This is a genomic window from Pseudomonas sp. HD57-3 (assembly GCF_056113135.1).
Genome location: NZ_CM148568.1, coordinates 226374 through 284044, shown reverse-complemented (window position 1 = coordinate 284044; position 57671 = coordinate 226374). Strand labels below are relative to the sequence as shown.

The window sequence follows — 57671 nt, the reverse complement described above, 5'->3', positions numbered from 1 at the left end:
ATCGTTGTCGGCCTGCTGCTGGCCAACCTGTTCCATCCGGGTGCCGGCATCGACATGAGCACCCTGGGCACTGTGGACATCTCCAAGTACCAGGCGACCGCCGCCGAAGTGCAGCATGAACACGCGTTCATCGAGACCATCCTCAACCTGATCCCGTCGAACATCTTCGCGGCCATGGCCCGCGGCGAAATGCTGCCGATCATCTTCTTCTCCGTGCTGTTCGGCCTCGGTCTTTCGAGCCTGCAGTCGGACCTGCGCGAGCCGCTGGTGAAGATGTTCCAGGGCGTCTCTGAAAGCATGTTCAAAGTCACCCACATGATCATGAACTACGCGCCAATTGGTGTGTTCGCTCTGATCGCAGTGACCGTGGCCAACTTCGGCTTCGCCTCGCTGCTGCCGCTGGCCAAACTGGTGATCCTGGTTTACGTCGCCATCGCCTTCTTCGCCTTCGTGATTCTGGGCCTGATCGCCAAGATGTTCGGTTTCTCGGTGATCAAGCTGATGCGCATCTTCAAGGATGAGCTGGTCCTGGCTTACTCCACCGCTTCCTCGGAAACCGTGCTGCCACGCGTGATCGAGAAGATGGAAGCCTACGGCGCACCGAAAGCCATCTGCAGCTTTGTGGTACCGACCGGCTACTCGTTCAACCTCGACGGTTCGACCCTGTACCAGTCCATCGCGGCGATCTTCATTGCCCAGCTGTACGGCATCGACCTGTCGATCAGCCAGCAACTGCTGCTGGTCCTGACCCTGATGGTCACCTCCAAAGGCATCGCCGGCGTACCGGGCGTGTCCTTCGTAGTACTGCTGGCCACTCTGGGCAGCGTCGGCATTCCGCTGGAAGGCCTGGCCTTCATCGCCGGTGTCGACCGTGTGATGGACATGGCGCGTACCGCCCTGAACGTGATCGGCAACGCCCTCGCCGTACTGGTCATCGCCCGTTGGGAAGGCATGTACGACGACGCCAAGGGCCAGCGCTACTGGAACTCGCTGCCGCACTGGCGCAGCAAGGAAAAACTGCCGGCCGGTGACGTTTCGAACAACTGATCCCCGCCCGCAAGGCACCCTGACAAACCCCGGAGAAATCCGGGGTTTGTCGTTTCTGGCGACCCCGCTATCATTCGCCGCATCTTCCGGGGGATTTGACTGATGCTTAATGGCCTGTGGCTTGGCTTCTTCATCGTGGCAGCCGTTTCGGCGCTGGGGCAATGGCTGATCGGCGGCAACGCCGGGATCTTCGCGGCGATGGTGGAAAGCATTTTTGCCATGGCCAAGCTGTCGGTCGAAGTCATGGTACTGCTGTTCGGCACGCTGACCCTGTGGCTGGGTTTCCTGCGCATCGCCGAGAAAGCAGGGATCGTCGAATGGCTGGCCAAAGCGCTGGGCCCGCTGTTCCTGCGACTGATGCCGGAAGTGCCAGCGGGGCACCCGGCCATCGGCCTGATCACCCTGAACTTCGCCGCCAACGGCCTGGGCCTGGACAACGCCGCCACGCCGATCGGCCTTAAAGCGATGAAGGCGCTGCAAGAGCTCAACCCCAGCTCGACCATCGCCAGCAACGCGCAGATCCTGTTCCTGGTACTCAACGCATCGTCCCTGACCCTGCTGCCGGTGACGATCTTCATGTACCGCGCCCAGCAAGGCGCGCCGGACCCGACGCTGGTGTTCCTGCCGATCCTGCTGGCCACCAGTTGCTCGACCATCGTCGGCTTCCTGTCGGTGGCATTCATGCAGCGCCTGCGGGTCTGGGACCCGGTGGTGCTGGCCTACCTGATTCCCGGCGCGCTGATCCTCGGTGGCTTCATGGCGTTGTTGGCGACGATGTCGGCCACCGCGCTGGCGGGCCTGTCGTCGATCCTCGGCAACCTGACGCTGTTCGGCCTGATCATGCTGTTCCTGGTGATCGGCGCCTTGCGCAAGGTGAAGGTTTACGAAGCGTTCGTGGAAGGCGCGAAGGAAGGTTTCGACGTCGCCAAGAACCTGCTGCCGTACCTGGTGGCGATGCTCTGCGCGATCGGCGTATTGCGCGCATCGGGCGCGCTGGACTTCGGTCTCGACGGCATTCGCCATCTGGTGGAGTGGGCAGGGTGGGACACGCGTTTCGTCGATGCGCTGCCGACGGCGATGGTTAAACCGTTCTCCGGCAGCGCCGCCCGGGCGATGCTGATCGAAACGATGAAGACCTCGGGCGTGGACAGCTTCCCGGCGCTGGTGGCCGCGACTATTCAGGGCAGCACCGAAACCACGTTCTACGTGCTGGCGGTGTACTTCGGCGCCGTAGGCATCCAGCGCGCCCGGCATGCCGTCGGTTGCGCGCTGCTGGCCGAGCTGGCGGGTGTGCTCGGCGCTATCGGCGTCTGCTACTGGTTCTTCGGTTAAGGCTCAAGGCCGGGCAGGTGGGGCGACTTTCTGCCCTTGCTCCACCGCCCACGCCACCACCTTCGCGGTGAGCCGATCACTGGCCTGACCGAATCCGGCCACCACCGCCGGAACCTTCACATCATTGAGCGGCTGACGCTCTTCGAAGCGGCGACTGGCGAGAATCCGCTGGTCATAGCCACGCACCAGCAACGCATCGACCCGCACCACCACGCTGGCCTGCGTGCCCTGATACTCGGTCTGAAATGCCTGCAAGCTGCCGCCCAATTCCAGATCCGCCTGGAAGTTGCTGTCGTCGGTACTCAACAGCGATACCCGGCCATCGCGCTGGAAGCCATCCAGCAGCCGATTGCGCACCAGCACCGGCGCCGGATCGCTCCAGCGCGAGGCCTTATAAGTGCTGATCACGTCACCCTGGGGAATCACCGCGATGCCCGGCCGGTTGAGCGCTTCGCTGGCCTGCAATTTGTTCAACCGTAGCGACCAGTGCTGAGCCGTCGCCGAACCGGCCGAGGCGGGCGCCTGTGCCGCCGGCAAGCGATAGACGTCCAGCGGTTCGGACTTGGGCAGGATCGAGCACGCGCTGACGAGCGTGAAGCCGGCGAGGAGGGCGAGGCGAGTCAGCTTCATGGCGTGAACTCCTTGTTCTTGTCACTGCCCAGCAGGTAACCGCTGGGGTTGGCCTCCAGGCGTTGGGAAATGGCGCGCAGCGAGTTCAGGGTTTCACGCAGTTCGCGGATCGCCGGGGCCAGACCGTTGAGGCCCTGCATGCCGCTGTCGAGGGAGTTCTGGTTCTTGCTCAACAGGCCGTTAATGGTGGCGCTGCTTTGCTCCAGGGATTTCATCGCCTGCTCAGCACTGCCCAGGGCCTGTTTGCCCTGATCGTTGAGCAAGCCGTTGGCGTTGCGCATCAGCGCCGACGTCTGTTCGAGCATGTTGCCGGCCTGTTTGCCGACCGTCGCCAGTTGCTGCATGGCCTGACGCAGGTCGCCGCGCTGATCGTTGATCGAGCCGGTGGTCTGCTCCAGATGCTGGAGGGTTTTGCTCACGCGCTCGATGTTGTCGGCGGAGAACATCTGATTGGCGTTGCTCAGCAGCGTGCTGACTCCGCTCATCAGGTCGTTGCTGTCATTGAGCAGCCGCGAGATGGGCGAGGGCGAGGCGACGATGGTCGGCAGATTTCCGTCATGGCCCTTGAGTTTCGGGCTCTCTGGCGTGCCACCGCTGAGCTGGATGATCGAGGTGCCGGTGATCCCGGCCAGGGCCAGTTTGGCCTGGGTGTCTTCCTTGACCGGCGTGTCACCCGCCAGACGAATCCGCGCCAGCACCCGACGCGGGTCCTGCGGGTCGAGGCGCAAGCTGACCACGTCGCCGACCTTGATTCCGCTGTACTGCACCGGGCTGCCCCGGGACAGGCCGCTGACCGCTTCGTTGAAGACGACTTCATAATCCTTGAACTCGGTGTCGACGCTGGACTTGGCCAGCCACAGGCCGAAGAGCAGGGCGCCTGCCACCACAATCACCGTGAACAGGCCGATCAATACATGATGGGCTCGGGTTTCCATGTCAGACCTCGTTGAGCTGTGTGGCGGCGTCCAGCGCCGAGCGGCCGCGAGGGCCGTGGAAATATTCGTGAATCCACGCGTCGTCGGTTTCCGAGACCACGTCGATGGGACCGGCCACCAGCACTTTCTTCTGCGCCAGTACCGCGACGCGGTCAGTGATGGTGTAGAGCGTGTCGAGGTCGTGAGTCACCAGAAACACGCTCAGGCCCAGCGCGTCGCGCAGGGTCAGGATCAATTGGTCGAACTGCGCCGCGCCAATCGGATCGAGGCCGGCGGTGGGTTCGTCGAGAAACAGGATGTCCGGATCCAGCGCCAGCGCCCGGGCCAGCGCCGCGCGCTTGATCATCCCACCGGACAGTGAGGCCGGGTACTTGTCCGCCGCCGACAGCGGCAGCCCGGCCAGCGCCAGCTTCACTGCCGCCAGATGTTCGGCGTCGTCGCGGCTGAGCCCGGCGTGTTCGATGAGGGGCAGGGCGACGTTCTCGGTGACGGTCAGCGACGAGAACAGCGCGCCCTTCTGGAACAGCACACCGAAGCGCCGCTCGATCAGCGAACGCTCATGCTCCGCCAGGCTCGGCAGGTTCTGGCCGAACACCTTGACCATGCCTTCGCTGGGCCGGCGCAAGCCGACGATGCTGCGCAGCAACACCGACTTGCCGCTGCCGGAGCCGCCGACCACGGCCAGGATCTCGCCTTTGTACAAGTCGAGGTCGAGGTTCTCGTGCACGCTCTGACTGCCGAAGCGATTGCACAGGCCACGGACTTCGATCACCGCCTCGGAGGGCGCGCGGGGTAGACGACTCACCAGCCCATCTCCATGAAAAACAGCGCAGCGACCGCGTCGAGCACGATCACCACGAAAATCGATTGCACCACGCTTGAGGTGGTGTGGGCGCCAACGGATTCGGCGCTGCCGCTGACCTTGAAGCCTTCAAGACAACCGATAGCGGCGATCAGGAACGCAAAGATCGGGGCTTTGACCAGGCCCACCAGGAAATGTTGAATCCCTATGTCGCTTTGCAGCAGCGACAGGAACATCGCCGGCGAGATATCCAGCGACACCGCACACACCACCGCGCCACCGATGATCCCGCAGATCATCGCGAGGAAGGTCAGCATCGGCAGCGCCACCAGCAACGCCAGCACCCGAGGCACCACCAGCAATTCCATGGGGTCGAGGCCGAGGGTGCGAATCGCGTCGATTTCCTCGTTGGCCTTCATCGAGCCAATTTGCGCGGTAAAGGCACTGGCGGTGCGGCCGGCCATCAGGATCGCCGTGAGCAACACGCCGAACTCGCGCAGGAAGGCGAAGCCCACCAGATCCACGGTGAATACGCTGGCACCGAAACTGGCCAGCACCGTCGCCCCGAGGAACGCCACCACCGCGCCCACCAGAAAAGTCAGCAACGCGACGATGGGCGCGGCGTCGAGGCCGGTTTGCTCGATGTGCGCGATCATTGGCGTGATCCGCCAGCGCTTGGGTCGGAACAGGCTGCGGGCGATGGTTTCGAGGATCAGGCCGACGAAGCCGAGCAATTGCAGGGTGTCCTGCCAGACCGTGTCGACGGCCCGGCCGATGCGGGTCAGCAATTGCACGCTGACGCTGATTTCCGGTTCCTTGATCGGCACGCAGAAATCGGTCAGCGAGCGATACACGGTTTGCAGCAAGGCGCGGTCGGCGCTGGAAATCGTGCAGTCGGGGTGTTCGGCGGACTTGCCCAACCGCTCGGAGCCGAGCAGTTCCACCAGCAGCGACGCACCGGCGGTGTCGAGGGCGCCGAGGCCGTTGAGATCGATGGGGGTGTTGGCGTCGTACTGGCCTTGGAGCGTTTCGCTCAGTTGCTTGAGGTCGGCGTAGTGGGCAAGCGTCCAGTCCCCGGTCACCCGCAGGCGGGCAGGGGTGATCGAGGTGTCCAGGCGGGCACTGCCGGTCATTGGGCTGCTGGTCATAAGCTCCGTGCTTGTTCGGCTAAATACGCTGGCATACGTAATAGCACGAACACGGTTACTTTTCTTTGGTCGGTGTGCTGTCCGTGACCTCGAAGCGCAGCACACCAATCACCTGACCGTCTTCGGTCAACACCCGCACCTGCCATTTGCCTGCCGGGTTGCCGGGGAAGTTCTGCTTGTGGGTCCAGGCCCGGTAGCCTTCCTTGCGCCCGCCGTGGATGTCGAGGGCAATGCGGTCGACCTCTTTGCCGTTGAACTGCCAGACGTGATAAATCCGCTCATCGAGCCCGCGCGGCGCGTTGATCGCGGTGTAGGCATAGAGCCCGCCGCCACGGATCTGCTCGGCGCTGACTTCCTTGAGGCTGGCGCCCGGAACCCGATCCTGCACCTGAGTGCTGATCGCCACGTCGGTCATCCACAGCGTTGCCGGCGGCACCCACGAACGCAGAACCCAGCCCACGCCGCCGATGCCGACCGTGATACACAGGATCGCCAAGGCATTGCGCACGGTGCGGATCGGGAAGATCGACGCCAGGCTCGGGAACGACAACACCACTGCAATCCCCAGCGCCCATTTGAAGCTTTGCGAGGTGGTCAGGTGCATGATCACCGGCAGCGCCGTGAGCAGAGCGGCGAACAAAGTCAGGGTGTGCAGCGCAAGGAACGCCCAGCGCCGCGGCGCCAGCCACTTGTAATAGAGCGGATCGACAATCGAGATCAGCGCCGCGATGCACAACAGCCCGGTAAAAAACAGCTGACCGCTGTTCCAAGTGGTGGTGATGAAGAAGAACGGCAGGACGAAAAACAGGCTTTCCTGGTGGATCATCTGCGTCGCGTAACGCAGCAGCGGCTGGGGGATTTCCCGTTTGAAAATCCGCGTGAACAGCTTGGTCAGGCTGTTTTCCAGCATCAGCCAGATCCAGCTCAGCAGCATGATCGTGGTGATCCAGCTCGCCAGCCCCTGTTGCCGGTCGACCAGAATGAAGCTGCCGACCCCGGAGATGAAACCGCCGAGCGCAATGACCCCGGGGTAGCGCTTCATCAGTTCGAGAATGCGCTGGATCAGGAGGGTCAATTTAGACATTTGGGCGATTCACGACAGTCGAGGAAAAAACCCCGACAGAGTACCGCCCGCCGGGCCGTGTGGCGAGGCTGCCGGTCAGTCTGGATGCACGGATTTGCGCCGATGCAGACGCCAGCCGAGCAGCATCAGCACCACCACGCCCAATCCGCCCGCCAGCAGCCACAACACCTGATCGTCGCTGAGCAGCGGTTTCTCGATCCGCAGATAGCCCGGTTGCAGCAGCAACTCGCGCATGGCCTTGTTCGCCGCCTCCAGCGTCACGCCTTGCAGCTCCCGCGCAGGATCGGCAAAACGGCCATCCTCGTAGTCCCCCAGGGCGCTCCAGTAATAGTCGGCCATGGCGCTGGTGCCTTGCACGGCCCAGGCCTGATGAGCGATGGCGGCTTGTTTCAAGCGATTGAAAGTGTCGGCGTCGAGGCCGTTTTTCAGCAGGTCGGCTTTGAGGTCTTCCAGCACTTGTTCGGCTTCGGCGATGTCACCGCGATCCAGGTCGGCGTTGAGGCTCATGAAACCGACGCCGCCGAACACTTCGCGCTCGGCCCAAGGCCCGTAGGACAAACCGTGGTTCAGGCGCAGTTGGCGGTACAGCGCCCACTCCAGGTATTCCTTGAGCAGGTCGAAGGTTTCGTCGTACTGGTCGTCCAGCACCGGCTCCGGCACCAGCCAGTGCAGCTTGGCGCTGTTGCCGATGAAACCGCGAGTGATCGTGCGTTCGTGAGCGGCGCTGGAGCGGATGTCCGGCAACGGACGGTGTTCGCTCGGGTCGACCGCTTCCAGCGCGCCCCATGCCCTTTCCAGATAGGCCGGCAGCAGTTTGTCGAGGTCGCCAACGACAATCAGGGTCATGTTGTTCGGCGCGTACCAGGCCTTGCGCACCTTCTCCAGCTGTTCGCGGGTCAGGCCATCGACTTCGGCCCGCTGCGGGCATTTGAGGCCCAGTTCGACCGCCAGCTGATTGCTCGCGGTGTGGCCCAGGTCCTGCCGGTCGAGAAAGCGTTGCAGCCGGGTGTAATGACCGCCGTCCTCACGCTCGACCACTCGCTTGGCAGCGTTGATCGCGTTGTCGTCGAAGCGGGTCTGAGTCAGCAGGTCCAGCAGCAGGTCGAGGACCTTGCGCTGGTTTTTCGCCGGGGCTTCGATGACGAAGGTGGTGTCGGCGTTGCTGGTGAAGGCGTTCCAGTCACCACCGAGGGACTGCATGCGTTCTTCGAGACCACCTTCGCCGGTGGCGTCGATGCCGCTGAACAGCAAGTGTTCGAGCAGGTGCGGCAGCTCTTTTTCATTGCAGTCGAAATCGTCGAGACCGACGCCGATCACCAAGCGGATCGCCACGTGCCCACGCTCAGTGCCGGGCTTGAGCAACAATTGCAAACCGTTGGGCAGCGCATAGCCTTCGACCTGAAAACGATCCAGAGCGAAGGCGGGCAGGGAACCGAGCAACAGACAGGCGAACAACAGGCAACGCATAACGAGCTTCCATACGGCTGAATTGGAGATCCGTGTCGTCAGTCAGATCGCTTTCGCGAGCAAGCTCGCTCCCACAAAGGAATGCATTTCAAATGTGGGAGCGAGCTTGCTCGCGAAGGCGCCCTGGAGACTGAACTCTGAGTTACTGACTGACCACAACCCCAGACGTTCAAGGCGAATGCGTGATGTCCGCCATATCGTCCGCCGCCAGCGCGCCGGTATCGGAAGTTTCCAGCACCACATAGGCGCTGCTGCAGAACAGTGAGTTCAGGCGTTTCATGTCGGCAATCAACTCCAGGTGCAACGAACTGGTCTCGATACTCTGCACGATCTTACGTTGCAACCGGCTGACATGGGCGTGGGCCAGACGCCGTTCCTGTGCGCGAAAGCGACGTTTCTCACGCAGCAACTGGCGGGCGCTTTCCTTGTCGCCGCTGAGGAACACCGACAGCCCCAGCCGCAGGTTGGCGATCAATTGCTGTTGCAGGCCGGCCAGCTCCTCCAGTCCATCTTCGGAGAACGACCGACGTTGCGAAGTCTTCTGCTGCTGCACTTTGCGCAACATGCGTTCGATCAGGTCGCTGGCGAGTTTGAGGTTGATCGCCAGCTCGATGATTTCCGCCCAGCGCCGACTGTCCTGCTCGCCGAGATCTTCGCGGGGCATCTGCGCCAGGTACAGCTTGATCGCGCTGTACAGCGCTTCGACGTCATCGGTCAGCTTGCGCATTTCCTGAGTGATGGCGGTCTGCTTGCCGCGCAGCACGTCGAGGGTCGCGTCGAGCATGTTGTCGATCAGGTCGCCCATGCGCAGGGTTTCCCGAGCGGCGTTGGCCAGCGCCAGACTCGGCGTGACCAGCGCGGTGGCGTCGAGGTGACGCGGCTTTGCGGTGCCGTTGACCTCCGGACGCTCCGGCAGCAGCCAGGCGCACAGCCGTGCCATCGGCCCGACGCTCGGCAGCAGGATCAGGCAACGCGCGGTGTTGTAGAGCAGGTGGAAGCCGATGACCATTTCCTGCGGGCTGAAATCCAGGCTGTCGATCCAGTGCACCAGTGGGTCGAGTACCGGAATGATCAGCAGCAGCCCGATCAGTTTGTACAGCAGGCTGCCCAGCGCCACCTGCCGGCCGGCGGCGTTCTGCATGCTGGTGCTCATGAACGCCAGCACGCCGCTGCCGATGTTGGCGCCGATCACCAACCCGATCGCCACCGGCAGGCTGATCACCGCAGCGCCGGCGAGGGTGGCGGTCAGCAGCACGGCCGCCAGGCTGGAGTAGGAAATCATCGCGAACAGCGCGCCGACCAAGGCGTCGAGCAGGATATCGCCGGTCAACGAGGCGAAAATCACCTTCACCCCTTGGGCATGGGTGATCGGCGCAGCGGCCTCGACGATCAGTTCCAGCGCCAGAATGATCAGCCCCAGCCCGATGGACACGCGGCCCATCTGCCCGAGCCGGGTCTGTTTGCGCGACAGAAAGAAAATCACCCCGAGGAAAATCAGCAGCGGCGACAGCCACGACAGGTCGAACGTCAGCACCCGCGCCATCAGCGCCGTACCGACGTCGGCGCCAAGCATGGTCGCCAGGGCCGGGGTCAACGCCATCAGGCCCTGACCGACAAAGGACGTCACGAGCATGGCAGTCGCGTTGCTGCTCTGCACCATCGCGGTCACGAGGATGCCGGCGACAAAGGCCAGCCAGCGTTTGGACATGTTCTGGCCGATGACGTGGCGCAGATTGGTGCCGTACACCCGCAGGATGCCGGTTCGGACGATGTGCGTGCCCCAGATCAGCAGGGCCACGGCAGAAAGCAAATTGAGCAGGGTGAGCATGCAGACCCCCTGTAATAGCAGCGCCCCAGAGGGGCAAGTTGACGGTACCGCGCAATTTCTACGTTCTGATACTTAAGCTGTAGTTGGCTAACGGTCTGGGCGCCAGCATTGCACAGCTAAAGCGGGGATTGAAACAAAAGTGTCATGAAAACAGGTTCATGCAGCCATGAAAAAAGGGCCCGAAGGCCCTTTGATCTGTTGCGCAGCGTTCGGGTTACTGACCCGGAATATCCTTGCGCAGTTTCACCGGATCCTGCTGTTTGCGTTTTTTCGCGATGGCGGTGCGCATCTTGATGTTGATCGCTTCGACCGCCAGCGAGAACGCCATGGCGAAGTAGACGTAGCCTTTCGGTACGTGCACGTCGAACGACTCGGCAATCAGCACGGTGCCGACCACCAGCAGGAACGACAGCGCGAGCATTTTCAGCGACGGGTGCTTGTCGATGAACTCGCTGATCTTGCCCGAAGCCAGCATCATCACCAGCACGGCCACGATGATCGCCGCGACCATGACCGGAACGTGGGACACCATGCCGACGGCGGTGATCACCGAGTCCAGCGAGAACACGATGTCGATGATCGCGATCTGGATGATGGTGTAGAGGAAATTGCCGCCCTTGCCGCCAGGCGTCTCGTCGCTTTCGTCTTCACCTTCCAGTGCGTGGTACATCTCCTGGGAGCTTTTCCACAGCAGGAACAGGCCACCGAAGAACAGGATCAGGTCGCGGCCGGAAATGCCCTGGCCGAACACTTCGAACAGGTCGGCGGTGAGGCGCATGACCCAGGTGATCGACAGCAGCAACAGGATCCGCGTGATCATGGCCAGGCCAAGACCGAAGATCCGGGTACGCTGCTGCATGTGTTTGGGCATGCGGCTGACCAGGATCGAAATCATGATGATGTTATCGATGCCCAGAACGATTTCCAGGGCGGTCAGGGTGAAGAAGGCAACCCAGATCTCAGGGTTGGTCAGCCATTCCATGTGTATTCCTTTGAGCGAGTGTTAAACCAGGACGCCAGCAATCAGCTGGCGTCCTGGTGAGTTTGGTGCCGTTACAACGTGCTGAACAGCGGGAAAGTCCCCAACAGCAAGGCTGCGACCAGTATGCACAGGCAGACCAGCACTGCCCACTTCAGGGTGAAACGCTGGTGATCGCCGAACTCGATCCCCGCCAGTGCCACCAGCAGGTACGTCGACGGCACCAGTGGGCTCAGCAGGTGAACCGGCTGACCGACGATCGAGGCTCGGGCCATTTCCACAGCGGTGATGCCGTAATGGCTGGCCGCTTCGGACAACACCGGCAACACACCGTAGTAGAACGCGTCGTTCGACATGAAGAACGTGAACGGCATGCTCACCAGCGCCGTGATCACCGCCAGGTACGGGCCGAGGAAATCAGGGATCACTGCCAGCAGGCTTTTCGACATGGCATCAACCATGCCGGTGCCCGACAGGATACCGGTGAAAATGCCCGCCGCGAAGATCAGACTGACCACCGACAGCACGCTGCCGGCGTGGGCGGCGACACGATCCTTCTGCATTTGCAGGCAAGGGTAGTTGACGATCATGGCAATACTGAACGCCACCATGAACAGCACCGGCAGCGGCAGCAGGCCGGCGATCAGGGTGCACATCAGGGCCAGGGTCAGCAGGCCGTTGAACCAGATCAGTTTCGGACGGCGGGCATCCGGGAATTGCGAAACGCTGATTTCGCTGTGATCGATTTCGTCGCCGATCAGGTGCAGCTCACCCAGACGCGCACGCTCACGTTTGCCGTAGAAGTAGGCAATGATCAGGATCGCCACCACACCGGCAGCCATCGCCGGGATCATCGGTACGAAGATGTCCGACGGGTCCACATGCAGCGCACTCGCCGCACGGGCGGTCGGGCCACCCCATGGGGTCATGTTCATCACGCCGCCGGCGAGGATGATCAGACCGGCCATGATTCGCGGGCTCATACCGATGCGACTGTACAGCGGCAGCATGGCGGCCACGCAGATCATGTAAGTGGTCGCGCCGTCACCATCGAGGGAAACGACGAGCGCCAGTACGGCGGTGCCGACCGAAACTTTCAGCGGGTCGCCCTTGACCAGTTTGAGAATCTTGCGCACGGCCGGGTCGAACAGGCCGGAGTCGATCATCAGGGCGAAATACAGAATCGCGAACATCAGCATCACGCCGGTCGGCGCAAGCTTGGTAATACCTTCGAGCATCATCGGGCCGATCTTCGGGGCGAAACCACCGAACAGGGCGAACAGGATCGGGATGATGATCAGAGCGATCAGCGCAGACAGGCGCTTGGTCATGATCAGGAACATGAACGTGATGACCATGGCGAAGCCAAGGAAAGTCAGCATGGGAATACTCCAGGCGTAGCGCGGCTAGGTAAGTGAGCGGATCGGGTGGATCAGCGCAGAACGGGAAGCACGAGGCGTACGAGCGGAGTGTCAGAAAAAAGGCGTGGGAGGAGGCGGGTTACAGAGGACATCAGAATCACCATTGTTGTTGTTAATTGGGCCTGTCGTGCGAGCAATCACACGCGTTGGCCAACCGGTCTGTTGCCGGCAGTGGGGGCGATCCTAATCGGGGAACCTTTCAGCTACCTTTCGCGCAAGAAAGCTTTGGGCGAACGGCCAACCGGCCGTCGGATGCGGGCTAGAGTCAATGAACACGGGAAGCGGAGGGCAGGGCGATGACTGAGTTGCACGGCGGTGGCTGTCACTGCGGACATATCCGCTATCAGTTCAGCGGAGCGTTGCACGACATCGCCCACTGTCATTGTTCGATTTGCCGAAAGGTCAGCGGTGGTATCGTCACCACCTGGATCACGCTGCCGGCGGCGAACTTCCAGTGGCTGGCCGGGACGCCTTCGCGTTATGACTCGTCGACCAGTTGTGCCCGGTTCTTCTGTCCGAACTGCGGCGCACAACTGGCGCTGGTGACGTTGCTCAGTCCCGAGAGCCTCGATCTGACGATTGCCACACTGGATCACCCGGAGCAGGCCGCCGCCGAGCGGCATATCTGGACCGACAGCCAGTTACCTTGGCTGCACCTGGACGAGCATTTGCCGGGCGAGCCCGAAGAAACCATCTGATTAAAAAATAGACAGGTCCAGCGGCCGCATCGCGCCCATCCAGATTGCGTGTTCGGTGTGATCGAGAAAGTCATCGCCGGTGTCCGGGTGCAGGAACACCACCAAACCTTTGCGATTGAGCGCCAGCCACGGCAACACCTCGCCGATGAGCTCCGGGTCGAAGGCCAGCTGGCAGCTCCAGTCCGGGTGCGGGCCGACCGGACGTTCATGCACGCGGCCCATCTTCAATGGGAATAATTGCACGGCCTGCTCACACAGCGCCCGCGCCTGTTCGATCGTGCTGGCGTCGTAATAAACGTGGGCGTGATAACCCTTGATCGTCTGCATCGCAAACCCTCTGAATCGGTTCGAACCCTCGGCGTTGCCCGTATGTCACACGCCATACAAGGGAAAACAAAAGGGACCTCAGCCATGAAAAATGCCGAAACCCCGGCGGTGAAAGTGGTGCTCTATGGTGCCATGAGTAGCCTGGGCAGTGCGTTGATGGCTGAACTGCTGCGTCGCCAGCACGAAGTCATCGCGATCCTCGACGATCTGACGGCGCTCGCGCCACGGCCGGGGCTGCGTACCAAAAGCGGCGATCTGCTCGATGCCGAGCGGGTCAATCAGAGCGTGGCCGGCAGCACGGCGGTGATCTGCCTGCTGAATGCGCCGGGCTTGCCGCTGAGTAGTGATCATGTCGAAAAATCCGTGGTGCTGGGGCCAGTGGAACAGGTGCTGGTGGTGGATGCGTTGATCGATGGATTGCAAGCGGCGAACGTCTCGCGGCTGTTTGTCATCGGCGAATTCGAAGCACTGGACGATCCGGAAAACGCCGACCCGCTGCAACGCCACGCCGCCGAGGAAGTGCGCGAAGCCCTGCAAAGCAGCCCGTTGCACTGGACGCTGGTGAATGCACCGCGCAGCGTCGCCGGGCTGACAATCGAGCATTTCAGTCAGGTCGGCCGCACGCTTGAACCGGGTCTGGCCGAACCGCTGGAACGCCTGAACCGGGTGGCGGTGGGGATTGCCGACGAGCTGCGGCTGAATCTGCATCTGCGTCAGCACGTGGATTTTGTCGCCGCCTCTTGATCCATTACACAGCAATCGAAGGCAACGGCAGCCCGGCCAGGGATTCGGCGCTGCTCGCCTGTTCGGCCATCAGCCAATCCACGAACGTCTGGATCAACGCGCCCCGGCGTTTGCGCTGCGGCAGCACCACGTAATAACCGAGGCACGACAGGGTGGTTTCGGCAATCGGCCGGCACAGCAGACCCTGGGTGAGCAAGTTATCCACAAGGTGCCGCCAGCCAATGGCCACACCCTGACCGCCAATCGCCGCTTGAATCAGCAATGTGTAATTGTCGAAGCGCAACTGGCCCGGGGCGGGCGGCGTGCTGATGTTCAACTCGCGGAACAGACCGCTCCAGTCGAACCAGTTGCTGCTGTTTTCCCCGCGCAGGTGCAGCAGCGGAAACTCCATCAATGCTTGGGCAGGCAAGGGCAGGGGCAGGGGGCGATCCTTTAGCAATTGCGGACTGCACACCGGAAACACCTCTTCGCTGAACAACCAATGACTTTCGCCCTGTTTAAAGCGACCGTCGCCGAACAGCACGGCAACGTCGATATCCGGGCGCAGCATGTTGTGATTGCGCTCGCTGGTGACCAGGCTCACGTCCACCTGTGGATAAGCTTCATGAAAGCGGTGCAGACGCGGCATCAGCCAATACGCGGCGAAGGCGAAATCAGTGGCAACCTGCAGCACTTCATGTTGCTGCTGAGTGCTGATCGCGCTCAATCCTGCGTCGATATTCTGCAAACCGAGGGTAACCTGCTCGAACAGGATCGAGCCGACCTCGGTCAGTTCGATGCCTCGGTAGATGCGGTCGAACAGCCGCGTGCCGAGTTGCTCTTCCAGCCGTTTGATCTGCTGACTGATCGCCGGTTGCGTCGTGCCGAGCTCAACCGCCGCAGCGGTAAAGCTGCGATGACGGGCCGCCGCCTCGAAGGCGCGCAGCAGGTCGAGCGACAAATCACCGAGGGCTTCATACATAAGCTGTGCTTATCCTAGTCATTGTCCGGCGCGGGCTTTACCGGATATTGCGTGGAATCCATGCTCGATCGCAGCAATGTCGCATAAATATTCACTATGGAATGCCGCGATCACATGAAGCGCAAGAACATTCTTTTCATCATGGCCGATCAAATGGCCGCGCCAATGTTGCCGTTCTACGGCCCGTCGCCGATCAAACTACCGAACCTCAGCCGCCTCGCCGAACAAGGCGTGGTGTTCGATGCCGCCTACTGCAACAGCCCGCTGTGCGCACCCTCGCGTTTCACCCTGGTCAGCGGCCAGTTGCCGAGCAAAATTGGCGCCTACGACAACGCCGCTGATTTCCCCGCCGACATTCCAACTTACGCCCATTACCTGCGCCGCCTCGGTTATCGCACCGCGCTGTCGGGCAAGATGCATTTCTGCGGCCCCGATCAACTGCACGGTTACGAAGAGCGCCTGACCAGCGACATCTATCCGGCCGACTACGGCTGGGCGGTGAACTGGGACGAACCCGACGTGCGGCCGAGCTGGTATCACAACATGTCTTCGGTGTTGCAGGCCGGGCCGTGTGTGCGCACCAACCAGCTCGACTTCGACGAAGAAGTGGTGTTCAAGGCTCAGCAATACCTGTTCGACCATATTCGCGAGGACGGCAACCAGCCGTTCTGCCTGACCGTGTCGATGACTCACCCTCACGACCCGTACACGATTCCCAAGGCGTTCTGGGATTTGTACGACGATGCGGATATCCCGCTTCCGACGACGCCGGATCAGCATTCACTCGATCCGCACTCCCAGCGTTTGCTCAAGGTCTACGACCTGTGGGACAAGCCGCTGCCTGTGGATAAAATCCTCGACGCACGCCGCGCGTACTTCGGCGCGTGCAGCTATATCGATGCCAACGTCGGCAAACTCCTGCAAACCCTCGAAGATTGTGGGCTGACGGACGACACCGTCATCGTGTTCTCCGGTGACCATGGCGACATGCTCGGCGAGAAGGGCCTCTGGTACAAAATGCACTGGTACGAAATGGCCGCGCGAGTGCCCCTGTTGATAAGTGCACCCGGTCAGTTCAAATCGGGCCGTGTCAGCTCTGCCGTCTCCACCGCCGACTTGTTGCCGACCTTCGTCGAACTGGCCGGGGGCAACCTGGAGCCGAACCTGCCGCTGGACGGCCGTTCGCTGGTGCCGCATCTGCAAGGGCAGGGCGGTCACGACGAGGTGTTCGGCGAATACATGGCCGAGGGCACCGTCAGTCCGCTGATGATGATCCGCCGTGGCGCCTTCAAATTTATCTACAGCGAAAGCGACCCTTGCCTACTCTTCGATGTGGATAACGATCCACGCGAGCAGGAAGAACTCAGCCAATCACCGCAACATCGCCAGCTGTTCGACGATTTTCTCGCCGAAGCACGTGCCAAATGGGACATACCGGCAATCCACCGTGAAGTCCTCGAAAGCCAGCGCCGCCGGCGCTTCGTTGCCGAGGCGCTGACGATCGGCAAGCTGAAGAGCTGGGATCACCAGCCGCTGGTGGACGCCAGTCAGCAGTACATGCGCAACCACATCGACCTCGATGACCTGGAGCGCAAGGCCCGTTATCCACAACCCTGCCAAAACCAATAACGTTAAGGGGAAGTCCATGGTCAAGTTATCCACAGTCGTGACGGTCAGTCTGCTGGCACTGGGCAGCGCATCCGCGTTCGCCGAGAGCTGCGACACGGTGAAAATGGCCGATCCCGGCTGGAGCGACATCGCCGCGACCAACGCCATCACCGGGTTTCTGCTGGATGGCATGGGCTACAAGGCCAAGGTCGACACGCTCGCGGTGCCGATCACCTTCGGCGGCTTGAAGGACGGGCAGGTCGACGTGTTCCTCGGCAACTGGATGCCGGCGCAGCAGGGCTTCTACGACAAGTTCGTCGCCACTGGTGACGTCACGCAACTGGCGAAGAACCTCGACGGCACCGAATTCACCCTGGCCGTACCGGATTACGTGTGGGACGCGGGTGTGCATAACTTTGCCGACCTGAATAAGTACGCCGATAAATTCGAAAAGAAGATTTACGGCATCGGCTCCGGCGCGCCAGCGAACATCTCACTGCAAGAGATCATCAAGAAAAACGACTTCGACCTGGGCCAATGGAAGCTGATCGAGTCCAGCGAACAGGCGATGCTGGCCGAAGTCTCGCGGGCGGTGAAGAAACAGAAGTTCGTCACCTTCCTCGGCTGGACTCCGCACCCGATGAACGTGCAGCTGAAAATGCATTACCTCAAGGGCGGCGAGAAGTACTTTGGCGACACGGGTAGCGTCTACACCCTGACCCGCAAGGGCTACGCAGAGGCCTGTCCGAATGTGGGTAAATTGCTGACCAATCTCTCGTTCACTCAGGAGATGGAGAACAGCATCATGGCCGAGGTGGTGAACAAGAAGGTCAGCAATGCGGAGGCGGTGAAGGCCTGGATCAAGGCGAATCCGGCGGTGCTGGACAAGTGGCTTGATGGTGTGAAGACGGTGGACGGCAAAGATGCGTTGGCGGCGGTTAAAGCCAAACTGTAACTGCGCGGGCCGATCGTTCCCACGCTCTGCGTGGGAATGCCGCAATGGACGCTCCGCGTCCCGGGCTGCGTACAATGCGCAAAATTTCACCCGAGAGGATCCATGGCCCTCCCCAGCCGTCGCTCACTTTTCCCCTTCCTGACCTGGCTGCCCCGGCAGACCCGCGCCAGCGTCGGGCGGGACCTGGTCGTCGGCCTCAGCGGGGCGATTCTCGCGTTGCCCCAGTCGATTGCCTACGCGCTGATCGCCGGTCTCCCACCGGAATACGGCCTCTACGCCGCCATCGTTCCGGTGTTGATCGCTTGCCTGTGGGGCTCGTCGTGGCATCTGATCTGCGGGCCGACGGCAGCGATTTCGATTGTGCTGTTCGCCAGTGTCAGTCCGCTGGCCGTGCCTGCGTCGCAGGACTACATCACCCTGATCCTGCTGCTGACGTTCCTTGCCGGGATTTTCCAGTGGCTGCTTGGCCTGTTGCGCTTCGGTGCGCTGGTGAATTTCGTCTCGCATTCGGTGGTACTGGGTTTCACCCTCGGTGCGGCGGTGGTGATTGCCATTGGTCAATTGCCGAACCTGCTGGGACTGGATCTGCCGGCCAAGGCCACGGCGCTCGCCAGTCTGATGGATCTGCTGCGTCATCTCGGGGCTGTGGATAAACCGTCGCTGGTCCTCGGTGTGGCCACGGTGGTAGTCGGCGCATTGCTCAAACAATGGCTGCCACGCTGGCCGACGCTGTTGATGACCTTGGTCCTCGGCAGTCTGGTGGTGTGGCTGTGGCCGGCGATGTTCGGCCACGTTCAGTTGGTCAGCGCGTTTGTCGGGCGCTTGCCGCCGTTCAGTGGATTGCCGCTGGATATGGACCTGATCCTGCGTCTGCTGCCCAGTGCCGTGGCGGTGGGCATGCTCGGGCTGGTCACCAGTCTGTCGATTGCCCGTTCGATTTCTGCACGCTCGCAACAACTGCTCGACGCCAACCAGGAAGTCCGCGCGCAGGGTCTTTCGAACATTGTCGGGGCGTTCTTTTCGGGATCGTTGTCCGCCGGCTCGTTCACCCGTTCCGGACTGAGTTATGAGGCCGGGGCCTGCTCGCCGCTGGCCGGGGTGTTTTCGGCGTTGTGGGTGGCCTTGTTCGCGATCTTCGGTGCCGGGCTGATCGCACACATTCCGATTCCGGCCATGGCCGGCAGCATTCTGTTGATCGCCTGGGGACTGGTGGATCATCGCGGCATTCGCGCGCTGTTGCGGGTCAGCCGGGCGGAATTTGTGGTGATGAGCCTGACCTGCGTTGCCACGTTGCTGCTGGAGTTGCAGACGGCAATCTACGCTGGCGTGCTGGCCTCGCTGTTTTTCTACCTCAAGCGCACTTCGCAGCCGAGGGTGCAGCACTGGCGCGATGGCGAAGACGATGTGTTGCGGGTCGGCGGGTCGATCTTTTTCGGCGCCAGCCACTACCTGCAAGTGCGCCTGCAACGGATGCACGGCGCGCGGGTGGTGATCGAGGCACAACAGATCAACTTCATCGACTATTCAGGCGTGGAAATGCTCCATCAAGAAGCCCGGCGCCTGCTGCGCCAGGATCGCAGCCTGACCTTGCGTCAGGCGCGACCGCAGGTAGTGGAGGAGTTGCGCAAACTCGAAGGGCCGGAGAAATGCCCGATCCGCTTCGAGGACTGAGGGCGCCTTACAGCGCCAACTGCCGACGCAATTCCGCCAGAACCGGCGCAGTGTCCGGACGCACGCCGCGCCACAGGAAGAAGGCTTCGGCAGCCTGCTCGGCCAGCATGCCCAAGCCGTCCATCACCACACCCGCGCCGTGCTCGCTGGCCCAGCGGCAGAATGCGGTCGGTTCCTTGCCGTACATCATGTCGTAGCACAGGGTCTTGCCCGGCTCGATCAGGCTTGGGGCAATCGGCGGCACGTCGCCGGTGAGGCTGGCGGAGGTGGCGTTGATGATCACGTCCACCGGCTCGCGCAACCAGTCGTAACCACTGGCCGACACCGGCCCCAGATCACAGAACAGTTCGGCCAGCAACTCGGCCTTGTCCACCGTTCGGTTGGCGATGATCACCGAGGCCGGTTTTTCCGCCAGCAACGGCTCCAGCGCACCGCGCACCGCGCCACCGGCGCCGAGCAGCAGAATGCGTTTGCCAGCGAGGCTGACCCCGGCGTTGACCGTCAGGTCCCGCACCAGCCCGGCGCCGTCGGTGTTATCGCCGAGCAGGCTACCGTCGTCGAGCTTACTCAAAGTATTCACCGCACCCGCGCGTTCGGCGCGGGCGGTCAGGCTGTTGGCCAGGCGATAAGCATCTTCCTTGAATGGCACGGTCACGTTGGCGCCGCGACCTTCCTGGAAGAACGCCGTGGCGCAGCCGGAAAAGTCCTCGAGCGGCGCCAGCAGGGTGCTGTAGTCGAGGCTTTGCCCGGTCTGTTCGGCGAACAGTTTGTGAATCATCGGCGACTTGCTGTGGCCGATCGGGTTACCGAAAACGACGTAACGATCCATCAAAAGTCCTCAGGCCTGGGCCAGCCAGTCGCGGTCTTGCAGGAAGTACTCGGTCAGGCGTGCTTCTTCGCTACCCGGCTCGGCTTTCCAGTCGTAGGCCCAGCGCACTTGCGGCGGCAGCGACATCAGGATCGACTCGGTACGCCCGCCCGATTGCAGGCCGAACAGGGTGCCACGGTCGTAAACCAGGTTGAACTCGACATAGCGGCCGCGACGGAATTCCTGGAACTCACGCTGCTTGGCGGTGAAGGCGTCGTTCTTGCGGCGCTGCATGATCGGCAGGTAAGCGTCGATGTACGCATCGCCGATGGCGCGCATGAAGGCGAAACTGGTGTCGAAGTCCCACTCGTTCAGGTCATCGAAGAACAGGCCGCCAATGCCACGCGGCTCGTGGCGATGCTTGATGTGGAAATAGGTGTCGCACCAGGCCTTGTAACGCGGGTAGACATCCCGGCCGAACGGCGCGCAGGCCTGTTCGGCAACGCGGTGCCAGTGGATGCAGTCTTCTTCGTTGCCGTAGTACGGAGTCAGGTCGAAGCCACCGCCGAACCACCAGACCGGCTCTTCACCTTCCTTCTCGGCGATGAAAAAGCGCACGTTGGCGTGGGACGTCGGCACATGCGGGTTGTGCGGGTGGATCACCAGCGACACGCCAAGGGCTTCGAAACCACGCCCGGCCAGCTCCGGCCGATGGGCACTGGCAGACGGTGGCAGGCCACTGCCGAAGACGTGGGAAAAGTTGACGCCGCCCTTTTCGATAACCGTGCCGTTCTCGATCACCCGGGTCCGACCGCCACCGCCGGCCGGACGGGTCCAGGCGTCTTCAACGAAGCGCGTGCCGCCGTCTTCAGTTTCCAGCGCGGCGCAGATGCGGTCTTGCAGGTCGAGCAGATAGGCCTTTACGGCGTCGGTGCGGGTCGTCATGGCTTCACCTTGGATCGGGCGGAACTGCGCGGCGCCCCGCGCAAATGGGCGCGTAGCATACCATCGCAAACCGGCACGCCGCAGTTGACGAAGATCAAGCATGAGCGTTCGATAGGGACCTTCCCAAATGACCCAAGGAGTAGGCAGATGGCCAAGCGAATCCAGTTCCGCGCCCACGGCGGCCCCGAAGTGCTCGAGTACGTTGACTATCAACCCGCCGAACCCGGTCCGCAGCAGGTTCGCGTGAGCAACAAGGCCATCGGCCTGAACTTCATCGACACCTACTACCGCAGCGGCCTGTACGCGCCACCGGCGTTGCCGTCGGGCGTGGGTGCGGAAGGCGCCGGTATTGTCGAGGCCGTGGGCAGCGAGGTCACCCGGTTCAAGGTCGGTGACCGCGTAGCTTATGGCAGCGGTCCGCTGGGTGCATACAGCGACGTCCACGTCCTGCCGGAAGCGAATCTGGTGCACCTGCCGGACGCCATCAGCTTTGAAACCGCCGCCGGCGTGATGCTCAAGGGCCTGACTGTGCAATACCTGCTGCGCCAGACCTACGAACTCAAGGGTGGCGAAACCATTCTGTTCCACGCAGCAGCCGGCGGCGTCGGTTTGCTCGCCTGCCAATGGGCCAAGGCCCTGGGCGTGAAGCTGATCGGCACCGTCAGCTCGAAAGCCAAAGCCGATCTGGCCAAGGCCCACGGCGCCTGGGAAACCATCGACTACAGCCACGAAAATGTCGCCCAACGGGTGCTGGAATTGACCGACGGGAAAAAAGTCCCGGTGGTCTACGACGGCGTCGGCAAGGACACCTGGCCGGCGTCGCTGGACAGCGTGGCGCCCCGTGGCCTGCTGGTGAGCTTCGGCAACGCGTCGGGCGCGGTGGACGGCGTGAACCTGGGGATTCTGGCGGCGAAGGGTTCGCTGTACGTCACCCGGCCGACCCTGGCGACCTACGCCAATAACGCCGAAAACCTGCAGCGCATGGCCGACGAGCTGTTCGGGATGATCACCAGCGGCAAGCTGAAAGTGGATATCAGCCAGCGTTATCCGCTGGCTGACGCGGCCAAAGCGCAGACCGAGCTGTCGGCGCGGCGAACCACGGGCTCCACTGTCCTGCTGCCCTGACCACCAATGACCTCGGCCCATCGTCATGACGGTGCCGGGGTCTGTTCCAGCGTCACAAAAAACGGCGTCTTGCCGGCTTGGGTGGTTTCGAACTCCTGACGGGCAAGACGCTTCACCTCCAGCCCCAACACACCGGGTAGCCTGAGCAATGCGCTGGCCTGTCCTTCGACCTGCAACGCATCTTCGATAATGCTTTGTGTGTCGGCTGTCAGTATGTCCTCGGCGATGACCAGACGCATGCGTGCTCCCTCGGGCCGTCGATCAATCTGCACCTGGACATCGGTGGCCTGCAACTGCGGCAAAAGCTGCCGGAGTACGTGCAATACCTGTGACTGAGTGATGAGCGCGCCACCCAGTTTGATCGATGTCTCGACCCGCCCCTCAAGCGCCAGCACCGGCATGGGACTGCCACAGGCACACTTCGTCACTGTGCGCAGGATTCGCCCACGATCCCCGATCCGGTAGCGCAACAGCGGCACGTGATCGGGCAGCAGTGGCGTCAGCAGAAACTCACCGGTTTGCTCTTCAGCCAAAGCTTGCAGGGTCAGCGGATCAACCACTTCGAGCAGCATGGCGTCGGCATGCAGGTGATAAAGACCGTGCTCCAGATGGGCACATTGAAAACCGATGGGGCCGGTCTCCGTCGAGCTGTAGCCCAACGAGCGGATCTTCAGCGCCGGCCAGTCCCGGGCCAATTGGTCGCGCAGCGTTTTACTGCAAGGTTCTCCAATGTAGTAGAGCCACTTCAGGCTGCACAATTGCACAGCGCCAGCTGTTTCATGATTGAACAAAGCAGCGGCGAAGGAGGGAGTGCATATCAACGCATCGGCCTTGTGTGTCTGAATCAGCTCGGCGACGCGCTGCACGCCCATCTGTGAACCGGCAGGCAACAAGCGTGCGCCAATGTGCTGGACGATGGCTGACGCATATTGAAAAGCACCCTGCATTTCCCCGGCCGTCAGGCAGTTGATGACCGATTCAGGTCGTTCGTCCGTCACCCCGAACATCCGTGCTCCCAAGGGCACGATTGCAGCGTTGAACGCCCAGGAATGGGTGATCTGTTTGCGATTTCCGGTGCTGCCTCCCGAGGTCAGGGTCAGCCCGCCACCCGGTGCTCGATGTGAAGCTTCACCGAGCGCGGAAAACAGCCCGCCGCCGAACTCGTCTTCCACCGCCAGAACCGGCAATCGATGCAGATCGGCCAATCCCTGTACTTCAAGGATTCGCGGATACAGCGCATGGAACCACGGCAGTGAACGCGCGTGAGCCAATTTACGCGCGAAGGCCTCGGCCGATACATCCGTGACGAGTTCATTGCTCATGGCCGCGCCCTCCCTGACGAATGCCCAGCTCATCGAATCCGCTACGGACGGAGTTCGCCAGAGACTCCAACTGGTGCTGACTGTGGCTCGCGCTGATGGCCAGACGCAAAATCGCCTCGCCCTTGGCCACCACCGGAAACAGCGCGGTAGTGACCGCCATGCCCTGCCGGCGCAAATGCTGCGCCAGGCTGATCGCATCTCTCTCGGCCCCGACGCGGACAAAACGAATGGGGGACGGGACGTGATGATTGCCCAGCACTTGCCCCAGCAAACGGTCGATCGTGGCGATGTTTCGCCACAGCGCGACCTGCAATTGACCCAGCTCCGGCGACAAATGAATTTTTCCCGAAGCAACTGCTGCGCCCACCCCGCCAACGGACAATGGTCCGCCAAACGTATAGGTCGATGCATGGCGCCGAATCATCTCCGCATCGGCTTCGGTGCGCACAGTAATCGCCCCACCGGTTGCGCCGAAGGCCTTGGACAACGACGACAGCAGGATCAGCCGGCCACGCTGTCGTTCATCCGCCGCGTCCAGCGCGTAACCACCTCCGGCCACGCCATGGATCGACGTACCGTGGGCGTCATCCGCATAGAGATAACCGTCGAAACGCTCCGCCAGTTGCAGCAGCCGATTGATCGGGTAAACACCGCGCATCGAGCCAATGCTGTCGGTCAGGATGATGGGCGTATTACCCGCCGCGACCGCCGTTGAGCACGCTTCCTCCACCTGCTCTACATCGCTGCAATCGCGGCGCTGTATCGGCCCGAATTGCCAGAGAATGCCTTGCAGCACTTGCATCGAAGCGTGAGCGGCGCGGTCGACAATCCAGCACGGTCCACGACGCATGGGATACGAAGGCATTTCGCCGGAGCCGAGCAGCGGCAGACAGCCAAGATGCGCACTGCCCACCGAGTTGAAGGTGACCGTATGCCCCTGAAATATCCGGTTGAGCAGTTCATCCAGCTCACGTATGGGTGGCAACAGCGCTCGAGTTCTTGCGGCGGCGAACTGCACGCCGAAGGACTCGACGGAATGCATCGCCCCCTGAATCAAGCGAGGATCACACTCAAACCCCAGATAGGAGCAGGAAAGAAACTCGGTCAGCCGCTCACCGCTTTCGAGTTCGATCTCTTTGCCTTCACGTTTAGCCAGTTTCAGACCATTGAGCCCGGCATCGAATAACTGCTGCTGATCGTCACGCGCTTGCCGGACACGGTTTTTGACCCAATTGACGGTCGGTTGAAAAGTGTTCATCGGGATACCTGCAAAGAGGGTGTGCGGCGATAGACCTGGACATGCCAGAGCTGGGTTTTTTCTCGCGCAATGTCTGCCTGGTACTGTTGGGTGATATCGCAGAAGCCTGCGCAATCGGGTCGCACAACATGCAAATGACCCCGCATGACCACCTGTGCGTTTTCCGACAGGGCCGGTGCCAGGCGCTGCAAAACGTTCTTGCCGGCCGCTTCGGGCATAAAGGAAGGCACGTCCGACAGCGATACGAAATCGATGGCTGTGTCCTCGGCAACACAGTCGAGGATGTCGGCCTGCACCACGCGTAACTCGCACTGCTGAAGTCCCTCACGAGCCCGCTGGAAGATCTGCGGATCGCACTCCAGCGGAAAGCCTTGTGGATAACGCAGCTCACCGAAAAACAGCATTTGCAGGAAAAAGCTCTCGCGGACCACCTGAGTGGTGAACAACGTATGGAAAATTTCCAGATACGCCGCACGGGAGCTGATCCCCAGGTTGTTAGGTGGAAACGCGCCTTTGTACAGCAGCGAATTGAGGACTGCTGCGTTTCCCAGCAAAGCGATCACGGCTTTCCAGCGCTTGAGCGGAAATCGGTTTCGGTAATACTCCGTTTGCTCCTCGAGCTGGCTGAACTGAAAAATGCCCCGCCCAGCCTTGCCGGTAAACAGTCCGGTGATCTTGGCCAACCGCTTGAGGGTCTGCTCGAATGCGCCCATGTAAATCGGCGCTTCCCAACGTCGGGACTGGAAGAACGCCGACAGCCAGCGACGATCCGTCGGCGGTAAAACCAGTTGCTGGAAAATGGAGCGGCGTCGCGCCCGCATACTTTCCATTCGATAGCCCATGAACGCCATGAACGACTCGTGATCGGTCTGTTCCAGCAGGGCAAAACGCAATCGGGTGAACGCCAGTTGCGGCGCACTGATATCGGTACAGGTCATGCGTGCCGGGGCGGCGGCCAATAACGGCAACAGCCGGCCGCCGCATCCGGCGATACCCAGCACGTGTCCGGCACGTCTGGGCAGGATCGCGTACTCAAGCGCGGTGTCCTCATCCCCGAGCGTGTAGTTGAGCCGGTCGAAATAATCAGCCATGTCTGCCTCCAGCCGTCTGATCTGAGCATGGGCGGGCGGCCTTCATTGGTTGTCCAGCGCATGGAGGAAGTCATAGCGGGGCGCCAGCCCGTTTTGCCAGGCCTCGAACTGCTCATAAACCGCCTCGAGCATGCTGCCGGTCAGGCGCAGGCTGGTTTCCATGACAGTGCTAATCGCATCCCAGTCCTCCTGACGTTTGCAGGTGCGCTGCAGCATCAATTTGATTTCGTTGAAGTGCTCGATATCAATGTCGGAATGCGCAATGAAGAAAGTCAGTTGAGCGGGTTTGAGCGCCAGCGTTTCACTCAGGCTATCAATGAGCGGAGTGATGAACTGATAGGCGTTTTCTGCCCAATAACTATAACCAAGCCGTTGTAACGGGTTACCGGTAAAGGAGATCCAATATAAATAAGCGATCAGCACATCAGTGGCCGGTAGTGCAGGCGGAATATCAAACACTTCATTCTTCAAACCTAGACTCATGACATCATGCAGAGCCATTTTTTCATGACCGACTTCCTGTGCCGCATGTTCAAAGCAGAACTTGGCATACACCGGATTATCCGCATGTCTAACACCGACCAATCCTTGATTACGTGCGTTGTGTGCCGTGTAGTGAAAAGTCTGGATCATGTAGATCGCATACAAGGCTTTTGAAACGCTACCTTCGCGGATGGCATTCACCAGCCGCGAACTTTCAAGAATATCGGCCCATGATTTTTCGATTCGCTCATCGAGCAGGCTTAATTGTTGTTCAAAACTGAGAGGCGTATTCATCGACGGGGGTCTCCAATGGGTTGGCGAGCAGGTGGGCGGACTGTTGAAGTGCTGTGAGGATTTGCTGCCATTGAGCCGAGAGCAGCCAGTAATCGCCGCGTTGGCGTTGTTCGATACGCAGGGCGTCGGTGGTGATGGGCGTCAGGCCGAAGCGCTGGAACAGTCGCCGCTGCGGTGATCGGCACAGCGCGGTAACGCCCTCATAACCCCGTGTGACCGCCCATTCCGTGGCAGCCGCCAGCAGGCCGTGAATCGACATGGGGAACTGAGTTTGCGAGTGACTGATCAAGCGACTGAACTCGACATGGCGCGACAGCGTCGTGGCGGGAGACAGTTGCTGCTGCGCCAGTGAGGCCCATTCGAACGGCGCAGGGGTCACTCTCAATACGGCCGTGGGCCTGTCGTGCTGATACAACAGAAAGTGGGTACTGCGCGAAATAATCGCCAGGCGTGTTTCAAGTGACCTGGCTCTGGGTGTCAACATGTAGTGTTGCAATCGCAATCGAAAATGACGGGAAACAAACCGTTCAAACTCTCGTGTGTCTGATCCTGCTTCAAGAATAACGATGCGATAGTTTTCATGACGCCTTTTAAAGGTCGCCTGAATCTCCTGCAGATAATCCGTTAATTGCGAATCCCTGATATCCATTTCTTCTCCGCAGCCGTTAACTTTTCGAAGTTTTCTGAGCGCATTGAAATAATGAATGGTTTTAGAAAAGTCGCCACTGTGTGGCTTCTGAGAATAACGTCGGAAAAATTACAACAATTGAATACTTAAAGATTCATCTGACATAGAAAGGAAAAATTCAAACAAAACGCGGGGCTATAACTTCAGCTAAATGAAGGAAAAATCGCAGGCACGCGTAGTACCCCTCGCCGTGAAAGCCGAGGAGTACTCACGAAATCAACCAAGGGTGGTATCAGGCCGGGCGCACGATATTGCCGGTGGCCAGATCCCGAATCAGGCTCGGGTTCTTGCGACCGCCAAGCGCTCCGCCGAGCACCAGATCGACCTGACCACGGAAATACTGCTCGACCCGCAAGCGACTCTTCGCCGCCGGCCGCCCCTGCGGATTGGCCGACGTCGAAATCAACGGCCCCACCAGCGAGCACAGATCCCGCACCTGCGGATGATCGCTGACCCGAAGCGCTACGGTGTCATGCACCCCGGTCACCCATTCCGGCAACAGGTTCTGGTGCGGCACCAGCCAGGTGTTCGGGCCCGGCCAGGTGCTGGCCATGCGGTCGATCCAGTCCTGCGGGAAATCCTCGAACAGAAAATCGAACTGACGAATGTTGTCGGCGACCAGGATCAGCCCCTTGTCCACCGAACGGTTCTTGATCGCCAGCAGACGATCCACCGCTTCTTCATTCCAAGGATCGCACCCCAGCCCCCAGACGGCTTCGGTTGGATAGGCAATCACCGCCCCGGCGCGAATCTCTCGTGCGGCTTGTTGCACACGCCAACTGTTGACCATGAAAAACTCTCCGCAAACAGGTTTCGCGCAGTTTACCGATCTTCAATGTAAAACCTAGCTCACGCGCGCAAACCAGCGGCCGTTTTCGCACACTGCGCGGCCATCCATCTCCAGTTCGGTCAGCGCCGCCAGCACTTTGGGCAGCGCCCAGCCACTGCTGTCGGCCAGGCCCTCGCTGGTGTGCGGCGCCGCGTGCAGCAAGCTCAACAACGGGTTCTCCGGATTCGCTGCGGCGGTGGATACCGGCAGGTGCTGCCAGCCGCGCAGGGCTTCGAGAATGTGCTCGATGGTTTCCACCAGCACGGCGCCATCACGGATCAGTTGATGACAGCCCCGGGCGCCGGGGTGATGAATCGAACCCGGAATGGCGTAAACCTCGCGACCCTGTTCTGCCGCCAGCCGCGCAGTGATCAACGAACCGCTGGCAACGCTGGCCTCGACCACCAGCACGCCGAGGGACAAACCGCTGATGATCCGGTTGCGTCTCGGGAAGTTGCTCGCCGTCGGCCCGGTGTCCAGAGGGAATTCCGAAAGCACCGCACTGCCGGACGCAATCATCGCGTCCGCCAGCCGTCGGTTGCGCTGTGGATAAAAGTTTTCCAGACCGGTACCGAGCACGCCGACCGTTTGCCCGCCGACGTCGACAGCGGCTTGATGCGCCGCCGCATCGATGCCCAGCGCCAGGCCACTGGTGATGACGAATCCGGCCCCCGCGAGACTGCGGGAAAACGCAGCGGCAGTGTCCATGCCCGGGCGGGAGGCGCGGCGACTACCGACCATCGCCAGCTGCGGTTTTTCCAGAATCCGTGGGTCGCCAGCGACGAACAGCAGGGGCGGTGGATCGGGAATCTGCGCCAGCAGGGCCGGATAATCCGGGTGATCCCACATCAGCAAATGTTGATCCGGACGCTCTAGCCAGCGCAATGCGTGGCTGGCGCCGTCGCGAACTTCAGGGCAGCGTCGGGCCTCGGCGCTGGCCGCCGGCAAACCCAGCGAGCGCCAGGCACTGGCGGGAGCGCTGATAGCCTTTGAGGCAGAGCCGAAGGCTTCGAGCAGTTTGGTGAAACGCTTGGGACCGATTTCCGGCAAGCGGTGCAGGCGCAAGCGCGCTTCCAGTTCCGCCGGGGAAACCGACGCAGAGACAGGCATCATCATGGATCATCCTTGATCGTTATAAGGCCCGAACCTTTCGGAACAAGCTGTGGATAACTCTGTTGGTAACTTGTGAAGCCAGCTAAGGATTTCGCACCTTGTCCAGCACCGCCAGCGAGCGCGATGCGTTCAGCACGAGGCCGTAACTGAGTTTGTCGTAGGTGCGGAACACCATCAGCAATCCGGCACGTTCATCCGGGATTTTCAGCGGCTGGCCGGTGATTCGGTCACGCACGGTTTCCCCGGTTTTCATCACCACCAGCACGTTGCCCTCGGCCAGGCCGTCGCGTTTGCCCTTGTTCAGGGTCACCACGTCCATCGCGCCGATCTGCGTGACGCCGCGCGGCACATCGATGATCAGGCCGTTGATGTCGGTGGTAGGAGCGCTGGGCATGAAGGTCGAGTTGATCGAACGCTCTTCGCCGCTGAACAAGCGGTCGCCGAGGCGCACTTCCTGGGTCGTGCGTTGCAGGGCGAGGGTGGCGACGTCGCCTTCGGTGGCGACGATTTCACCGCCGCCGATGTCGTCGGCGTTGATCCCCAGAAACTCCTTGCTCTGCGGATCGGTGTAGACCTTGCCCTGGCGGAAGATGCCGTAGACCGGCTGGTTCGGGTCGAAATGGCCACGGGCGAAGATCCGGTCGCCGGTGCCGCTGAGCACGCGCTCGGCGTCGCCGGCGACGATGTACGGCGCCTTGTCGAAGTCCTCGACCTTGTCGACGATGCGGTTGCTCAGCAGAAAGCTGTTGATGGATTTGAGCGGAATGCTCGGAATCGCCTCGGCTACCGGACTGGTACGGATGCGTGGCGACAACTTGATGGTGCCGCGCGACTCGCCGCGATTGACGGTCAGGCGCGGCTGGCCGTTGACGTAACTGAGCGTCAGCGTGTCGCCCGGATAGATCAGGTTAGGGTTTTCGATCTGCGGATTGGCCCGCCACAGCTGCGGCCACTGCCAGGGTTCGCGCAAATATTTACCGGAGATGTCCCAGAGCGTATCCCCCGAAACCACCGTGTATTGCTGTGGAAAACCTTCCTTGAGTTGCACTTGCCCGTGCGCGGCGCCGGCCGAGGCCAGAAACAGCAGGGCGAGTAGTGATTTCCTCATGCGGTGAATCCCTTTATTATGTGCGTTCGCGTGAAACGCCAGAGCCCCCGTGGCTCGCTCCCTGCTCTATGCTGAAAATCAAGGAGCTACGTTTCACAACGGTAGCCTGCATCTTCGGACCCGCCAGGCCATCGCCCGACTTTACCTCACACGTGCAGCAATCAAGCTTATGGCCATTTTGAACATCCTCGAATTTCCGGACCCGCGTCTGCGCACTATCGCCAAACCTGTGGCTGTAGTGGACGACGAAGTGCGTCAGCTGGTCGATGACATGTTTGAAACAATGTATGAAGCGCCGGGCATCGGCCTTGCCGCGACCCAGGTCAACGTGCACAAACGTATCGTCGTGATGGATCTTTCCGAAGACCGCACCGAACCCCGGGTGTTCATCAACCCCGAGTTCGAATCGCTGACCGACGAAATGGAGCAATACCAAGAAGGCTGCCTCTCGGTGCCGGGTTTCTACGAAAACGTCGACCGCCCGCAGAAGGTCAAGATCAAGGCTCTGGATCGTGACGGCAAGCCTTACGAACTGATCGCCGAAGGCCTGCTCGCGGTGTGCATCCAGCACGAATGCGACCACCTCAACGGCAAGTTGTTCGTCGATTACCTGTCCACGCTCAAACGCGACCGGATCAAGAAGAAACTGGAAAAGCAGCACCGCCAGAACGCTTGATGCCCCTCTCCAAAGGCTTGCTGCGGCAAGCCTTTTTCTTTTTATGAGACTCCCCCATGACTGAGCCACTGCGCATCGTTTTTGCCGGCACCCCGGAATTCGCCGCCGAACACCTCAAGGCCCTGCTGGACAGCCCTTACGAGATCGTTGCGGTCTACACCCAACCGGATCGCCCGGCCGGTCGTGGGCAAAAACTGATGCCGAGCCCGGTCAAACAGTTAGCGTTGGAAAACAATATCCAAGTGTTGCAGCCGCCGACCCTGCGCAACGCTGACGCTCAAGCCGAGCTCGCGGCACTCAAGCCTGACTTGATGGTGGTGGTCGCCTACGGCCTGATCCTGCCGCAAGCGGTGCTGGATATTCCGCGCCTGGGTTGCATCAACAGCCACGCCTCGCTGCTGCCACGCTGGCGCGGTGCGGCACCGATCCAGCGCGCCGTGGAAGCGGGCGATGCCGAGAGCGGCGTGACCGTGATGCGCATGGAAGCCGGCCTCGATACCGGGCCGATGCTGCTCAAAGTCGTGACCCCTATCAGCGCCGAAGACACTGGCGGCAGCCTCCACGACCGTCTGGCCGAAATGGGCCCGCCCGCCGTAGTGCAGGCGATTGCCGGTCTGGCCGCTGGCACCCTGGAAGGCGAAGTGCAGAACGACGAGCTCGCCACCTACGCGCACAAACTGAACAAGGACGAAGCACGCATCGACTGGAGCCGTCCGGCCGTTGAGCTGGAACGTCTGGTCCGCGCCTTCAATCCATGGCCGATCACCCACAGCACGCTCAACGGCGAAGCGCTGAAAGTGCTGGCGGCGACACTGGCCGAAGGCAAAGGCACACCGGGCACGATTCTCGGCGCCAGCAAGGACGGTTTGCTCGTCGCCTGTGGCGAACAGGCGCTGTGCCTGACCCGTCTGCAATTGCCCGGCGGCAAGGCGCTTAACTTCAGCGATCTGTTCAACAGCCGCCGTGAGAAATTCGCCACCGGCACCGTGCTGGGCGCAGCGGTAGAAGCGCAATGAACCCGCGTCTGGCCGCCGCCAAGGCACTCGCCGCTGTCCTCAGCGGCAAGGCTTCGCTCAACAGCTCCCTGCCGACGCAGTTGGACAAGGTCGAGGATCGCGACCGCGGCTTCACCCAGGATCTGGCATTCGGCACCGCCCGCTGGCAGCCACGCTTGTCGGCGCTGGCGGAAAAACTGCTGCAGAAGCCGTTCAAGGCTGCCGACGCCGATGTCGAGGCATTGCTGCTGGTCGGTCTCTATCAACTGCTCTACACCCGCGTCCCGCCGCACGCTGCGATCGGCGAAACCGTCGGTTGCGCCGACAAACTGAAAAAGCCGTGGGCCAAAGGTCTGCTCAACGCCGTACTGCGCAATGCGCAGCGCGAACATGAGGCGATCTTCGCCGAACTGGAACGCGATCCGGTGGTACGCACCGCTCACCCGCGCTGGCTGCAAAAATCCCTGAAGGCCTTCTGGCCTGAGCAATGGGAAGCCATTTGCGAAGCCAACAACGCGCATCCGCCGATGATTCTGCGGGTCAACCGTCGTCATCACAGCCGTGACGCGTACCTGGGTCTGCTGACTGAATCCGGGATCGCCGCGCAGCCGTGCACCTTCAGCCGCGACGGCATCATCCTCGACGCCGCCGCTGACGTGCGCAGTCTGCCGGGCTTCGCCGAAGGCTGGATCAGCGTGCAGGACGAGGCCGCGCAACTGGCCGCCGACCTGCTCGACCTCGCACCGGGCCAGCGAGTACTGGACGCCTGCTGTGCGCCGGGTGGCAAGACGTGCCACATCCTCGAAGCCGAACCGGCACTGGCCGGCGTGGTGGCGGTGGATCTGGAAGCCAAGCGTCTGGTGCGAGTGAAGGAAAACCTCGAGCGCCTCGGTCTGAACGCCGAACTGATCGCCGCCGATGGTCGCGACACGGCAGCGTGGTGGGACGGCAAACCGTTCCAGCGCATCCTGCTCGACGCGCCGTGCTCGGCCACCGGGGTGATCCGCCGTCATCCGGACATCAAGCTGACCCGTCAGGCCGACGACATCGCCGCCCTCGCGCAACTGCAAGGCGAGTTGCTCGACGCGATGTGGAAAACCCTCGAAGTGGGCGGCATCCTGCTCTACGCCACCTGCTCGACCTTGCCGACCGAGAACACCGAAGTGATCGCCGCGTTCCTTGAGCGCACACCGGGTGCCCGGGAGCTGGATCTGGCCACCGCCGCCGGAATCAAGCAGCCCCATGGTCGCCAATTGCTGGCCCAGCAGGGCGGGCATGACGGGTTCTACTACGCCAAGCTGATCAAGATCGCTGCCGCGCGCGGCTAAACGGATTCAATGGAGTGACTGGATGAAAATTATCATCCTCGGTGCGGGACAGGTCGGCGGTTCGCTGGCTGAACATCTGGCCAGCGAGGCCAACGACATCACGGTGGTCGACACTGACGGCGACCGTCTGCGCGATCTTGGCGACCGCCTCGACATCCGCACCGTGCAGGGCCGTGGCTCGTTGCCGAACATTCTGCGTCAGGCCGGTGCCGACGACGCCGACATGCTGGTCGCGGTGACCAACAGCGACGAAACCAACATGGTCGCCTGCCAGGTCGCCCACACCCTGTTCCACACCCCGACCAAGATTGCCCGGGTGCGCGAAGCGTCGTACCTGACCCGCGAGGAGCAACTGTTCCAGAACGAGGCGATTCCGGTAGACGTGCTGATCAGTCCCGAGCAGGTCGTCACCAACTACATCAAGCGTCTGATCCAGCACCCCGGCGCCTTGCAGGTGATAGATTTCGCCGAAGGCCAGGCGCAACTCGTCGCGGTGCGCGCCTACTACGGCGGGCCGCTGGTGGGTCAGCAACTGCGCCAGTTACGCGAACACATGCCGAATGTGGAAACCCGGGTCGCCGCGATTTTCCGCCGCGACCGACCGATTCTTCCCCAGGGCGATACGGTGATCGAGGCCGACGACGAAGTCTTCTTCATCGCCGCCCGTGCGAACATTCGAGCCGTGATGAGCGAAATGCGCCGGCTCGATGAAAGCTACAAGCGCATCGTCATCGCCGGCGGCGGGCAGATCGGCGAGCGGCTGGCCGAGGCCATCGAAAGCCGCTATCAGGTGAAGATCATCGAGATGAACCCGGCGCGCTGTCGTTATCTCTCCGATACCCTCGACAGCACCGTGGTATTGCAGGGCAGCGCTTCAGATCGCGACCTGCTGCTGGAAGAGAACATCGCCGACGCGGACATCTTCCTCGCCCTGACCAATGATGACGAAGCCAACATCATGTCGTCGCTGCTGGCCAAGCGTCTGGGCGCGAAGAAGGTGATGACCATCATCAACAATCCGGCCTACGTCGACCTGATTCAGGGCGGCGACATCGACATCGCCATCAGCCCGCAACTGGCGACCATCGGCACCTTGCTGGCCCACGTGCGGCGTGGCGATATCGTCAGCGTGCACTCATTGCGCCGGGGCGCGGCGGAAGCCATCGAAGCGGTGGCCCATGGCGATTCGAAGTCGAGTAAGGTCATCGGCAAGGCCATCGAAAACATCGCACTTCCACCAGGAACCACCATCGGCGCGATCATCCGCGATGAAGAAGTGATCATCGCCCATGACGATACGGTGATCGCAGCGGGCGACCACGTGATCCTGTTCCTTGTGGATAAAAAGCATATTCGCGATGTGGAGAAGCTGTTCCACGTGGGCCTGAGTTTCTTCTGACCGACCAAGAGGCGAGACCGATGATCGAATCCCTGGAAAAAATGCTCGCCAAGGGTGTGGATAACTCGCTGCTGCGCTTCGGCCTCGGCAAGGGTTATCTGGATCTGGGGGAGAACGCGAAGGCAGCCGAGCATTTCCAGCGTTGCGTCGGCTTCGATCCGAAATACTCGGCGGCGTGGAAATTGTTGGGCAAGGCGCAGTTGGCGCTGGATGACCTAGCGGCTGCGCGGCAGGCATGGGAACAGGGGCTGGAAGCGGCCCGGGCCCATGGCGACAAGCAGGCCGAGAAGGAAATGACGGTGTTTTTGAAGAAGCTTGAACGTCAGAAGCCGTGACGGCTGTGGATAACCTGTTTGGTCAGGTTATCCACAAACGCCCCTTGCCGATCAGTACCAGCGCGCCTCGCCCGGCGGACGCTTCTTGAAGCGCTTCATGCTCCACATGTACTGGCTCGGATAAGCCGCCACATAACGCTCGACGACTTTACTCATCGCCGCGCAGGAGGTTTCGGTGTCGGTGCTGTACATGGCTTCCGGCGCCGCTTCGAGGATCACCTTGTAGCCGGAACCGTCCGGCAGCCGCAGGGCATGCAGGAATACCCCAACCGCTTTGCCCCCGGCGAGCATGTTCGGTACGAACTTGCTGGTCAGGGCCTGAGTGGCGAAGAACGGCACGAAGATCCCGGCGGATTCGGCTGGCTCCGGGTCCGCTGGAATCCCCACCTGACCGCCCTTGCGCACTTCCTTGATGACGCTGAGGATGCCTTCCTTGGTCGACGCGGCGACTTTGTTGCCCAGTTGCACGCGCTGTTTGCGCAGCAATTCATCCACAGCCTTGAGCTTCGGCGGCCGGTAGAAAATGATCGGTTTGCACTGGCTGCAATAGAAGTGGTTGAGCACTTCCCAGTTGCCCAGGTGGCTGGTGATGCCGACCACGCCCTTGCCCGAGGCCAGCGCTTCTTTCAGCACCTCGAGTCCTTCGACTTCGCGCACCAGATCGATGGAACGCTGGGCCGGCCAGATCCAGGCGCAGGCGCTTTCGGTCAGGGACTTGCCGATGTCTTTCAGGCTCTGGCCGACCAGACGCTCGCGTTCGGCCGGGTCCATCTGTGGAAAACATTTGGCCAGGTTGATCCGCACCACATCGCGGGAACGGTTGGGGGTTTTCCACATGATCCAGCCGATCGCCGAACCCACGGCCTGCACGGCCCGCCACGGAAGCATGGCAAACAGCCGCAGAGCGCCAACCAGCATGGCGCCTTTAAACTTTTCCACAGGTCACTCCTGATCTTGTGCTGTGCGCGAGGCGGCCATTCTAACCGGCGTTGACGAGCTGCGCGTAGCGGTCGCAGTCCTGAGTGTGGTCCATGACCATGCCAGAGGCCTGCATCAGCGCGTAGCAGATGGTCGGACCGACGAAGGTGAAACCGGCCTTTTTCAGGCCTTTGCTCATGGCCACGGCCTGCGGGGTGATCGCCGGGACTTCGCTGCGATCCTTGAAATGATTGATCACCGGGCGGTTATCCACAAACGACCAGAGGAAGGCCACAGGATCCTCCAGCGCCAGCCACGCCTGGGCGTTGCGCCGCGCGGCGTTGAGCTTGAGACGGTTGCGGATGATCCCCGGATCGAGCATCAATTGATCGATTTCCGCGTCGCTCATCTGCGCCACGCGCTGTACGTCGAAGCCGAACAACACCTCGCGATAACGCTCGCGCTTGCGCAGCACGGTGATCCACGAAAGCCCGGCCTGGAACCCTTCGAGCAAAAGCAACTCGAACAAACCCTGCGCATCGCGTAGCGGCGTGCCCCACTCCTGATCGTGGTAAGCCATGTACAGCGGATCTTCGTTGCACCAAAAGCAGCGTGGCATAAGGCTCCAGGGGGTGGAGGTGCGACTGAATCGGGTATACTCCCGCTCTTTAAATCGCAGCCCAAGAAACAGGTGAATTTCGTGAGCCAGCCTACGCCAGCCGTGCGTACCTTCCAAGACTTGATCCTCGCGCTCCAGCAATACTGGGCCGAGCAAGGTTGTGTGGTACTTCAGCCCTACGATATGGAAGTAGGCGCCGGCACTTTCCACACCGCGACATTCCTGCGCGCCATCGGCCCGGAAACCTGGAACGCCGCTTACGTGCAGCCAAGCCGTCGTCCGACTGACGGCCGTTACGGCGAAAACCCGAACCGTCTGCAGCACTACTACCAGTTCCAGGTAGTCCTGAAGCCGAACCCGGACAACTTCCAGGAGCTGTACCTGGGCTCCCTCAAGCATGTCGGCCTGGACCCGCTGGTCCACGACATCCGCTTCGTCGAAGACAACTGGGAATCGCCGACCCTCGGCGCCTGGGGTCTGGGCTGGGAAGTCTGGCTGAACGGCATGGAAGTGACCCAGTTCACTTACTTCCAGCAGGCGGGCGGCATCGAGTGCTACCCAGTGACCGGCGAGATCACCTATGGTCTGGAGCGTCTGGCCATGTACCTGCAGGGCGTGGATTCGGTCTACGACCTGGTCTGGGCTGACGGTCCGTTCGGCAAAGTGACCTACGGCGACGTGTTCCACCAGAACGAAGTGGAGCAGTCCACCTACAACTTCGAACACGCCAACGTCGACAAGCTGTTCGAACTGTTCGACTTCTATGAGAGCGAAGCCAAGCGCCTGATCGAACTCGACCAGCCGCTGCCGTTGCCAAGCTACGAAATGGTCCTGAAGGCTTCGCACACCTTCAACCTGCTGGATGCGCGCCGGGCGATCTCGGTGACTGCGCGTCAGCAATACATTCTGCGCGTTCGCACCCTGGCGCGTTCCGTCGCCCAAGCCTACCTGCTGGCCCGCGCCAAGCTGGGCTTCCCGATGGCAACCCCGGACCTGCGTGACGAAGTACTGGCCAAGCTGGAGGCTGCACAATGAGTGCTCAAGATTTTCTGGTTGAACTGGGCACCGAAGAACTGCCACCCAAAGCCCTGAACACCCTGGCCGAAGCGTTCCTGGCCGGTATCGACAAGGGCCTGCAAGCTGCCGGCCTGAACTACGAGACCAAAACCGTCTACGCCGCGCCGCGTCGTCTGGCAGTGCTGATCACCGCGCTGGCTACCCAGCAGCCGGATCGCAGCATCAACCTCGACGGCCCGCCGCGTCAGGCCGCGTTCGATGCTGAAGGCAACCCGACTCAAGCGGCACTGGGTTTTGCCAAGAAGTGCGGCGTCGAGCTGAGCGAAATCGACCAGAGCGGTCCGAAACTGCGCTACAGCCAGAACATCGCCGGCAAGCCGACCGCCAGCCTGCTGCCGACCATCGTCGAAGACTCGCTGAACGACCTGCCGATCCCGAAACGCATGCGTTGGGGTGCGCGCAAGGAAGAGTTCGTGCGTCCGACCCAGTGGCTGGTGATGCTGCTCGGCGACCAGGTCATCGACTGCACGATCCTTGCCCAAAAGGCTGGCCGTGAATCCCGTGGCCACCGTTTCCACCACCCGGAAAGCGTGCGCATCGGTTCGCCGTCGAGCTACCTGGCCGACCTACGTGCCGCGTATGTGCTGGCCGACGCCAACGAGCGTCGCGAAATCATCAGCAAACGCACCGAAGAACTTGCGACCCGTCAGGAAGGCACCGCGATCGTGCCGCCGGCGCTGCTCGACGAAGTGACCGCGCTGGTCGAGTGGCCGGTGCCGCTGGTGTGCTCGTTCGAGGAACGTTTCCTCGACGTGCCGCAGGAAGCGCTGATCACCACCATGCAGGACAACCAGAAGTACTTCTGCCTGCTGGATGCCGACGGCAAGTTGCTGCCGCGTTTCATCACTGTGGCCAACATCGAATCCAAAGACCCGCAGCAGATCATCGCCGGTAACGAGAAGGTGGTTCGCCCACGTCTGACCGACGCCGAGTTCTTCTTCAAGCAGGACAAGAAGCAGAAGCTCGAAGCGTTCAACGATCGCCTGCAGAACGTGGTGTTCCAGGAAAAACTCGGCAGCGTCTACGACAAGGCCGAACGCGTGTCGAAACTGGCCGCGTACATCGCCGCTCGCATCGGCGGCAACGCTTCGTGGGCTGCCCGTGCAGGCCTGCTGTCTAAGTGCGACCTGGCCACCGAAATGGTCGGCGAGTTCCCGGAGATGCAAGGTGTCGCCGGCTACTACTACGCCCTCAATGACGGCGAGCCGGAAGACGTCGCCCTGGCGCTGAACGAGCAGTACATGCCGCGCGGTGCCGGCGCTGAACTGCCAGCCACCCTGACCGGTGCGGCCGTGGCCATCGCCGACAAGCTCGACACCCTGGTCGGCATCTTCGGCATCGGCATGCTGCCGACCGGCAGCAAAGACCCGTATGCCCTGCGCCGTGCGGCACTGGGCGTGCTGCGGATCCTGATCGAGAAACAACTGGATCTGGACCTGAACGACGCCGTGGCGTTCGCCGTGAATGCGTTCGGTGCCAAGGTCAAGGCTGCGGGCCTGAATGACGCGGTGCTGGAGTTCATCTTCGATCGTCTGCGTGCGCGTTACGAAGACGAAGGCGTGGATGTGGCCACCTACCTGTCGGTACGTGCCCTGAAGCCGGGTTCGGCGCTGGACTTTGACCAGCGTGTACAAGCGGTTCAGGCCTTCCGCAAACTGCCGGAAGCGGCAGCGCTGGCGGCGGTGAACAAGCGTGTGTCGAACCTGCTGAGCAAGGTGGAAGGCTCGGTGCCGACCGAAGTCCAGGCCAAGTACTTCGACAACGCCAACGAGTTCTCGCTGTACTCGGCGATCCAGCAAGCGGACCAGGCTGTACAGCCAATGGCCGCGGCGCGTCAGTACAACGAATCGCTGGCGCGTCTGGCCGCCCTGCGCGAGCCGGTAGACGCGTTCTTCGACGCGGTGATGGTCAATGCCGAAGACGCCAATGTGCGGGCCAACCGTTACGCGCTGCTGGCGCGTCTGCGTGGCCTGTTCCTGGGCGTTGCCGACATTTCGCTGCTGGGTTGAGGGATTGCAGTTGAAACTGCTGATTCTCGATCGGGACGGAGTGATCAATTACGACTCCGACGCTTACATCAAGTCGGTGGAGGAGTGGATTCCGCTCCCCGGCTCGATCGAAGCGATTGCGCAGTTGAGCAAGGCCGGCTGGACGGTGGCGGTCGCCACCAACCAGTCGGGCATTGCTCGCGGCTACTACGACCTCGCCACCCTCGATGCCATGCACGCGCGCCTGCGCGAACTGGTGGCGGAGCAGGGCGGTGAAGTCGGGCTGATCGTGTACTGCCCGCATGGGCCGGACGAAGGTTGCGACTGCCGCAAGCCGAAACCGGGAATGTTGAAAACCATTGCGCAGCATTACAACGTCGCGCTGACGAATGTCTGGTTCGTCGGCGACAGCCTTGGTGACCTGGAGGCCGCCAAAGCCGTCGATTCACAGCCCGTTTTGGTAAAGACCGGGAAAGGCGAAAAGACTCAGGCCAAGACCTTGCCGGTGGGCACCCTGATTTTTGACGATCTCGCGGCGATTGCCGCAGAACTTATCCACAACTAGAGTACTTCTGAAGTTCCTGACCAGGGATTGATCGGGAGTGCGCTTGAACAGTCGGGCATTGCCCGTAACGGTAAACGTCGCCATGTCGATACTGCAGGCCATCAGAATCTTCCTCTTTTACCTGCTGCTGGGCACCACCGCTCTGCTGTGGTGCAGCCTGAGCTTTTTTATCGCGCCCTTTCTGCCGTTCAAGGCGCGCTATCGCTTCATCAATGTGTACTGGTGCCGTTGCGCCTTGTGGTTGACCAAGGTGTTCCTCGGTATCCGTTACGAAGTCAAAGGCGCGGAAAACGTGCCTGACCGGCCCTGCGTGATTCAGTCGAACCACCAGAGCACCTGGGAGACGTTCTTTCTCTCCGCTTATTTCTCGCCCTTGAGCCAGGTGCTCAAGCGCGAATTGCTGTACGTACCGTTCTTCGGCTGGGCGATGGCCATGCTGCGGCCGATCGCGATTGACCGCGACAACCCGAAAGCCGCCCTCAAGCAAGTCGCTGCGAAGGGTGACGAGCTGCTCAAGGACAATGTCTGGGTGCTGATCTTCCCCGAAGGCACTCGCGTTCCCCACGGCACCATCGGCAAGTTCTCCCGCAGTGGCAGCGCGTTGGCGGTGAATGCGGCGCTTCCGGTGCTGCCGATTGCGCACAATGCCGGCAAGTTCTGGCCGAAAATCGGTTGGGGTAAAAAGCCCGGCGTAATCACTGTGGTGATCGGGGAGCCGATGTACGCCGAGGGCAGTGGCCCTCGCGCCATCGCCGATCTGAATGATCGGGTACAGGCGTGGAACGAGAAGACACAACGGGAAATGGGCTCGCTGCCGCCGGCCCCTGAGGCACCGGCTGCGAACGATCAGATCGCTGTCTGAGATTTGTGGATAACCTGTGTACGGTTTGTTCGCAAAGTCCCGAATTATCAAATTAAGTGACTGATTTACTTATATATTTCCGAAACTGATAAAATGCCGTAAAAGGTGCATAAGTTTTTTTCGGAAGTAAGAAAACCGGCTGATATAGCCGGTTTTTTTATGCCTGCTCTTCGGCGATCAGCGGCAGCTCCAGACGGAACGTCGTGCCTTGATCGACCACGCTCAGGCATTCGATCCGGCCGCCATGGTGATCGACCACGGCTTTGACCATCGACAATCCCAGGCCCACACCGTCGATGCCCTGTGCAGAAGAAAAGCGCCGGTACTGGCTGAACAGATCGGGCAGTTCCTCTGCAGCGATGCCTTTGCCTTGATCGGTCAGTTCACAACTCAGCCAGTCATCGTGGCAGCTGACACGCATATCAACCGTGGATCCGGCAGGGCTGTACTTGATTGCATTTTCCAGCAGGTTGAACAGTGCGCGGGTCAGCAAGCCCTGATCGGCCAGGATCAGGCGCTCTTGGGATTGTTCGTCCATGTCGCTCAAAAGCTCAATGCGCTTTTGCTGGGCGATGGGCAGGGCCTGATCCAGCACGTCCATGACCAGCATCCCGAACAGGCTCGGTTGAAACTGATAGGCCTCGGACTCGGCCCGGGCCAGCAGAACGAAGCCGTCGGTGAGTTCCAGCGCCCGGCGTACCTGGCGCTCAATCTGTTCGAACAGCGGCGAATCCGTTCCCGTTTGATGCCGGTGTACCTCGAGCAGGGCAAGAATCGCCGAATGAGGGGCACGCAGGTCATGGGACAGGAAGCGCAGCAATACACCGCGCTGTTCCTCGGCGGCGCGTTCGGCGCTCAGGTCAGTGAGACTCAGAAGCCAGCCGATCGGCAGGTCGCCATCGACTGGCAACAGCGCGGCGCGCTCCAGGCGCAGGCTACGTTCCCTGTGGTCACGAAACTCCAGCAGAGGCAGCTCGGATAGCGGCGGGCGCGGCTCTGTGGACAACTCCGGATAGCCCAGGCTCGCCAGTTGATCGAGCACATCCTCGCCCACCAGATTGTGATCGAACAGGCTCCGGGCCTTGCGGTTGCCCAACAAGACTTGCCCCCGTGGATCGCTGATCAGCGTTGCGACGGGCAGATACTCCAGCCCGTCGGCAATGAAGCGGCGGGTATCGCGGGTACGGCTCATGGCTTGCTCAAGCGCCATGATCTGCCCCTGCAAGCGGTCGGCGCTGGGAAACTGCGCGCGACGTCGTTCGGGAAAGACTTTCGGTTCACTGTCCAGCCGCGCCAGCTCCCAGCCGAAGTAGGTGAGCACCACACTCAGGCGCCGCCAGTTCCAGATCAGATAGCCGAACAGCATGCCCAGCGCCGCAGGCGTCGGCGACCACCAACGCCGCATTTCAGCCAGGCCTGCACTGGTCAACAGCACGCAGGCAATTCCGCCCAATGTCAGCCAGAGCGCCAGACGCGGACGCCACAGCAGCAATCCAAGTACACACGCGACCATGGCTACCGAGAGTCCCGCGCCCATCAACGGCGCCGGATCATGCAAATTGATCTGCGCACGCCAGGAAAGCAGTGCAGTCAGCGGCAACAGCACTAGACTTATCCACACCCACTCGCGCACCAGTTGCCGGAACAAACGCTGAACCTGGCTGGGTACGCGGCTTTCGTGTCGGCGCTGGTTATTCATGGGAAACAGGGCAGGGCGGGTTGAATGGTTTCATAGGCGGCCGGTCTGAGGACGTAGACCCGAAGAATCATAGCGGCTCACCCCACGGCGTGCCGCTTACTTTCACTGCATGGAGTCAGCCGATCCAGTCGGCACCCATTGCCCGAGCGACAAGGAACCACCGCGTATGCGCGTTGCGATACTGGACGATGAACCCGCCGAACTGCGCCGGGTCGAGCAGACCCTGCAACAAATGGCCGAGGCCGGAGGACAGCCCTGGTCACTGCACAGTTTCGAAAGCGGTGAAGACCTGCTGCGACAGTTACGCCGGGAAACCTTCGACCTGCTGATCCTCGACTGGCAATTGCCCGACCTCACCGGCCTGGCGCTGCTGCGCTGGACCCGCGAACACATGGAAGCCCCGCCAGCCGCCATCATGCTGACCAGCCGCGACGGTGAAAGCGATATCGTTCAAGCCCTGAATGCCGGGGCCGACGATTACGTCAGCAAGCCGTTTCGGCCCAATGAACTGAAGGCGCGCGTGGCGGCGGTATTGCGCCGGCACAGCCTGCAACGTAGCGCCCCGGCCGAAGTCCTGCGTTTCAACGACCTGGTGTTCGACGACGCCGAACTCACCGTCACCCGCGACGGGAAACCGATCGTCATGACCGAGCGCGAATATCGTCTCGCCCATTGCCTGTTCAGCAACCTTGGGCGGCCACTGTCACGGGATTACCTGTACGAACGATTCTGGCCCCATGAAGAGATGTCGACATCGCGACCGCTGGACACCCATATCTATCGCCTGCGCAACAAGCTCGGGCTGACGGCGGATCGGGGTTGGCAGTTGCTGACGATTTATGGGTATGGGTATCGGTTGGAGAGTGTGGCGGCAGGGGAGTGAATCGCAGGCAATAAAAAAGGCCAACTCGTATGCGTTGGCCTTTTTGTGGGTGCCGACCAGGGTGAGGGTCAAACTTGGCTCTGCCTAATGCTGGGCCAGTGACCAATGACCTGATGTTTTTTGTATCGCGAATAACGATGTCAGTCACAGACCCACACCAGCCTATGGGAGCTGGCCCGTCAGCGATGGGGTCAGGACGTCCCTACCGCTGGCGAACCGGGGGGCCGGACTCATCACTTGACTTGGCGGACGAATGTACCGACGCGCAGGTAGGTTTCGTGGGAATCAGGCGCGTAGACGCACAGTGCGCCCTGGTCGTTGGCCGCGAAGTACTTCCAGCTACCTTCCTCCAGCATGATTTCCTTGAACGCCTGCCCGTCGTGACTGACGTGGATACGTTGGTGATTGTTGCGCGATGGGAACAGACTCAGGTCTTTGAGGTGGTAGAAGGTCTCGATAGTGAGCGCGTCCGACTGGCGCTTCCAGTCGTAGCCCTTTTGCGAAGTCATTAGGTTGCCCCAGGTGAAGCACATTAGTGTGCCGCCCATTGCAGTGACGACCGGATCATGGAAGGAAAGGTCGTTTTCAGGCCAGGTGCAGTTGCGCCAGCCCTTGCCCTGCACGTAGTACATCACCGACGAACTGGTGTTGGTCTTCTTCTTCACCGTGGTGTAGAAACTGCGGTACTTGCAAAACGCCAGCAGGCACGCTGTGCCCGGTATCGCACGCAGATACTCCACTTCCTCGCCCTCGGAAAGGTGTAGGCGACCCTCCCAGCGCTCCCAGGCCGCGCCCGGTTCCTCTGCGCAGAAAAACGCCGGTTTGTCGTAGTTGGAGGTCTTGGTCGAGTCGAACAGGAAGCCTTTGTCGGTATATTCGAACTCGGTGCGCTCGGTGAAACGCCACAACCACTGGCCATTGAAAAAGACCAGATCTTCAGTGGCGGAAAACGCGTAGTTGTCGCTGACGTCCGGGTACTGCGAACGCTCCCAGTTCAGGGCGTCACGGGAGTAGTAGAACCCCTCTGAACCCACCATCAGTACCCAAGTGCCGTCAATCACGTCGAGCCGGCGAATCCAGATATGTTCATCGTCGACATTGGGCTTGACCGGCTGCCAGTTCTCGCCGTCTTCGCTGCGATAGAAATGTTCGTCATTGTCCACGATCAGCCACACCTTGCCATCGGTCTTGATATGGCGAATCTCTTCTGGATCGCAGGGAGGGTTCTGCATGTCGTGCCAGTCGATGGCAAACAAGTGTCGCTTGCCGTCGTGCTCAAAAGTGACGGATTGTTTTTCCAACGCCTCGCGCAATTTCTGCTGTTCCCGCTCTTCCTGTTTGCGCACTCGGGCCAGCACCACCGAACTGTCGAAATCGCCCTTGCGGAAGTAGCCGAGCTGATCGTCCGCATCTGAACAGGCACTGGAGAAAGCCGTGAGCGTCCGGTCGATTTGGCGCTCGCAGTCGTCCAACTGGTGATACCAGTCATCGTTCTCAGCAGCGTTGTCCAGGTCGTAGTCAGACCAGGAGATATCGTTCTCGAATTCGATACGCGGCAGGCCCCACTGGGCGATCACGCGGTTGGCAGAATTTAGTGCCGGGCTATTCGCGGCGATGAAGTCCTGCGCCTTGCGGCGCATGTCGTTGAGGCTGGACAGGACCGACTTACGGCCGATGGTATAGGCTGCGCTACCTGCAGCCGTTGCCATTTTGCCAAGGAAGCCATCATCGAACGAGCCCATGAACGACGACCAGTCGCTGGCCTTGCTGGTGGCGGTCATGAGGTCCATGGTCATGTTCGAGGCGTCCATGCTAGCGACATAGAGCTGTTTCTCCGTGGCGATCCAGGACTGCTCGAAGCGCAAGGCGCGGTATCGCACGATGTTCTTCCAACCCTGGGTCTGCTTGGCCAGGCATGCTGCTGCCTTCACCAGCGTCGCTTCGTCGCTCTCTTTGAGCAACGCCAGTACCTGCGACAGGCTTTCCTTTAAGTTGCCTGGCTTGAGGGCAGTCAAGACTCGCAAGATGCGCGGGTTCTCGACCTTCTTGCGGCACAAGGTCAGGAGGAAGAAGGCATCGATGAGCCATGTGTAGGCCTTGTCATCATCATCGAGGAGTGTCTGCAACGCTGGCAGGTGTTCACGCTCCTTCAGCGGGTTGTCGGCGATGCCGAGAATCTGCGGGACCACCTCTGGGCAGCCACTGTGTTCGGCCAACTGGCCGAGAAATTCCTGTCCTGCACCATCCAGCGAGGCAGCATTGTCGAAGCACAGCGCGAACAGGCGCAGGTAGGTGCGACGCGCTTCGTCGTCAGCCTTGTCAAGGAAGCTGTGTGCCTTGATATCCGGCAGGTCAGAGGTCAGCGACAGGGTTTCGGATTGCTCCTCATCCAAAAACGCCTCAGCGCTGGCGTTGAAACCGTTTTGTTCCTTGTAAATGTCTAGCGCTACCAGGCTGCCACCAATGACTTCGCCGATCAGGTCACGAATACCATAGTTGGTGTAGAGTCCGCCAAATTCGTTGCCGAAGAATAGCGAGATGATTTTTTCCCGGGCCGTGTCGCTGTTGCACAGCTCATCGTCGGTGAGGTCGATTATCTTTTCGTACTGCTCTGAGAGGAAGTACAGCGCGTTGAAGCCGAGCCCCGAGATGTTTTTCTGGATGAAGTGCGAATCCAGCACGTGATCTTCGTTGACCGCAAGCTCGATCATGGTGCGGTAGCGATCGATGCCGAAGACCTCGATCTGGTCGATCAGTTCGATGATGAACCCCAGTAGCTCGACTTCGTCATCGCAGTTGACCCCGAGTTTTTCCAAGGTAACCACCAGGTGGTTGACATCGCGCTCGTTCAGTTCGATGTCGCGATGGGCGCGTAAGAAGTCATAGGTCAGGTGCAGGATCAGCAGGTTGCTTGGAATGGATTTGAAGCGGCGCTTGTTGGCCTCAATGTTTAGTGACCAGCTGTGGAAGCTGGCGCTATTCTCGACGGTTTTCAGCCGGCTGTTGATCCGGTCGATGGCGGTTTCCAGGAAATCCCTAGTCTCGATGATGTAGTCGTTCATCGTGCCCAGGTTGTTGCGGATGACCGCGATGCTTTGCGCGTTGATCAAGTTCTGCTGTTGCAGTTGCTTGAGGTAGTGCCAGGCGTACTTCTGCATTTGCAGGGTGTCGGCTTGGTTCAGCAACTGGTTTTCGCTGGTCTTGCCGGAGAGGCTGCTGGCGAAACGCTTGAGGAAGCCGGCGCCTGACTGTTTCTCCAACCGCTCCTGGCTACTGGTGATCAGTCGCGACGCATCCAGGGCCAGTTGCTGGGTCAATGCGGCATTGGCCTTGTGGCGGTTGACAAGGGTGGTCACGGCTTCTAGCTCGGGCCCTTGCAGCGGCTCGTGGAAGATTTGCTCTTGTAGCTCTGTCGTTGTCTCGCTCATGATTCCGGCCTTAAAGAGAGTTGATCTTGTTTCTCAGTCTTTTGCTTTGCGCTTCCAAGGTCTTGACCTGAGTAGCGAAGTGTTTCTCCGACAGGTACAGGCCCTTGTGAAAGTCGCCATAGAACTGTTGCGAGACCTGCAGGTACTCCAGGGCTTCATGAACGGCGACGCCGTTACTAACCACGCGCTCCGTGGCGACCAAGGTCAACTGGAAGCTCTTCTCGATGTGGTTGTCCAAAGCAATGTTCATCGCCAGCGTTGTGATCAATCCACCGACGATGCTGCCTACCAGCGCGCCAGCGGGGCCGCCCAGAGCGCCAATCGCCGCGCCCACCGAGGCCCCGCTCACACCGGCGCCGGTCAGTAGCAAACCCTTTCCCGTGCGGGTTTCCAATTCTTCGCCGGTGATCTTGCCGGCGGCGAACAACACTAGGTTCTGCACCACGTCCACCGCGCAGACAGCCGCTCCGGCAATGCCGCCATTGGCAAAAGAGCGTTTGAACACCGAGCCGGCGAACAGGCCAGGCATCGAACGGGCAGCGATGCTGACACTCGCGGAGGCCACACCAGCCTTCAGCGCGCTGTCGCCGGCGGCGATGGCCGTGTTCTGCAGGATCAGCACGGTGGCACGTTCGGCGGTGATCTCGCCGTCCCTGACCTGGCGGATGTACTGGAAGGTGTTGATGCTGCCGGCGATGACAGTGGTGACGATCGCCGCCGACCCCGCCGCACGCATGCTTTGCTGGAGCGTCGCTTTGTTCAAGTAGCCCGTCTGCAGATTCGCGTGCCGATCCTTGCCAGTGACCGATCCCGCGCCAACGTGCTCCGCGTCACGCTTGCTCAATCCTGTGGACTGAACGCCCTCGGCGTCGAGACGGCCGGAGGCCTTGTCATGCACTTTCTCTGCTGCGCGGGCGACCTCGGGGCGGGTGTTCCGGTTTTTCAGCATGTCCTTGTGAGCGGACAGCTTGATGCCTTCGATCTGATCGGACGGCCCGAGGAACACGTCGGCATTCTCGTAACGGTGAACTCCGTCCTTGCTTGAGCGAAACGCCTTCTGCGTGGCATCGGCGTTCTTGAAGTATTTCAGCTGTGCGCCCTGCAGTTGCGTATCGCCCTTCATGATGACGATGTCGTGAGTCATGTCGTTCTTCGCGAGCGGTGTTTTGGCGAAGTTATCGGTGAAGGCCCGGACATCCTTGTCCTTGAGGATGGCGTCTAGGTTGAACGACTCGGCATGCCAGGTTTCCGCCGCGAACCCGCCCTTAATCGCGTTGTTCTGGGCGGTGGAAGCGATCTTAGCCATGATGTCGTTGGCCTGGCTGATCTCGCCGACCATACGGCCGATTTTCTCCGAGGCCTGGGTGGGCCAGATCGGGCAAAGACTGACCGAATGGCTGATGAGTTTGTTGTCTTGGTTATCCATGAGAAAGCCTCACACGGTGTGCTTAGCGTCGGCGGTGCTGGCGCAAGAGAGGTTAGGGGCGGGGATAGCGAGAATCTCTTCGTTCAAATAGAACTGGTGCATCGATTTCAAGCGCTGACGGATCTCGTCGACCCAGACCTGAGGTGCATGGACGCGGATGTTCTCGTTGAGGCCGAAGATCCACCACAAGGTCTCGCGGTCCAGCGCGACCCAGGCGCATAAGCGCTTCCAGGCCTGGTCGGGGAGGCCGACCAGGGATTGCTCATCACTGAGCGGCGTCTCGCTCAGCAACTCGGCAAGTTGGGGATGGACGTCCGCAACCAGTTCAACGCGCTCATCGCCCTGACGTTGGCTGAAGCGGCCTCTGGCGATGTATTCGTCGATGTTGAAGTCGGGTTGCTCTCTGGCCTCGGTTTCCAGCATCTGGATCAACTGGATCCGATGCAGGGCGAACTGGCGCAAGTCGTCGTAGCCGTCAACCGATGCAAGTAGGTAAGTAATGGCATGCCGGGCAACTAACCCGACCGGGTGCAGAACCAGTTGCTTCACACCACCTTTGCTGCGACTGCGGTAGGCGACCTCAATCTTTCGACGCTCCAAAAGGCTCCCCGAGACCACTCGCCAGACCTCGGGAGCAATCGCCGCTGGCAAGAGAGTTTTACCGTTGGGGATCGCACGGACACGACGTGCCCAGTCCGCCAAACCGTTGTGGCCCACATCGCCAAGGAAATTCCGGGCTCGGCGAAACTGCGGACTGAGCTGGTCGATTACGGTCTGTGGCAGCAGCGTTGTCAGATGGCTTTCGGACAGGTAAAGGGCGAGCGCAGTCGGCGCGTCCATGTCTTCCAGCCTCAGCGGTGCGTCGCGGGTGAAGCTCCAGCGGAAAGGTGATTCGCTCTCGTCACATTGCAACGAGAACGGCAGGGAGAGCCGGTTGAGGTCGCGTTGGATGGAGCGCAGCGTGACGGAAAAACCCTTGTCATGCAGCTTTTCCAGCAGCGTGGTGCTGGCAATACGCTGCGGCTCGGTAGGAATCAGGCGCAGCAGGGCGAGCAGCCTGAGCAGCGTATCCTTCGCTTGAGACATGGAAACTACCTTGTTGTGCATCAGTCGCTGCCGTCCGGTGACTGACGTCAGATTGGCCACGATGCTAATAAAAATGATGGCTCAGTGCCACTCTTCTAACGTGACATGAGACCAAAGTCAGAGGGGCACACTGCCAGTTCAGTGACCGTTGGACGCGTGGACTTCCTTGTAACACTTCAAATCCTGGTACTCGCGGTATAGCTCACAGGCCTTCTTTAGCACTACAACACAACCGATGGCAGCAAGTAGGTTCTTCATGACAGCGGGCTCCTGGTGTTTTCTGCATTTTGTTATGAGGGGGCGACAAGTTGTGTCGTCGCGAAGAGTTGTCCGAGGTCAGGGTCGAAACGTGACACGTGATGGCGCATGGACCAATGCCCGTCGGAGCACGGCACAGGATTTGCCTTGGCGATAGCACAACCCGAATCAACTTAATGTTGAATTTGAGGGCAACCTGAAATATACTTTCCATATCGCCACATACCTCAGGTACTCCCCATGTTGCCCTCACCCACCTCCTCCGACTTTCCAGCTGCCCTTAAAACTCGACGCGAATTCCTTGGATTGAGTCGCGCCGAACTCGCCCGTAGGGCCGGCATTCATGGCGTGATGCCCCGTCGCTATGAAGAACCTGACAGCGGGGAATTTGCGACCCCCCGTGCCGACACATGGAGAAAGTTGAACGAGATTCTCTATCCCGAGTTCACCTCGAGTGTGTTGGGACAACAGAAGCCGCCCGTGCCAACGACCACCGCCGACACGTCAAGCGTTCCATATGGTGTCCGCGGATTGACCCTCGTGGAAGCAAAAGCTGGCTTGGCAATCACCTTTGGTGTGGATATCGACCGTATCGAGATCATCATTCGCGGCTAAATTACTGCACTCAGCAGCATACAATTACTACTAAAGGGCAACTTTATGAATTTTACTCAGATTGCCGGATGGGATGAGGCTTCTCGAGTCCTCAAGCAAACCATCGCGGTAACGCCACTGGGGCAGGAGTTCACGATTCGGCAGATTATCGGAGAAGTAGCTTGGGCACCGTTGCAACATAAGACGCGCCATGACTTTGGCCGACACGTGCGGCGAAGCCTTGAACAGTACGGGTTGGTGTTCGCACGCAAGGCCGGACGAGTCCTTGTATACAAAAAGTCCGCTATCTGAACCTGGCTTGGAGATATCTGCGAAACCAGGGGCGACTCATGCATTAGTAGGCAGCTCATGACGAGGTACTCGACTGGCGCCGAACTAATCAATGACGAGCGCCCTGACCAGGGGTGCAGCTAATGCATGTGCCTGACCACGATAAAAACCACTTTTTTACTGTTAGCCACATTGCTTTACAGTTAAAAAAGCAGTTTACATGCCCCCCCTCAAGCTTGGGGCAGCTCTAACAGATCCCCCAGTTCTTCACGGGCCACTTCCACTCTATCCATTCTGCGATAGGGATGATCAGCAGGCATCCGGATAAGGTATTCAAACCAAGCCGGATCGAATTTGATAACTTCCTTGTGAATGTGCTCAAGCTCACCTATGCGAGGCTGCGACACCACAAACTCCATACTTTCAAGCAATCCGGACGCTTCGTTGTCTTTGACGACTCGGTGTCGAATGAAACTCATCTTAAGATCAAAGTAGAGGCCCTTCGAGCCGGCCACCTTCTTCGACTCCAGCCGGCCGTTACTGCTGATTTCTGCACCCGGCACATGAGAGTCTATAGCTTTCACGAGCTCAGCATTTCCGCCGACCTTCTGGCCAAACAGGCGGGTAGCGTCCGACATGTAAGCAAAGATCCAGGGCACATTAAGTAGCGTCGCACCGGTATAGAGATAGCCACGTTCTCCCTTGTAACGCTGCAGCATGCCTCTCATGGCATTCTCAGACAGGACCAGTTGGGTTTCTTTCTCCAAGATATAAACCACACGGTCGAACTGCTCGATCAGCAGCTTGAGAATTTTTCGGGGAACCCCGTCAAAGCTGGCTTTTCGATCGGACTTTTTGTGCTGACGAGGCTGAAAGTAGGGGCAGTCGTTACGAGCGTCGCCATCAAATGGAGCGATGCTACGGATGCTCTTGGTAGCGTGCTTTGCGAAAGGATTCTTTACGTTGGAGGGTAACTCATACAGCCCAACCAGCTGGATTGGATTGTCGCACGCCGGACATACCGCAAACTGAGCAAGCTTTCCCGCACCTCCGAGTTGGTACCATGGCTCCCTTCGAAAGGTCTCAGCCTCAAAACGATCCTTATCTATGATCTTGCTTTCTGTGTCTTCGGTGCGGAGCTTGTACACATCCATCTTTGCTAAAACCGTATCAACAGAAGGTTTCTTGATAGTACTCAGCAAAGGCTTGTAGCAGTAGTCCTGAATGGCATGAGTCAGACATACTGCAGCGAAAACAAGCTCGCAAAACAGCACCGAGCCGTGGAGTGGTTATTGACCATTTGTACAATCCTTCAGATGTATATGATCAGGCGTAGAGGAACTACGAATTAATCGAAAAGCAGATGGTGCTCTGGGAAGAGGCTTTAGCGGCTTTTCGTCAGTATGAAGAGGCGGAAGTTAACATGCCCTCTGACCTGCTTGAGCTCTCGCACCAGAAAGCCAAGTGGTAAGCAGATTTCAATTAGAGAGATGACAGGCGTCCCCGGCACTACCTTGAGCGCTTGCGAATCAATGGCTAAATCTTGACCTGGACGGTTTACGTCCTGTGAAGCCCTTTCACTTGTAATAAATAGCCTCACTACCAAGCTCGAGGTCACCACCCGACGACCTCTTTGCAGTAGAGAACATCACCTGGTTAAAGGATGAGCGACCGACACAAGTACAGCAGCCACAGGTCGCATGGATTCGTCTAAAGGAGGGAGGGTGATCCAATGAAGCACGAGACCAGCCAGAATGCTTGCAATGGTGTTCACTGAAATTACGACAATAGCGTTACGCATTTTAAAGAGGTCCATTTATTGAGGTGGACCTCTATTTAATGCTCACAGAAGACGTGTAACCACCACATGTAGAAAATTTCGTCGCACCCCATAATGGGAATTTACAACGGTGCGATCCAGGAATTTCCTCGTGCCACAAGCTGCGACCTCGTCTACCTGTCGGTCAGCCAAGACTCGATTACACTTGGGCCGAATTCAGCCTTCCAGCTTTAAGAAATGCGCTGATTAACTTGGCCCAACGATGTAGTCGTTGTTTGTATTACGCGGCTTCATAAGTGCTTTTGGTACGCTGGGGTCAAAGCCACTCCAATGAATGAAACTGTATTTTGACGATTGGGGTGGTCAGTTAATTCAAGACGGGACAACACCAAGAAAAAAGGCCAACCCGCATGGGTTGGCCTTTTTCATGGCGTAGCGAAAGCAGCATATTGGAAATATACAGCCGCTTTTCTGGGATCCTGCAACCGGGATCAAAAATCCAGGTTGGAAACCGCCAAAGCGTTGCTCTCGATGAAGTCACGGCGAGGTTCGACCGCATCACCCATCAGGGTGTTGAAGATCTGGTCCGCGCCAATGGCGTCTTCGATGGTGACTTTCAGCATGCGGCGCACGCTTGGGTCCATGGTGGTTTCCCACAGCTGATCCGGGTTCATTTCGCCCAGACCTTTGTATCGCTGGATGGTGTGGCGCTTGGTGCTTTCGGCCATCAGCCAGTCCAGGGCTTCCTTGAACTCGGTGACCGCTTTCTTGCGCTCGCCACGCTGGATGTACGCGCCGTCGTCGAGCAGGGTGCTCAGTTGAGCGCCGAGGGTGACGACGGTCTTGTAGTCGTTGCTGCCGAAGAAGTCACGGTTGAAGGTGACGTAGTTCGACAGGCCGTGGGAGATCAACTCGACCTCTGGCAGCCACACACCACGCTCGCGGTCTTCACGCAGGCTGGCCTTGTAGACCAGGCCCGACTTCTCGACGGTGCGCAGACGGACTTCGTACTGGGCCAGCCAGTCTTGCATCTTGGCGTGGTCGCCGAGCATTTCCAGGCTGACGGCCGGCAGGTAGATGAAGTGCTCGGTCAGCTCCTGCGGGTACAGGCGCGACAGACGCTTGAGGGTCTTCATCACCATGCGGAAGTCATTCACCAGACGTTCCAGCGCTTCACCGGAAATACCCGGGGCGTCTTCGTTCAGGTGCAGGCTCGCATCTTCCAGGGCCGACTGCGTCATGTACTCCTCCATGGCGTCGTCGTCTTTGATGTATTGCTCTTGCTTGCCTTTCTTGACCTTGTACAGCGGCGGCTGGGCGATGTAGATGTAGCCGCGCTCGATCAGCTCAGGCAACTGACGGAAGAAGAAGGTCAGCAGCAGGGTACGGATGTGCGAACCGTCGACGTCAGCATCGGTCATGATGATGATGTTGTGATAGCGCAGCTTGTCGATGTTGTACTCTTCGCGACCGATACCGCAGCCTAGCGCGGTGATCAGGGTGCCCACTTCCTGGGACGAGATCATCTTGTCGAAACGGGCTTTCTCGACGTTTAGGATCTTGCCCTTCAGTGGCAGGATGGCCTGGGTCTTGCGGTTACGTCCCTGCTTGGCAGAGCCGCCCGCGGAGTCACCTTCCACGAGGTACAGTTCGGACAGCGCCGGGTCTTTTTCCTGGCAGTCAGCGAGCTTGCCTGGCAGGCCGGCGATGTCCAGCGCGCCTTTGCGGCGGGTCATCTCACGGGCCTTGCGCGCGGCTTCACGGGCACGGGCAGCATCGATCATCTTGCCGACGACCAGTTTGGCTTCGTTCGGGTTTTCCAGCAGGAAGTCGGAGAAGTACTTGCCCATTTCCTGTTCGACCGCGGTCTTCACTTCGGAAGAAACCAGCTTGTCTTTGGTCTGGGAGCTGAACTTCGGATCCGGCACCTTCACCGAGATGATCGCGGTCAGGCCTTCACGGGCATCGTCACCGGTGGTGGCGACTTTGTGCTTCTTCGCCAGACCTTCCTGCTCGATGTAGTTGTTCAGGTTACGCGTCAGTGCGGAACGGAAGCCCACCAGGTGGGTGCCGCCGTCGCGCTGCGGAATGTTGTTGGTGAAGCACAACAGGTTCTCGTTGAAGCTGTCGTTCCACTGCAGGGCGATTTCCACGCCGATGCCGTCTTCACGCTGGATGTTGAAGTGGAACACCTGGTTGACCGCAGTCTTGTTGGTGTTCAGGTATTCAACGAACGCACGCAGGCCGCCTTCGTACTTGAACAGCTCTTCCTTGCCGCTGCGCTCATCCTTGAGGACGATACCGACACCGGAGTTGAGGAAGGACAGTTCACGAATGCGCTTGGCCAGGATGTCCCAGCTGAAGTGAATGTTCTTGAAGGTTTCGCTGGAAGCCTTGAAGTGAATCTGGGTACCGGTGGTTTCGCTGTCACCAACGATCGCCATCGGTGCCTGAGGCACGCCGTGGACGTAGGTCTGCTCCCAGATCTTGCCGCTGCGGCGCACGGTCAGAACCAGCTCTTCGGACAGCGCGTTCACAACCGAAACACCTACACCGTGCAGACCGCCGGATACCTTGTAGGAGTTGTCGTCGAACTTACCGCCAGCGTGGAGGACGGTCATGATGACCTCGGCGGCGGAAACGCCTTCCTCTTTGTGCACGTCTACCGGGATGCCACGGCCGTTGTCTTTAACGGTGATGGACTCATCCGGGTGGATGATGATGCTGATGTCGTCGCAGTGGCCGGCGAGGGCTTCGTCGATCGAGTTGTCGACCACCTCGAACACCATGTGGTGCAGACCGCTGCCATCGTCGGTGTCACCAATGTACATACCGGGACGTTTGCGCACGGCATCCAGGCCTTTCAGCACTTTAATGCTCGATGAGTCGTACGTATTTTCTTCGCTCAATGCCTTCACTCCCGATGGTCGTGGGTCTGGGTGATACGGCCCTGTTCCACGTGGAACAGAGCGACTGGCGTTTCCGTCTGCCAGCCTTCCCTCAATAATTCGTGATCTACACAGGTGATAAAAACCTGGCAGCGTAAGTCTTCCAGCAAGCGGCACAGCGCGCGACGGTGGCTCTCGTCCAGCTCGGACGGCAAGTCATCCACCAGATAAATACACTGGCCGCGTCGGGCCTGGCTCACCAGATGCCCTTGGGCAATCCGCAACGCACAGACCACCAACTTCTGCTGACCCCGGGACAAGATGTCCGCGGCATTGTGTGCGTCCAATCTAAGACGCAAGTCAGCCCGTTGTGGCCCAGCCTGGGTATGACCCATTTGCTGGTCCCGTTGCACGGATCCGGCGAGTACAGCGCTCAATTCCCGGTCCTTGTCCCAGCCTCGGTAATAGCTGAGCGTCAAACCTTCGAGCTCAACCAGTTCGCTCAAGGTTTGTTCAAAGACTGGTTTCAAGGCTTTGATGTAAGCGCGGCGGTATTCATCGATTTCAGCGCTGGCCTGGCACAGTTCCCTGTCCCAAACCGCTTGCGAAACGGCGTCAAGTGTACCATGCCGCAGCCAGGAGTTTCTCTGGCGCAAGGCCTTCTGCAAACGCTGCCAGGTGGCCATGAACCGCGGCTCGACGTGGAACACACCCCAGTCGAGGAACTGCCGGCGAATCTTCGGCGCGCCTTCCAGCAGGCGAAAGCTGTCGGGGTTGATCAACTGCAGCGGCAGGATCTCCGCCAGTTGCGCAGCGCTACGAGCGTTCTGACCGTCGATGCGGATCTGGAACTCACCCTGACGATCGCGGGATATCCCCAATGCGCTATGGCCACCCTCGGCGAGCTCGACCTGACCAAAAACAGTACAGGCGAGTTGCTCATACTGGATGACCGGCAACAGCCGCGTGCTACGAAACGAACGGGCAAGCCCCAGCAGGTGAATGGCTTCCAGAACACTGGTTTTGCCGCTGCCGTTGGCGCCGTAAAGAATGTTGATTCGGGGGGAGGGGGAGAAGGTCACCGGGTGCAAATTGCGCACCGCGGTGACCGAGACGCGACTTAGCGACATCCAGAGTCAGCTGATTACAGACGCATCGGCATGACAACGTAAGCCGAATCGTCATTGTCGGACTCTTGCACCAGCGCACTGCTGTTGGAGTCGGACAGGATCAGACGAACCTGCTCGGTAGTCATCACGCCCAGCACGTCCAGCAGATAGCTGACGTTGAAGCCGATTTCCAGGGAGCCGCCGTTGTATTCCACGCCTACTTCTTCTTCCGCTTCTTCCTGCTCCGGGTTGTTGGCCTGGATCTTCAACTGACCGCTGGCCAGTTGCAGACGGATACCGCGGTACTTCTCGTTGGACAGAATCGCGGTACGGCTGAACGCTTCGCGCAACGCCTGACGATCACCCAGTACCAGCTTGTCGCCGCCCTTCGGCAGAACGCGCTCGTAGTCCGGGAACTTGCCGTCGACCAGTTTCGAGGTGAAGGTGAATTCGCCGGTGGTCGCACGGATGTGGTGCTGGCCCAGGACGATGCTGACGTTACCGTCCGGCTCGGTGAGCAGACGCGCCAGTTCGAGAATGCCTTTACGCGGCACGATCACCTGATGGCGTTCCTGCTGACCGATGTCGGCCTGCATCGAGCACATGGCCAGACGGTGACCGTCAGTGGCGACGGCACGGATCACACCGGTCGACACTTCCAGCAACATGCCGTTGAGGTAGTAACGCACGTCCTGCTGGGCCATGGCGAAACTGGTGCGTTCGATCAGACGACGCAGCTTGCTCTGTTCCAGACTGGTGGTCAGCG

General features: G+C 60.3%; 50 protein-coding genes (2 of these 50 cut by a window edge). 19 read left to right on the top strand and 31 right to left on the bottom strand.

Features of this window, described 5'->3' with window-relative positions:
* Positions 1–1047 carry the 3' portion of a glutamate/aspartate:proton symporter GltP gene (gltP, locus tag AC0R79_RS01285; RefSeq protein ID WP_007954055.1) on the top strand. The gene continues 285 nt to the left of window position 1, outside the view, so only the last 1047 of its 1332 coding nucleotides appear in the window; its start codon lies off the left edge, out of view; its stop codon occupies positions 1045–1047.
* 102 nt (positions 1048–1149) lie between these two features.
* Positions 1150–2379, top strand: a complete 1230-nt coding sequence (locus AC0R79_RS01280) for a nucleoside recognition domain-containing protein (RefSeq protein WP_007954056.1) — start codon at positions 1150–1152, stop codon at positions 2377–2379.
* 3 nt (positions 2380–2382) lie between these two features.
* On the opposite strand, the gene AC0R79_RS01275 is transcribed toward AC0R79_RS01280, so the two are convergent.
* From AC0R79_RS01275 to AC0R79_RS01235, 9 genes are all read right to left on the bottom strand, one after another.
* Positions 2383–3009: an ABC-type transport auxiliary lipoprotein family protein gene (locus tag AC0R79_RS01275; RefSeq protein ID WP_127796496.1), complete on the bottom strand. Its 627-nt coding sequence runs from the start codon at positions 3007–3009 to the stop codon at positions 2383–2385.
* A complete protein-coding gene (locus AC0R79_RS01270) occupies positions 3006–3944 on the bottom strand; it encodes an MlaD family protein (RefSeq protein ID WP_474732865.1) in 939 nt (312 codons plus the stop codon). The genes AC0R79_RS01275 and AC0R79_RS01270 overlap by 4 nt, the downstream gene beginning before the upstream one ends.
* Before the next feature lies 1 nt (position 3945).
* Positions 3946–4749 carry an ABC transporter ATP-binding protein gene (locus AC0R79_RS01265; protein ID WP_474732863.1) on the bottom strand — a complete coding sequence of 268 codons (804 nt, stop codon included), beginning with the start codon at positions 4747–4749 and terminating at the stop codon, positions 3946–3948.
* Entirely contained in the window at positions 4746–5894 is a 1149-nt protein-coding gene (locus AC0R79_RS01260; protein WP_474732861.1) for an ABC transporter permease, read from the bottom strand. The genes AC0R79_RS01265 and AC0R79_RS01260 overlap by 4 nt, the downstream gene beginning before the upstream one ends.
* 55 nt (positions 5895–5949) lie before the next feature.
* Positions 5950–6978, bottom strand: coding sequence for a DUF5924 family protein (locus AC0R79_RS01255; protein WP_039764894.1), 1029 nt, complete (start codon positions 6976–6978; stop codon positions 5950–5952).
* A 75-nt stretch (positions 6979–7053) separates the two neighbouring features.
* The gene (locus AC0R79_RS01250) at positions 7054–8445 is read right to left on the bottom strand and encodes a M16 family metallopeptidase (RefSeq protein ID WP_474732859.1); all 1392 of its coding nucleotides are present in this window, start codon (positions 8443–8445) and stop codon (positions 7054–7056) included.
* A gap of 169 nt (positions 8446–8614) precedes the next feature.
* Positions 8615–10273, bottom strand: coding sequence for a Na/Pi cotransporter family protein (locus AC0R79_RS01245; protein WP_474732858.1), 1659 nt, complete (start codon positions 10271–10273; stop codon positions 8615–8617).
* A gap of 214 nt (positions 10274–10487) precedes the next feature.
* Positions 10488–11255, bottom strand: a complete 768-nt coding sequence (locus tag AC0R79_RS01240; protein ID WP_007954068.1) for a TerC family protein — start codon at positions 11253–11255, stop codon at positions 10488–10490.
* A gap of 71 nt (positions 11256–11326) precedes the next feature.
* A complete protein-coding gene (locus tag AC0R79_RS01235; protein ID WP_007954069.1) occupies positions 11327–12634 on the bottom strand; it encodes a CitMHS family transporter in 1308 nt (435 codons plus the stop codon).
* Between the two features lie 335 nt (positions 12635–12969).
* Here AC0R79_RS01235 and AC0R79_RS01230 point away from each other — a divergent pair, with 335 nt between their 5' ends.
* Entirely contained in the window at positions 12970–13371 is a 402-nt protein-coding gene (locus AC0R79_RS01230; protein WP_474732855.1) for a GFA family protein, read from the top strand.
* Here AC0R79_RS01230 and AC0R79_RS01225 read toward each other — a convergent pair whose 3' ends face one another.
* The gene (locus AC0R79_RS01225; RefSeq protein WP_474732853.1) at positions 13372–13698 is read right to left on the bottom strand and encodes a DOPA 4,5-dioxygenase family protein; all 327 of its coding nucleotides are present in this window, start codon (positions 13696–13698) and stop codon (positions 13372–13374) included. It abuts the gene before it with no gap.
* Between the two features lie 84 nt (positions 13699–13782).
* On the opposite strand from AC0R79_RS01225, the gene AC0R79_RS01220 reads away from it, so the two are divergent.
* The gene (locus tag AC0R79_RS01220) at positions 13783–14442 is read left to right on the top strand and encodes an NAD(P)-dependent oxidoreductase (protein WP_474732851.1); all 660 of its coding nucleotides are present in this window, start codon (positions 13783–13785) and stop codon (positions 14440–14442) included.
* Between the two features lie 4 nt (positions 14443–14446).
* Here AC0R79_RS01220 and AC0R79_RS01215 read toward each other — a convergent pair whose 3' ends face one another.
* A complete protein-coding gene (locus tag AC0R79_RS01215) occupies positions 14447–15403 on the bottom strand; it encodes a choline sulfate utilization transcriptional regulator (protein ID WP_474732850.1) in 957 nt (318 codons plus the stop codon).
* Positions 15404–15517: 114 nt separating this feature from the next.
* Between AC0R79_RS01215 and betC the strand changes: the two genes are divergently transcribed.
* From betC to AC0R79_RS01200, 3 genes are all read left to right on the top strand, one after another.
* Positions 15518–17032 (top strand): choline-sulfatase, encoded by a 1515-nt coding sequence (gene betC, locus AC0R79_RS01210; RefSeq protein ID WP_474732848.1) that lies wholly within the window; start codon positions 15518–15520, stop codon positions 17030–17032.
* A gap of 16 nt (positions 17033–17048) precedes the next feature.
* On the top strand, positions 17049–17966 hold the full coding sequence (choX, locus tag AC0R79_RS01205) for a choline ABC transporter substrate-binding protein (protein ID WP_102688222.1): 918 nt from the start codon (positions 17049–17051) through the stop codon (positions 17964–17966).
* Between the two features lie 102 nt (positions 17967–18068).
* Complete coding sequence (locus tag AC0R79_RS01200) at positions 18069–19637, top strand: SulP family inorganic anion transporter (RefSeq protein WP_192562967.1); 1569 nt, start codon at positions 18069–18071, stop codon at positions 19635–19637.
* Positions 19638–19644: 7 nt separating this feature from the next.
* On the opposite strand, the gene aroE is transcribed toward AC0R79_RS01200, so the two are convergent.
* Both aroE and hemF read right to left on the bottom strand, forming a co-directional pair.
* The gene (gene aroE, locus AC0R79_RS01195) at positions 19645–20466 is read right to left on the bottom strand and encodes a shikimate dehydrogenase (RefSeq protein WP_474732846.1); all 822 of its coding nucleotides are present in this window, start codon (positions 20464–20466) and stop codon (positions 19645–19647) included.
* A gap of 9 nt (positions 20467–20475) precedes the next feature.
* A complete protein-coding gene (hemF, locus tag AC0R79_RS01190) occupies positions 20476–21390 on the bottom strand; it encodes an oxygen-dependent coproporphyrinogen oxidase (protein WP_474732844.1) in 915 nt (304 codons plus the stop codon).
* A gap of 147 nt (positions 21391–21537) precedes the next feature.
* Between hemF and AC0R79_RS01185 the strand changes: the two genes are divergently transcribed.
* Positions 21538–22515 carry an NADPH:quinone reductase gene (locus tag AC0R79_RS01185; protein WP_011331749.1) on the top strand — a complete coding sequence of 326 codons (978 nt, stop codon included), beginning with the start codon at positions 21538–21540 and terminating at the stop codon, positions 22513–22515.
* Between the two features lie 23 nt (positions 22516–22538).
* Here AC0R79_RS01185 and AC0R79_RS01180 read toward each other — a convergent pair whose 3' ends face one another.
* From AC0R79_RS01180 to AC0R79_RS01145, 8 genes are all read right to left on the bottom strand, one after another.
* Positions 22539–23837, bottom strand: coding sequence for a phenylacetate--CoA ligase family protein (locus AC0R79_RS01180; protein ID WP_474732842.1), 1299 nt, complete (start codon positions 23835–23837; stop codon positions 22539–22541).
* A complete protein-coding gene (locus AC0R79_RS01175) occupies positions 23827–25095 on the bottom strand; it encodes an aminotransferase class I/II-fold pyridoxal phosphate-dependent enzyme (RefSeq protein WP_474732841.1) in 1269 nt (422 codons plus the stop codon). Before AC0R79_RS01175 ends, AC0R79_RS01180 begins: the two co-directional genes overlap by 11 nt.
* Positions 25092–26186 (bottom strand): DUF3419 family protein, encoded by a 1095-nt coding sequence (locus AC0R79_RS01170; protein WP_474732839.1) that lies wholly within the window; start codon positions 26184–26186, stop codon positions 25092–25094. The genes AC0R79_RS01175 and AC0R79_RS01170 overlap by 4 nt, the downstream gene beginning before the upstream one ends.
* A 42-nt stretch (positions 26187–26228) precedes the next feature.
* Positions 26229–26963 carry an iron-containing redox enzyme family protein gene (locus AC0R79_RS01165; RefSeq protein ID WP_474732838.1) on the bottom strand — a complete coding sequence of 245 codons (735 nt, stop codon included), beginning with the start codon at positions 26961–26963 and terminating at the stop codon, positions 26229–26231.
* A complete protein-coding gene (locus AC0R79_RS01160) occupies positions 26941–27612 on the bottom strand; it encodes a GNAT family N-acetyltransferase (protein WP_127796477.1) in 672 nt (223 codons plus the stop codon). Before AC0R79_RS01160 ends, AC0R79_RS01165 begins: the two co-directional genes overlap by 23 nt.
* Positions 27613–27883: 271 nt before the next feature.
* Entirely contained in the window at positions 27884–28441 is a 558-nt protein-coding gene (gene tsaC, locus AC0R79_RS01155) for an L-threonylcarbamoyladenylate synthase type 1 TsaC (protein ID WP_007954101.1), read from the bottom strand.
* 54 nt (positions 28442–28495) lie between these two features.
* A complete protein-coding gene (dprA, locus tag AC0R79_RS01150; RefSeq protein WP_474732835.1) occupies positions 28496–29596 on the bottom strand; it encodes a DNA-processing protein DprA in 1101 nt (366 codons plus the stop codon).
* 79 nt (positions 29597–29675) lie between these two features.
* Positions 29676–30701 carry a LysM peptidoglycan-binding domain-containing protein gene (locus AC0R79_RS01145; RefSeq protein ID WP_007954103.1) on the bottom strand — a complete coding sequence of 342 codons (1026 nt, stop codon included), beginning with the start codon at positions 30699–30701 and terminating at the stop codon, positions 29676–29678.
* A 169-nt stretch (positions 30702–30870) separates the two neighbouring features.
* Between AC0R79_RS01145 and def the strand changes: the two genes are divergently transcribed.
* Genes def through AC0R79_RS01120 form a run of 5 tightly spaced genes read left to right on the top strand, consistent with a single transcriptional unit; the run spans position 30871 to position 35434 of the window.
* The gene (gene def, locus AC0R79_RS01140; RefSeq protein WP_007954104.1) at positions 30871–31377 is read left to right on the top strand and encodes a peptide deformylase; all 507 of its coding nucleotides are present in this window, start codon (positions 30871–30873) and stop codon (positions 31375–31377) included.
* 56 nt (positions 31378–31433) lie between these two features.
* Positions 31434–32393, top strand: a complete 960-nt coding sequence (gene fmt / locus AC0R79_RS01135; RefSeq protein ID WP_474732834.1) for a methionyl-tRNA formyltransferase — start codon at positions 31434–31436, stop codon at positions 32391–32393.
* A complete protein-coding gene (rsmB, locus tag AC0R79_RS01130) occupies positions 32390–33700 on the top strand; it encodes a 16S rRNA (cytosine(967)-C(5))-methyltransferase RsmB (protein WP_127796473.1) in 1311 nt (436 codons plus the stop codon). The genes fmt and rsmB overlap by 4 nt, the downstream gene beginning before the upstream one ends.
* Before the next feature lie 22 nt (positions 33701–33722).
* The gene (gene trkA, locus AC0R79_RS01125; protein ID WP_085606334.1) at positions 33723–35099 is read left to right on the top strand and encodes a Trk system potassium transporter TrkA; all 1377 of its coding nucleotides are present in this window, start codon (positions 33723–33725) and stop codon (positions 35097–35099) included.
* A 20-nt stretch (positions 35100–35119) separates the two neighbouring features.
* On the top strand, positions 35120–35434 hold the full coding sequence (locus AC0R79_RS01120) for a tetratricopeptide repeat protein (protein WP_474732831.1): 315 nt from the start codon (positions 35120–35122) through the stop codon (positions 35432–35434).
* A gap of 51 nt (positions 35435–35485) precedes the next feature.
* Here AC0R79_RS01120 and AC0R79_RS01115 read toward each other — a convergent pair whose 3' ends face one another.
* Together AC0R79_RS01115 and tag are read right to left on the bottom strand one after the other, a co-directional pair.
* On the bottom strand, positions 35486–36373 hold the full coding sequence (locus AC0R79_RS01115; RefSeq protein WP_085606330.1) for a lysophospholipid acyltransferase: 888 nt from the start codon (positions 36371–36373) through the stop codon (positions 35486–35488).
* 40 nt (positions 36374–36413) lie between these two features.
* Entirely contained in the window at positions 36414–36971 is a 558-nt protein-coding gene (tag, locus tag AC0R79_RS01110) for a DNA-3-methyladenine glycosylase I (RefSeq protein ID WP_085748011.1), read from the bottom strand.
* 81 nt (positions 36972–37052) lie between these two features.
* Here tag and glyQ point away from each other — a divergent pair, with 81 nt between their 5' ends.
* The 4 genes from glyQ to AC0R79_RS01090 all read left to right on the top strand — a co-directional run bounded on the left by glyQ (position 37053) and on the right by AC0R79_RS01090 (position 41463).
* The gene (glyQ, locus tag AC0R79_RS01105; protein WP_003187265.1) at positions 37053–38006 is read left to right on the top strand and encodes a glycine--tRNA ligase subunit alpha; all 954 of its coding nucleotides are present in this window, start codon (positions 37053–37055) and stop codon (positions 38004–38006) included.
* Complete coding sequence (glyS, locus tag AC0R79_RS01100) at positions 38003–40057, top strand: glycine--tRNA ligase subunit beta (RefSeq protein ID WP_007954113.1); 2055 nt, start codon at positions 38003–38005, stop codon at positions 40055–40057. The genes glyQ and glyS overlap by 4 nt, the downstream gene beginning before the upstream one ends.
* A 4-nt stretch (positions 40058–40061) precedes the next feature.
* Positions 40062–40601 carry a D-glycero-beta-D-manno-heptose 1,7-bisphosphate 7-phosphatase gene (gene gmhB / locus AC0R79_RS01095; protein WP_474732828.1) on the top strand — a complete coding sequence of 180 codons (540 nt, stop codon included), beginning with the start codon at positions 40062–40064 and terminating at the stop codon, positions 40599–40601.
* Between the two features lie 82 nt (positions 40602–40683).
* On the top strand, positions 40684–41463 hold the full coding sequence (locus AC0R79_RS01090) for a lysophospholipid acyltransferase family protein (protein WP_085606324.1): 780 nt from the start codon (positions 40684–40686) through the stop codon (positions 41461–41463).
* Positions 41464–41620: 157 nt separating this feature from the next.
* Here AC0R79_RS01090 and AC0R79_RS01085 read toward each other — a convergent pair whose 3' ends face one another.
* Positions 41621–43162: a sensor histidine kinase gene (locus tag AC0R79_RS01085; protein ID WP_474732826.1), complete on the bottom strand. Its 1542-nt coding sequence runs from the start codon at positions 43160–43162 to the stop codon at positions 41621–41623.
* A 166-nt stretch (positions 43163–43328) separates the two neighbouring features.
* On the opposite strand from AC0R79_RS01085, the gene AC0R79_RS01080 reads away from it, so the two are divergent.
* On the top strand, positions 43329–44045 hold the full coding sequence (locus tag AC0R79_RS01080) for a response regulator transcription factor (protein WP_064592400.1): 717 nt from the start codon (positions 43329–43331) through the stop codon (positions 44043–44045).
* A 233-nt stretch (positions 44046–44278) separates the two neighbouring features.
* On the opposite strand, the gene AC0R79_RS01075 is transcribed toward AC0R79_RS01080, so the two are convergent.
* The 3 genes from AC0R79_RS01075 to AC0R79_RS01065 are packed head-to-tail and all read right to left on the bottom strand — an operon-like array spanning position 44279 to position 49985.
* Complete coding sequence (locus tag AC0R79_RS01075; RefSeq protein WP_127796469.1) at positions 44279–47473, bottom strand: hypothetical protein; 3195 nt, start codon at positions 47471–47473, stop codon at positions 44279–44281.
* A 10-nt stretch (positions 47474–47483) separates the two neighbouring features.
* Complete coding sequence (locus AC0R79_RS01070) at positions 47484–48899, bottom strand: hypothetical protein (protein ID WP_127796468.1); 1416 nt, start codon at positions 48897–48899, stop codon at positions 47484–47486.
* Between the two features lie 9 nt (positions 48900–48908).
* Entirely contained in the window at positions 48909–49985 is a 1077-nt protein-coding gene (locus AC0R79_RS01065; RefSeq protein WP_474732823.1) for a helix-turn-helix transcriptional regulator, read from the bottom strand.
* Between the two features lie 498 nt (positions 49986–50483).
* On the opposite strand from AC0R79_RS01065, the gene AC0R79_RS01060 reads away from it, so the two are divergent.
* A complete protein-coding gene (locus AC0R79_RS01060; protein ID WP_127796466.1) occupies positions 50484–50858 on the top strand; it encodes a helix-turn-helix domain-containing protein in 375 nt (124 codons plus the stop codon).
* A 500-nt stretch (positions 50859–51358) separates the two neighbouring features.
* Here the strand turns inward: AC0R79_RS01060 and AC0R79_RS01055 are convergent, their stop codons facing one another.
* The 4 genes from AC0R79_RS01055 to dnaN form a co-directional block, all read right to left on the bottom strand.
* Positions 51359–52282 (bottom strand): hypothetical protein, encoded by a 924-nt coding sequence (locus AC0R79_RS01055; RefSeq protein ID WP_127796465.1) that lies wholly within the window; start codon positions 52280–52282, stop codon positions 51359–51361.
* A 1117-nt stretch (positions 52283–53399) separates the two neighbouring features.
* Positions 53400–55817 carry a DNA topoisomerase (ATP-hydrolyzing) subunit B gene (gyrB, locus tag AC0R79_RS01050; RefSeq protein ID WP_007954129.1) on the bottom strand — a complete coding sequence of 806 codons (2418 nt, stop codon included), beginning with the start codon at positions 55815–55817 and terminating at the stop codon, positions 53400–53402.
* Between the two features lie 5 nt (positions 55818–55822).
* Positions 55823–56926 carry a DNA replication/repair protein RecF gene (gene recF, locus AC0R79_RS01045; protein ID WP_474732821.1) on the bottom strand — a complete coding sequence of 368 codons (1104 nt, stop codon included), beginning with the start codon at positions 56924–56926 and terminating at the stop codon, positions 55823–55825.
* Between the two features lie 14 nt (positions 56927–56940).
* A protein-coding gene (gene dnaN, locus AC0R79_RS01040; RefSeq protein ID WP_007954131.1) for a DNA polymerase III subunit beta crosses the window boundary here: on the bottom strand, positions 56941–57671 show its 3' portion. 373 nt of this gene lie beyond the right edge of the window; only the last 731 of its 1104 coding nucleotides appear in the window; the start codon falls outside the window, past its right edge; the stop codon is at positions 56941–56943.

What these genes read in the sequence shown, in the direction of transcription:
- betC (WP_474732848.1), top strand. Translation starts at nt 15,518, where the DNA reads ATGAAGCGCAAGAACATTCTTTTCATCATGGCCGATCAAATGGCCGCG.
- AC0R79_RS01240 (WP_007954068.1), bottom strand. Translation starts at nt 11,255, where the DNA reads ATGGAATGGCTGACCAACCCTGAGATCTGGGTTGCCTTCTTCACCCTG.
- AC0R79_RS01180 (WP_474732842.1), bottom strand. Translation starts at nt 23,837, where the DNA reads ATGAGCAATGAACTCGTCACGGATGTATCGGCCGAGGCCTTCGCGCGT.
- AC0R79_RS01080 (WP_064592400.1), top strand. Translation starts at nt 43,329, where the DNA reads ATGCGCGTTGCGATACTGGACGATGAACCCGCCGAACTGCGCCGGGTC.
- trkA (WP_085606334.1), top strand. Translation starts at nt 33,723, where the DNA reads ATGAAAATTATCATCCTCGGTGCGGGACAGGTCGGCGGTTCGCTGGCT.
- AC0R79_RS01165 (WP_474732838.1), bottom strand. Translation starts at nt 26,963, where the DNA reads ATGAATACGCCTCTCAGTTTTGAACAACAATTAAGCCTGCTCGATGAG.
- hemF (WP_474732844.1), bottom strand. Translation starts at nt 21,390, where the DNA reads ATGACGACCCGCACCGACGCCGTAAAGGCCTATCTGCTCGACCTGCAA.
- AC0R79_RS01245 (WP_474732858.1), bottom strand. Translation starts at nt 10,273, where the DNA reads ATGCTCACCCTGCTCAATTTGCTTTCTGCCGTGGCCCTGCTGATCTGG.
- AC0R79_RS01060 (WP_127796466.1), top strand. Translation starts at nt 50,484, where the DNA reads ATGTTGCCCTCACCCACCTCCTCCGACTTTCCAGCTGCCCTTAAAACT.
- AC0R79_RS01235 (WP_007954069.1), bottom strand. Translation starts at nt 12,634, where the DNA reads ATGCTGACTTTCCTTGGCTTCGCCATGGTCATCACGTTCATGTTCCTG.
- def (WP_007954104.1), top strand. Translation starts at nt 30,871, where the DNA reads ATGGCCATTTTGAACATCCTCGAATTTCCGGACCCGCGTCTGCGCACT.
- dprA (WP_474732835.1), bottom strand. Translation starts at nt 29,596, where the DNA reads ATGATGATGCCTGTCTCTGCGTCGGTTTCCCCGGCGGAACTGGAAGCG.
- AC0R79_RS01280 (WP_007954056.1), top strand. Translation starts at nt 1,150, where the DNA reads ATGCTTAATGGCCTGTGGCTTGGCTTCTTCATCGTGGCAGCCGTTTCG.
- AC0R79_RS01255 (WP_039764894.1), bottom strand. Translation starts at nt 6,978, where the DNA reads ATGTCTAAATTGACCCTCCTGATCCAGCGCATTCTCGAACTGATGAAG.
- AC0R79_RS01070 (WP_127796468.1), bottom strand. Translation starts at nt 48,899, where the DNA reads ATGGATAACCAAGACAACAAACTCATCAGCCATTCGGTCAGTCTTTGC.
- AC0R79_RS01175 (WP_474732841.1), bottom strand. Translation starts at nt 25,095, where the DNA reads ATGAACACTTTTCAACCGACCGTCAATTGGGTCAAAAACCGTGTCCGG.
- AC0R79_RS01065 (WP_474732823.1), bottom strand. Translation starts at nt 49,985, where the DNA reads ATGTCTCAAGCGAAGGATACGCTGCTCAGGCTGCTCGCCCTGCTGCGC.
- AC0R79_RS01220 (WP_474732851.1), top strand. Translation starts at nt 13,783, where the DNA reads ATGAAAAATGCCGAAACCCCGGCGGTGAAAGTGGTGCTCTATGGTGCC.
- glyS (WP_007954113.1), top strand. Translation starts at nt 38,003, where the DNA reads ATGAGTGCTCAAGATTTTCTGGTTGAACTGGGCACCGAAGAACTGCCA.
- AC0R79_RS01215 (WP_474732850.1), bottom strand. Translation starts at nt 15,403, where the DNA reads ATGTATGAAGCCCTCGGTGATTTGTCGCTCGACCTGCTGCGCGCCTTC.
- AC0R79_RS01075 (WP_127796469.1), bottom strand. Translation starts at nt 47,473, where the DNA reads ATGAGCGAGACAACGACAGAGCTACAAGAGCAAATCTTCCACGAGCCG.
- AC0R79_RS01185 (WP_011331749.1), top strand. Translation starts at nt 21,538, where the DNA reads ATGGCCAAGCGAATCCAGTTCCGCGCCCACGGCGGCCCCGAAGTGCTC.
- AC0R79_RS01260 (WP_474732861.1), bottom strand. Translation starts at nt 5,894, where the DNA reads ATGACCAGCAGCCCAATGACCGGCAGTGCCCGCCTGGACACCTCGATC.
- fmt (WP_474732834.1), top strand. Translation starts at nt 31,434, where the DNA reads ATGACTGAGCCACTGCGCATCGTTTTTGCCGGCACCCCGGAATTCGCC.
- rsmB (WP_127796473.1), top strand. Translation starts at nt 32,390, where the DNA reads ATGAACCCGCGTCTGGCCGCCGCCAAGGCACTCGCCGCTGTCCTCAGC.
- AC0R79_RS01275 (WP_127796496.1), bottom strand. Translation starts at nt 3,009, where the DNA reads ATGAAGCTGACTCGCCTCGCCCTCCTCGCCGGCTTCACGCTCGTCAGC.
- AC0R79_RS01230 (WP_474732855.1), top strand. Translation starts at nt 12,970, where the DNA reads ATGACTGAGTTGCACGGCGGTGGCTGTCACTGCGGACATATCCGCTAT.
- tsaC (WP_007954101.1), bottom strand. Translation starts at nt 28,441, where the DNA reads ATGGTCAACAGTTGGCGTGTGCAACAAGCCGCACGAGAGATTCGCGCC.
- AC0R79_RS01160 (WP_127796477.1), bottom strand. Translation starts at nt 27,612, where the DNA reads ATGGATATCAGGGATTCGCAATTAACGGATTATCTGCAGGAGATTCAG.
- AC0R79_RS01250 (WP_474732859.1), bottom strand. Translation starts at nt 8,445, where the DNA reads ATGCGTTGCCTGTTGTTCGCCTGTCTGTTGCTCGGTTCCCTGCCCGCC.
- AC0R79_RS01145 (WP_007954103.1), bottom strand. Translation starts at nt 30,701, where the DNA reads ATGAGGAAATCACTACTCGCCCTGCTGTTTCTGGCCTCGGCCGGCGCC.
- AC0R79_RS01270 (WP_474732865.1), bottom strand. Translation starts at nt 3,944, where the DNA reads ATGGAAACCCGAGCCCATCATGTATTGATCGGCCTGTTCACGGTGATT.
- AC0R79_RS01055 (WP_127796465.1), bottom strand. Translation starts at nt 52,282, where the DNA reads ATGGATGTGTACAAGCTCCGCACCGAAGACACAGAAAGCAAGATCATA.
- AC0R79_RS01170 (WP_474732839.1), bottom strand. Translation starts at nt 26,186, where the DNA reads ATGGCTGATTATTTCGACCGGCTCAACTACACGCTCGGGGATGAGGAC.
- AC0R79_RS01200 (WP_192562967.1), top strand. Translation starts at nt 18,069, where the DNA reads ATGGCCCTCCCCAGCCGTCGCTCACTTTTCCCCTTCCTGACCTGGCTG.
- aroE (WP_474732846.1), bottom strand. Translation starts at nt 20,466, where the DNA reads ATGGATCGTTACGTCGTTTTCGGTAACCCGATCGGCCACAGCAAGTCG.
- AC0R79_RS01085 (WP_474732826.1), bottom strand. Translation starts at nt 43,162, where the DNA reads ATGAATAACCAGCGCCGACACGAAAGCCGCGTACCCAGCCAGGTTCAG.
- tag (WP_085748011.1), bottom strand. Translation starts at nt 36,971, where the DNA reads ATGCCACGCTGCTTTTGGTGCAACGAAGATCCGCTGTACATGGCTTAC.
- choX (WP_102688222.1), top strand. Translation starts at nt 17,049, where the DNA reads ATGGTCAAGTTATCCACAGTCGTGACGGTCAGTCTGCTGGCACTGGGC.
- AC0R79_RS01120 (WP_474732831.1), top strand. Translation starts at nt 35,120, where the DNA reads ATGATCGAATCCCTGGAAAAAATGCTCGCCAAGGGTGTGGATAACTCG.
- recF (WP_474732821.1), bottom strand. Translation starts at nt 56,926, where the DNA reads ATGTCGCTAAGTCGCGTCTCGGTCACCGCGGTGCGCAATTTGCACCCG.
- AC0R79_RS01090 (WP_085606324.1), top strand. Translation starts at nt 40,684, where the DNA reads ATGTCGATACTGCAGGCCATCAGAATCTTCCTCTTTTACCTGCTGCTG.
- AC0R79_RS01225 (WP_474732853.1), bottom strand. Translation starts at nt 13,698, where the DNA reads ATGCAGACGATCAAGGGTTATCACGCCCACGTTTATTACGACGCCAGC.